The 57,671-nt window shown below is 34.7% G+C and carries 56 protein-coding genes and 1 tRNA gene (1 of these 57 running past the window's edge); 31 read left to right on the top strand and 26 right to left on the bottom strand.

Going from position 1 to position 57,671, the window contains the following annotated elements; genetic code table 11:
* From GXM16_RS18550 to GXM16_RS18535, 4 genes are all read right to left on the bottom strand, one after another.
* On the bottom strand, positions 1 to 367 hold the 5' portion of the coding sequence (locus GXM16_RS18550) for a hypothetical protein (RefSeq protein ID WP_163395988.1). It extends 41 nt beyond the left edge of the window; the window shows 367 of its 408 coding nt (coding positions 1-367); its start codon is at positions 365 to 367; the stop codon falls past the left edge of the window.
* Between the two features lie 91 nt (positions 368 to 458).
* Positions 459 to 926, bottom strand: coding sequence for a DUF1456 family protein (locus GXM16_RS18545; protein WP_163395987.1), 468 nt, complete (start codon positions 924 to 926; stop codon positions 459 to 461).
* 113 nt (positions 927 to 1,039) lie between these two features.
* Complete coding sequence (locus tag GXM16_RS18540) at positions 1,040 to 2,050, bottom strand: dipeptide epimerase (RefSeq protein WP_163395986.1); 1,011 nt, start codon at positions 2,048 to 2,050, stop codon at positions 1,040 to 1,042.
* A gap of 35 nt (positions 2,051 to 2,085) precedes the next feature.
* Positions 2,086 to 3,378 carry an anthranilate synthase component I family protein gene (locus GXM16_RS18535; protein ID WP_163395985.1) on the bottom strand — a complete coding sequence of 431 codons (1,293 nt, stop codon included), beginning with the start codon at positions 3,376 to 3,378 and terminating at the stop codon, positions 2,086 to 2,088.
* 188 nt (positions 3,379 to 3,566) lie between these two features.
* On the opposite strand from GXM16_RS18535, the gene GXM16_RS18530 reads away from it, so the two are divergent.
* Positions 3,567 to 4,451 (top strand): DUF4349 domain-containing protein, encoded by an 885-nt coding sequence (locus GXM16_RS18530; protein WP_163395984.1) that lies wholly within the window; start codon positions 3,567 to 3,569, stop codon positions 4,449 to 4,451.
* A gap of 206 nt (positions 4,452 to 4,657) precedes the next feature.
* Positions 4,658 to 5,032: a DoxX family membrane protein gene (locus GXM16_RS18525; protein WP_163395983.1), complete on the top strand. Its 375-nt coding sequence runs from the start codon at positions 4,658 to 4,660 to the stop codon at positions 5,030 to 5,032.
* A 58-nt stretch (positions 5,033 to 5,090) separates the two neighbouring features.
* Here GXM16_RS18525 and GXM16_RS18520 read toward each other — a convergent pair whose 3' ends face one another.
* The 4 genes from GXM16_RS18520 to GXM16_RS18505 form a co-directional block, all read right to left on the bottom strand.
* Positions 5,091 to 5,633: a lipocalin family protein gene (locus GXM16_RS18520; RefSeq protein ID WP_163395982.1), complete on the bottom strand. Its 543-nt coding sequence runs from the start codon at positions 5,631 to 5,633 to the stop codon at positions 5,091 to 5,093.
* Positions 5,634 to 5,790: 157 nt separating this feature from the next.
* Positions 5,791 to 7,194, bottom strand: coding sequence for a dihydrolipoyl dehydrogenase (lpdA, locus tag GXM16_RS18515; protein ID WP_163395981.1), 1,404 nt, complete (start codon positions 7,192 to 7,194; stop codon positions 5,791 to 5,793).
* A 295-nt stretch (positions 7,195 to 7,489) separates the two neighbouring features.
* The gene (locus GXM16_RS18510) at positions 7,490 to 8,584 is read right to left on the bottom strand and encodes a DUF695 domain-containing protein (protein WP_163395980.1); all 1,095 of its coding nucleotides are present in this window, start codon (positions 8,582 to 8,584) and stop codon (positions 7,490 to 7,492) included.
* A gap of 293 nt (positions 8,585 to 8,877) precedes the next feature.
* A complete protein-coding gene (locus GXM16_RS18505; protein WP_163395979.1) occupies positions 8,878 to 10,812 on the bottom strand; it encodes an amino acid permease in 1,935 nt (644 codons plus the stop codon).
* A 305-nt stretch (positions 10,813 to 11,117) separates the two neighbouring features.
* On the opposite strand from GXM16_RS18505, the gene GXM16_RS18500 reads away from it, so the two are divergent.
* Positions 11,118 to 12,266, top strand: a complete 1,149-nt coding sequence (locus GXM16_RS18500) for a Gfo/Idh/MocA family protein (RefSeq protein WP_163395978.1) — start codon at positions 11,118 to 11,120, stop codon at positions 12,264 to 12,266.
* A 102-nt stretch (positions 12,267 to 12,368) separates the two neighbouring features.
* Here the strand turns inward: GXM16_RS18500 and GXM16_RS18495 are convergent, their stop codons facing one another.
* Together GXM16_RS18495 and GXM16_RS18490 are read right to left on the bottom strand one after the other, a co-directional pair.
* Entirely contained in the window at positions 12,369 to 13,322 is a 954-nt protein-coding gene (locus GXM16_RS18495; RefSeq protein ID WP_373285440.1) for a YARHG domain-containing protein, read from the bottom strand.
* Between the two features lie 30 nt (positions 13,323 to 13,352).
* A complete protein-coding gene (locus tag GXM16_RS18490) occupies positions 13,353 to 16,259 on the bottom strand; it encodes an FAD-binding and (Fe-S)-binding domain-containing protein (protein ID WP_163395976.1) in 2,907 nt (968 codons plus the stop codon).
* 322 nt (positions 16,260 to 16,581) lie between these two features.
* Between GXM16_RS18490 and GXM16_RS18485 the strand changes: the two genes are divergently transcribed.
* From GXM16_RS18485 to GXM16_RS18475, 3 genes are all read left to right on the top strand, one after another.
* The gene (locus GXM16_RS18485) at positions 16,582 to 19,038 is read left to right on the top strand and encodes a TonB-dependent receptor (protein ID WP_163395975.1); all 2,457 of its coding nucleotides are present in this window, start codon (positions 16,582 to 16,584) and stop codon (positions 19,036 to 19,038) included.
* Between the two features lie 283 nt (positions 19,039 to 19,321).
* Complete coding sequence (locus tag GXM16_RS18480) at positions 19,322 to 20,158, top strand: sulfite exporter TauE/SafE family protein (protein WP_163395974.1); 837 nt, start codon at positions 19,322 to 19,324, stop codon at positions 20,156 to 20,158.
* Positions 20,136 to 20,552: a DUF1634 domain-containing protein gene (locus tag GXM16_RS18475; protein ID WP_229684385.1), complete on the top strand. Its 417-nt coding sequence runs from the start codon at positions 20,136 to 20,138 to the stop codon at positions 20,550 to 20,552. The genes GXM16_RS18480 and GXM16_RS18475 overlap by 23 nt, the downstream gene beginning before the upstream one ends.
* Before the next feature lie 142 nt (positions 20,553 to 20,694).
* Here the strand turns inward: GXM16_RS18475 and GXM16_RS18470 are convergent, their stop codons facing one another.
* The gene (locus tag GXM16_RS18470) at positions 20,695 to 21,126 is read right to left on the bottom strand and encodes a DUF6896 domain-containing protein (protein WP_163395973.1); all 432 of its coding nucleotides are present in this window, start codon (positions 21,124 to 21,126) and stop codon (positions 20,695 to 20,697) included.
* A 70-nt stretch (positions 21,127 to 21,196) separates the two neighbouring features.
* Here GXM16_RS18470 and GXM16_RS18465 point away from each other — a divergent pair, with 70 nt between their 5' ends.
* The 18 genes from GXM16_RS18465 (at position 21,197) to GXM16_RS18380 (ending at position 38,278) form a co-directional block, all read left to right on the top strand.
* Positions 21,197 to 22,093: a hypothetical protein gene (locus GXM16_RS18465; RefSeq protein WP_163395972.1), complete on the top strand. Its 897-nt coding sequence runs from the start codon at positions 21,197 to 21,199 to the stop codon at positions 22,091 to 22,093.
* Positions 22,094 to 22,141: 48 nt separating this feature from the next.
* Complete coding sequence (locus tag GXM16_RS18460) at positions 22,142 to 23,347, top strand: anhydro-N-acetylmuramic acid kinase (protein WP_163395971.1); 1,206 nt, start codon at positions 22,142 to 22,144, stop codon at positions 23,345 to 23,347.
* Positions 23,348 to 23,535: 188 nt separating this feature from the next.
* Positions 23,536 to 25,107 (top strand): glycoside hydrolase family 10-like protein, encoded by a 1,572-nt coding sequence (locus GXM16_RS18455; protein ID WP_163395970.1) that lies wholly within the window; start codon positions 23,536 to 23,538, stop codon positions 25,105 to 25,107.
* Positions 25,094 to 26,371, top strand: coding sequence for an MFS transporter (locus GXM16_RS18450; protein WP_188726559.1), 1,278 nt, complete (start codon positions 25,094 to 25,096; stop codon positions 26,369 to 26,371). Before GXM16_RS18455 ends, GXM16_RS18450 begins: the two co-directional genes overlap by 14 nt.
* Positions 26,372 to 26,392: 21 nt before the next feature.
* A complete protein-coding gene (locus GXM16_RS18445) occupies positions 26,393 to 26,734 on the top strand; it encodes a hypothetical protein (protein ID WP_163395969.1) in 342 nt (113 codons plus the stop codon).
* Between the two features lie 113 nt (positions 26,735 to 26,847).
* A complete protein-coding gene (locus tag GXM16_RS18440; protein ID WP_163395968.1) occupies positions 26,848 to 27,297 on the top strand; it encodes a GNAT family N-acetyltransferase in 450 nt (149 codons plus the stop codon).
* Positions 27,298 to 27,299: 2 nt separating this feature from the next.
* Entirely contained in the window at positions 27,300 to 28,913 is a 1,614-nt protein-coding gene (locus GXM16_RS18435; protein ID WP_163395967.1) for a glycoside hydrolase family 3 protein, read from the top strand.
* Positions 28,914 to 29,038: 125 nt separating this feature from the next.
* On the top strand, positions 29,039 to 29,677 hold the full coding sequence (locus GXM16_RS18430; protein WP_073416931.1) for a peroxiredoxin: 639 nt from the start codon (positions 29,039 to 29,041) through the stop codon (positions 29,675 to 29,677).
* A gap of 167 nt (positions 29,678 to 29,844) precedes the next feature.
* Positions 29,845 to 30,153: a thioredoxin family protein gene (locus GXM16_RS18425; protein ID WP_007805605.1), complete on the top strand. Its 309-nt coding sequence runs from the start codon at positions 29,845 to 29,847 to the stop codon at positions 30,151 to 30,153.
* A gap of 99 nt (positions 30,154 to 30,252) precedes the next feature.
* The gene (locus tag GXM16_RS18420; RefSeq protein WP_163395966.1) at positions 30,253 to 30,510 is read left to right on the top strand and encodes a DUF6952 family protein; all 258 of its coding nucleotides are present in this window, start codon (positions 30,253 to 30,255) and stop codon (positions 30,508 to 30,510) included.
* Between the two features lie 488 nt (positions 30,511 to 30,998).
* Positions 30,999 to 31,496, top strand: coding sequence for a thiol peroxidase (gene tpx, locus GXM16_RS18415; RefSeq protein ID WP_163395965.1), 498 nt, complete (start codon positions 30,999 to 31,001; stop codon positions 31,494 to 31,496).
* A 9-nt stretch (positions 31,497 to 31,505) separates the two neighbouring features.
* Complete coding sequence (locus GXM16_RS18410; RefSeq protein ID WP_163395964.1) at positions 31,506 to 31,880, top strand: diacylglycerol kinase; 375 nt, start codon at positions 31,506 to 31,508, stop codon at positions 31,878 to 31,880.
* A 20-nt stretch (positions 31,881 to 31,900) separates the two neighbouring features.
* Positions 31,901 to 34,357: a DNA translocase FtsK gene (locus GXM16_RS18405; protein WP_163395963.1), complete on the top strand. Its 2,457-nt coding sequence runs from the start codon at positions 31,901 to 31,903 to the stop codon at positions 34,355 to 34,357.
* Between the two features lie 51 nt (positions 34,358 to 34,408).
* Positions 34,409 to 35,056, top strand: a complete 648-nt coding sequence (gene lolA1 / locus GXM16_RS18400) for an outer membrane lipoprotein periplasmic chaperone LolA1 (RefSeq protein WP_482788935.1) — start codon at positions 34,409 to 34,411, stop codon at positions 35,054 to 35,056.
* 8 nt (positions 35,057 to 35,064) lie between these two features.
* Positions 35,065 to 36,516: an LptF/LptG family permease gene (locus GXM16_RS18395; RefSeq protein WP_163395961.1), complete on the top strand. Its 1,452-nt coding sequence runs from the start codon at positions 35,065 to 35,067 to the stop codon at positions 36,514 to 36,516.
* Between the two features lie 5 nt (positions 36,517 to 36,521).
* Positions 36,522 to 37,652, top strand: coding sequence for a 3,4-dihydroxy-2-butanone-4-phosphate synthase (gene ribB, locus GXM16_RS18390; protein WP_163395960.1), 1,131 nt, complete (start codon positions 36,522 to 36,524; stop codon positions 37,650 to 37,652).
* A gap of 1 nt (position 37,653) precedes the next feature.
* Positions 37,654 to 38,052: an acyl-CoA thioesterase gene (locus GXM16_RS18385; RefSeq protein ID WP_163395959.1), complete on the top strand. Its 399-nt coding sequence runs from the start codon at positions 37,654 to 37,656 to the stop codon at positions 38,050 to 38,052.
* Positions 38,053 to 38,190: 138 nt separating this feature from the next.
* Positions 38,191 to 38,278: transfer RNA gene (locus GXM16_RS18380), tRNA-Ser, on the top strand.
* 243 nt (positions 38,279 to 38,521) lie between these two features.
* Here the strand turns inward: GXM16_RS18380 and GXM16_RS18375 are convergent.
* Positions 38,522 to 38,725 carry a hypothetical protein gene (locus tag GXM16_RS18375; RefSeq protein ID WP_031453673.1) on the bottom strand — a complete coding sequence of 68 codons (204 nt, stop codon included), beginning with the start codon at positions 38,723 to 38,725 and terminating at the stop codon, positions 38,522 to 38,524.
* Positions 38,726 to 38,890: 165 nt separating this feature from the next.
* On the bottom strand, positions 38,891 to 39,163 hold the full coding sequence (locus GXM16_RS18370; RefSeq protein WP_163395958.1) for an integrase core domain-containing protein: 273 nt from the start codon (positions 39,161 to 39,163) through the stop codon (positions 38,891 to 38,893).
* A gap of 259 nt (positions 39,164 to 39,422) precedes the next feature.
* Between GXM16_RS18370 and GXM16_RS18365 the strand changes: the two genes are divergently transcribed.
* The 4 genes from GXM16_RS18365 to GXM16_RS22695 are packed head-to-tail and all read left to right on the top strand — an operon-like array spanning position 39,423 to position 40,971.
* Positions 39,423 to 40,178, top strand: a complete 756-nt coding sequence (locus GXM16_RS18365) for a hypothetical protein (protein ID WP_163395957.1) — start codon at positions 39,423 to 39,425, stop codon at positions 40,176 to 40,178.
* A gap of 1 nt (position 40,179) precedes the next feature.
* Positions 40,180 to 40,575, top strand: a complete 396-nt coding sequence (locus GXM16_RS18360; protein WP_163395956.1) for a DUF5675 family protein — start codon at positions 40,180 to 40,182, stop codon at positions 40,573 to 40,575.
* Positions 40,576 to 40,586: 11 nt separating this feature from the next.
* Entirely contained in the window at positions 40,587 to 40,796 is a 210-nt protein-coding gene (locus GXM16_RS18355; protein ID WP_163395955.1) for a hypothetical protein, read from the top strand.
* A gap of 1 nt (position 40,797) precedes the next feature.
* On the top strand, positions 40,798 to 40,971 hold the full coding sequence (locus tag GXM16_RS22695; RefSeq protein ID WP_167519878.1) for a hypothetical protein: 174 nt from the start codon (positions 40,798 to 40,800) through the stop codon (positions 40,969 to 40,971).
* Between the two features lie 50 nt (positions 40,972 to 41,021).
* Here the strand turns inward: GXM16_RS22695 and GXM16_RS18350 are convergent, their stop codons facing one another.
* From GXM16_RS18350 to GXM16_RS18340, 3 genes are all read right to left on the bottom strand, one after another.
* Entirely contained in the window at positions 41,022 to 41,324 is a 303-nt protein-coding gene (locus tag GXM16_RS18350; protein ID WP_229684384.1) for a hypothetical protein, read from the bottom strand.
* Between the two features lie 102 nt (positions 41,325 to 41,426).
* Complete coding sequence (locus GXM16_RS18345; RefSeq protein ID WP_163395954.1) at positions 41,427 to 42,158, bottom strand: helix-turn-helix domain-containing protein; 732 nt, start codon at positions 42,156 to 42,158, stop codon at positions 41,427 to 41,429.
* Positions 42,159 to 42,437: 279 nt separating this feature from the next.
* Positions 42,438 to 43,127, bottom strand: coding sequence for a hypothetical protein (locus GXM16_RS18340; RefSeq protein WP_163395953.1), 690 nt, complete (start codon positions 43,125 to 43,127; stop codon positions 42,438 to 42,440).
* A 325-nt stretch (positions 43,128 to 43,452) separates the two neighbouring features.
* Here GXM16_RS18340 and GXM16_RS18335 point away from each other — a divergent pair, with 325 nt between their 5' ends.
* The gene (locus GXM16_RS18335) at positions 43,453 to 45,150 is read left to right on the top strand and encodes a helix-turn-helix domain-containing protein (RefSeq protein ID WP_163395952.1); all 1,698 of its coding nucleotides are present in this window, start codon (positions 43,453 to 43,455) and stop codon (positions 45,148 to 45,150) included.
* A 371-nt stretch (positions 45,151 to 45,521) separates the two neighbouring features.
* Here the strand turns inward: GXM16_RS18335 and GXM16_RS18330 are convergent, their stop codons facing one another.
* From GXM16_RS18330 to GXM16_RS18315, 4 genes are all read right to left on the bottom strand, one after another.
* Positions 45,522 to 45,971 (bottom strand): hypothetical protein, encoded by a 450-nt coding sequence (locus tag GXM16_RS18330; RefSeq protein ID WP_163395951.1) that lies wholly within the window; start codon positions 45,969 to 45,971, stop codon positions 45,522 to 45,524.
* A 244-nt stretch (positions 45,972 to 46,215) separates the two neighbouring features.
* Complete coding sequence (locus GXM16_RS22745) at positions 46,216 to 46,752, bottom strand: hypothetical protein (protein WP_188726558.1); 537 nt, start codon at positions 46,750 to 46,752, stop codon at positions 46,216 to 46,218.
* 762 nt (positions 46,753 to 47,514) lie between these two features.
* A complete protein-coding gene (locus GXM16_RS18320; RefSeq protein ID WP_163395950.1) occupies positions 47,515 to 48,072 on the bottom strand; it encodes a hypothetical protein in 558 nt (185 codons plus the stop codon).
* A 233-nt stretch (positions 48,073 to 48,305) separates the two neighbouring features.
* Positions 48,306 to 48,749, bottom strand: a complete 444-nt coding sequence (locus GXM16_RS18315; RefSeq protein ID WP_163395949.1) for an SLATT domain-containing protein — start codon at positions 48,747 to 48,749, stop codon at positions 48,306 to 48,308.
* 963 nt (positions 48,750 to 49,712) lie between these two features.
* Between GXM16_RS18315 and GXM16_RS18310 the strand changes: the two genes are divergently transcribed.
* On the top strand, positions 49,713 to 50,882 hold the full coding sequence (locus tag GXM16_RS18310; protein ID WP_163395948.1) for an IS3 family transposase: 1,170 nt from the start codon (positions 49,713 to 49,715) through the stop codon (positions 50,880 to 50,882).
* A 10-nt stretch (positions 50,883 to 50,892) separates the two neighbouring features.
* Positions 50,893 to 51,501, top strand: a complete 609-nt coding sequence (locus GXM16_RS18305; RefSeq protein WP_163395947.1) for an IS3 family transposase — start codon at positions 50,893 to 50,895, stop codon at positions 51,499 to 51,501.
* A gap of 126 nt (positions 51,502 to 51,627) precedes the next feature.
* Here GXM16_RS18305 and GXM16_RS18300 read toward each other — a convergent pair whose 3' ends face one another.
* The 6 genes from GXM16_RS18300 to GXM16_RS18275 all read right to left on the bottom strand — a co-directional run bounded on the left by GXM16_RS18300 (position 51,628) and on the right by GXM16_RS18275 (position 57,501).
* Positions 51,628 to 52,671, bottom strand: coding sequence for an HNH endonuclease domain-containing protein (locus tag GXM16_RS18300; RefSeq protein ID WP_163395946.1), 1,044 nt, complete (start codon positions 52,669 to 52,671; stop codon positions 51,628 to 51,630).
* 124 nt (positions 52,672 to 52,795) lie between these two features.
* Entirely contained in the window at positions 52,796 to 53,458 is a 663-nt protein-coding gene (locus GXM16_RS18295) for a hypothetical protein (protein ID WP_163395945.1), read from the bottom strand.
* 262 nt (positions 53,459 to 53,720) lie between these two features.
* Positions 53,721 to 54,746, bottom strand: a complete 1,026-nt coding sequence (locus GXM16_RS18290) for a restriction endonuclease (RefSeq protein WP_163395944.1) — start codon at positions 54,744 to 54,746, stop codon at positions 53,721 to 53,723.
* A gap of 159 nt (positions 54,747 to 54,905) precedes the next feature.
* Positions 54,906 to 56,000 (bottom strand): hypothetical protein, encoded by a 1,095-nt coding sequence (locus GXM16_RS18285; RefSeq protein WP_163395943.1) that lies wholly within the window; start codon positions 55,998 to 56,000, stop codon positions 54,906 to 54,908.
* A gap of 4 nt (positions 56,001 to 56,004) precedes the next feature.
* Positions 56,005 to 56,556, bottom strand: coding sequence for a hypothetical protein (locus tag GXM16_RS18280; protein ID WP_163395942.1), 552 nt, complete (start codon positions 56,554 to 56,556; stop codon positions 56,005 to 56,007).
* Positions 56,557 to 56,670: 114 nt separating this feature from the next.
* Complete coding sequence (locus tag GXM16_RS18275; protein WP_163395941.1) at positions 56,671 to 57,501, bottom strand: nucleotide-binding protein; 831 nt, start codon at positions 57,499 to 57,501, stop codon at positions 56,671 to 56,673.
* Positions 57,502 to 57,671 lie beyond the last annotated feature (170 nt).

The raw sequence follows: 57,671 nt of genomic DNA, 5'->3' as shown, positions 1-57,671 counted from the left end.
GGCTAAAAAAGGCTTTATTATTTTCGATTTTTGGAGTTATTCCCATTATTGTGTAACGATCTTTAGCTGTCCCAATTTTAATTATATTTCTCTTTTTGTCAAAAAGCCATTTTTGATTCTGTAGCATTTGGGTAAGCATAGAGGTAAATTGACTTTTTTGACTTGCTGTGAAATTGAAATCTTGATTTTGTTTGAATAAAAATATTGAATTTTTAAAAGCTTGGGAAAGTTCAGCCATTTCTTTGTTGTTGGATTTTGTAAGTACATTTTCTACTTTCCAACTTCCTATAATTTGATTTTTTATATCGGTTTGACTTATAGCATTTATTGATAAAAGAAAAATAGTAACACAAAGTAATTGTCTCATATAAAAAAATTTGTTTTTTAATTATGGCTAAAAATATAAAAAAAATCCATTCGTTTTGCGAATGGATTTTACTGTTATTATACAACAAATCTTAAGATTTTTTATTCTTTCCGTTTTTGTAAACTACTTTTTCTACAACAGATGGTTTTCCATTTCCTTTTGGAAATGATTTCTTTTTAGGTTTTCCTGCTGCTGTACCTGACTTTGATGGACTTTTATCTCCTCTGTATTTTTCAGAATCTTTAGGACTAGCTTTAAACTCAGGTCTGTCTTTTGAATTTTCTTTCTTCGGAATTTCAGCTTTATGTTTAGCCAAAACATCATTTGGATTTTTAGGATTTTCTTTTGTTCCTCTTAAATGAATAACCAATCCGTTTAGAAAGTTGCGCAAAACCTGGTCACCACATTCCATATAGTTAGGATGATCTTCTGCCCTAAAAAAAGCGCCTAATTCTGATTTTGAAATTCTAAAATCTACCAATTCTAAAATCTCAACTATTTGATCGTCACGGAGCATTAAAGCCACGCGAAGTTTTTTTAAAATATCGTTGTTTGTCATTTTTTGTTTTGTTTCAAATTTAAAGTTTCAGGTTTCACGTTTTTACAATCTTTGTCATTCCTGAAAGTTATTTTGTTTTTATTGTACAAAGGTACATTATTTTAAGAGGAATGTCAGAACAAAATTACTCCCGCTCCTGTCCTGTCAGGATAATATGTTTTACCATTTTTTATTGTCACCCCACTCGCAATATCTTGTGCTAATAATAACGCACCATCCATATCTACAAAATCCAATTCGGGTAATAAATGGGCAATTGCAGAAATTCCAACTGTAGATTCTGTCATACAGCCTACCATCGTTTTTAAACCTAGTTTTTTAGCTTCGGTAATCATCCTTTTTCCCGGAGTTATTCCCCCACATTTCATTAATTTTATATTGACCCCATGAAAGTGATTATGACATTTAGCAATATCACCTTCAGCTATGCAACTTTCATCAGCCATAATAGGCAAAACAGAATTTTCAAACACTTCCCTCTGCCCTTCCCAATTATCCGCTTTAAGAGGCTGTTCTATAAACTCAACACCCAAATCTTTTAAAATAGCAGCATTTGATAAGGCTTCTTCGACGGTCCAGGCGCAATTAGCATCTACCCTGAAAACAGCATCACTATGTTTTCGTAATTCAGTAACAATAGCAATATCCTCAGGAGTTCCTAACTTTATTTTGTAAATTGGCCATGGAAATCCTTTCATCTTCAGCACCATGTTTTCAATGCTGTCAATCCCAATGGTATAATTCGTCAATGGATTATGGTTAATATCATAATTCCACAATTCATACATTTTTTTACCTTTTTTTCGCGCATACAAATCATTATATGCATTATCCAGGGCACATAAAGCAAAAGGATTGTCTTTTAAAAACGGATTTATTTTTAGCCAAAATTCTTCCGGAGTTTCATATAAAGCTGCTTCAACAACATGACGAACTTTTTTAATATCATCCTGCAGAATTTCCAAAGTAATATTATAATAGGGATTTGAAGTTGCCTCACCATATCCGTAAAATCCATCATCCTGCAATTCTACTATGAGCGAAGGCTGAAAATCAATAGATTTCCTCGATATTCTAAAAGTATGTTTTAGCTTTAGATTATAGGTTCTTAAAATTAATTTCATATGTAAACACTTTTAAAATCTCTTTTTTGAATAGCCTAAAAAGACTGCAAAACCTCAGACATAGCTTTCGCCTTTAACAAACATTCTTCATATTCTTTTTCAGGAACAGACTGAGCCGTAATAGCACTCCCAACAGAAAACGAAACGTATCTATTTTCCTGATTATATAAAATACTTCTGATGACTACATTTAAATCAAAATCGCCTTCAGGAGTAAAATATCCCACTGCGCCACTATATAAACCACGCTTCGTTTCTTCCAGATTTTCAATAATTTTCATTACCGAAATTTTCGGAGCGCCAGTCATACTTCCCATTGGAAAAGTTGTTTTTAAAACATCCACAGGAGAATATTGAGGATCTAATTTTGAAGTAACCGTAGAAATCATTTGATGCACCTGCAAAAAGGAATAAATCTTACAGAGTTCCGTAACTTCAACCGAACCTTTTTGCGCCGTATGTGATAAGTCATTTCGAACCAAATCAGTAATCATGATATTCTCAGCACGTTCTTTTGCATCTTTTTCAAGACTTTGTTTCGACTCTTCATCCTGGTTCACATCTGAAAATCGTTTTGAAGTTCCTTTTATCGGCTGGGAAATAATGGTATCTCTAACTTTTTTCAGGTAGCGCTCAGGAGAAGCGGAGAGCAAAAATTGTTTATCATTTTTAAAGAAAACTGAAAAAGGCGCTTTTGAAATCCCATTTAGTTTTTGAAATTTTTCCAGTGGATTTATAATTGCATTTTCTGCAAAAAATTCCATACAAAAATTAGCTTCATACATATCACCTACGTGAATGTGTTCCAGCATTTTTGCTACTTTTTGAAGATATAATTCTTTTGAAATTCGCTGCTGCACTTTGACTTTATCTAATGTTTCAAAAAAATCATTTTTACTTTGAATAATTTCTTTCAAATCTTCTTCAGCTTCATCGTCACACATCAGCAAATATTTGATTTCAAGCTGATTTCCTTTCAATAAAAAAATTTTTTTTGGCTGAAAGAAAAATAAATCCGGAAAATCCAGTCCGTCAAAATTGGATGAATTTAAAGATTCCGTATCGTTTTTAAGATCATAAGACAAATACCCAAAAAGCCAGTCTTTTGTAGTTTGCTGATATTGTTTCAAATCCTCAAATGCATTATAAAAATCGGTTTTTAAAGACGTAAAAGCATCAACTGCCATCATACAATCGAAACTTGAATATTCTTGCGGATAGGCATTACTATCCAAAAAAATAACCTCTCGAAATTGTTGTGACCAACTTAAAAGCTGCTGCTTAAAGTGTTGCGGATCCGGAATATGTTTGTGTATGGAAACTCTCAAAAATGAATCAATTTTAGATTTCAAAATTACGACAAAAAAATTCCTTCAATAAGTAATTTCAAAAAATATTGGCACACTTTTTAGTATATCGAATTGATATTCATTATTAAAAATTTTCCTGCTATTTGATTAAACCATTACATATCCTTTATTCAAAATTTATTTATTAATCAACTTTTAAAAACTTTATGAAAACAATTGTAAAATTAGGTCTGACCTCCTTAGTAGTTACCGCGGTATTATTTTCCTGCAAAAAAGCAGATGCTACAGCTGAAGAAGCATCAGATTACGCAACAACCGACAGCACATCTGTTTTATCAGGCACCGCTATTTCATCATCTGCAGCAGTCGAGAAAAAAGACAGCAAGCAGAAATTCATTCGAACTGCAGATATCAAATTTAAGGTTAAAAATGTCGTCAGGTCAACTTATGCAATTGAAAATGCTACCCAAAAATTTGGCGGATTTGTTACCTATACTAATTTACAAAGTACTATCCAGAATCAGATCAAAACTAAAATCAGCCAGGACAGCACACTTGAAACCACTAAATACACAGTAGAAAACAACATTACCATCCGCGTTCCTAATACACAGTTGGATACGGTGATAAAAACGATCGCTAAACAAATTGATTTTCTGGATTTCAGGGTAATTAAAGCTGATGATGTTTCTCTAAAATTATTATCAAATCAACTATCTCAAAAAAGAAGTGCTAATACCGAAAAAAGAGTCGAAAAAGCAATTGACGAAGAGGCCGAGAATACTTTGGCAAACCAAAAAGAGGCAAACGATAATCGTACCATTGATAATTTATCGCTACAGGATCAGATTAATTTCAGCACTATCACTTTAAAGCTTTATCAGAATGAAACCATCAGACAGGAGACTATAGCAAGCGAAAAAGACAGTGCCGCCTACAAACCCAGTTTAGGAATCCAGATTATTGATGCATTAAAAAGCGGCTGGTATATCTTACAGGCCATCTTAATTTTCCTTATTAATCTTTGGCCATTTATTGTAATAAGCATTGGCGGATTTTTTCTTTATAAGAACTACATTAAGAAGCAATAATCAACAATAAATTAGCATTTTCATAAGAAAAAATTCGTTATATTTGATACAGAATTAAACCAATCCTAAAATTAGATTCGTTTAATTATAAAATTCTTAAAAAAAAGACCGCAAAAAATAATTTGTGATTTTAATTTGAGACTTTCGGTTTGCATCTTTTCCAATAGCTTATTTATATTTTTTAACCTTAAAAAATCCTAAGTATTATGAAAATTGCCACGATTATTGTCCGCGTTTTAATTGGTCTTTTACTTCTATTTGCTTCAATAAGCTTTTTCTTTAAGCTGGCACCTGAACCAGAAGTAACCGGAAATTTTAAAGCTTTTAATGTAGGCCTTGTCGCCTCAACTTATCTACTACCTTTGGCAAAATCTATTGAATTACTTTGCGGAATCGCTTTCGTCACGGGACGTTTTGTAACATTGGCCAATATTTTGATTTTACCTATAACGGTAAATATTTTGTTTATCAATTATTTTCTTGCGCCTGAGGGTCTTCCAATAGCCGGATTATTATTCTTAGGCAATTTATTTTTGATTTACAGATATTGGGATAATTATAAAAGCGTATTTACTCCGTGATACTGATTTTATTCAAAATACAAAACCCGACAGACTTTTAAATCTGTCGGGTTTATTTTTAATTTGTTTTATCGTGTTTTACCCAAACCAATTCTGAAGTATTATATCCAATCTCCCGGGCTTTCATTAGAAAATCAGTTTTAACACTTTCCGGAATTGTTTTTTCTCTTGAAAGTATCCACATATATTCTAAACTTTCTCCGGCAACAAGAGCATACTTATAATCCGGATCAATCAAAACTACATTATAACCGGAATAAAAAGGGCCAAAAAATGACACTTTCAACATACCAATATTTTCTTTTCCGACAAATTTAGCTTTTCCGACGCTCTGCTCCCATTTGCTTTTTTTGAAATTATAGCCTTTGTTATCGACCTTAATCGTTTTATCTTCATTTAAAGAATACTCCGCAGTCACGTTATCCAAGTCTCTTTCCCATTTATAATCCAGTCTGGCAATTTCATACCATTTTCCAAGGTATTTTGTACTGTCAAAATTGGTTACGGCAGTTGCTTTCTTCGGAATTCCTCCTCCGCATGAATATAATGCGAGCCCGATTCCTGCCCCGATCAAGATCGGAACTATATATCTATTTTTCATACTATTATCTTTTTATTTTCTAAAGGTAATATGATAGAAATACATTTCATTTACAAAATTGTTTCTGATTATTATATTATACAGAGCTTAAAATCAAGACATAAAAAAAACCGTCAGACGAATTCTGACGGTTTCTGAAATATAATTTACGTAAATATTATACGTGTATAGCTCTGTTTTCTGTAGCTGCCAATGCTGCTTCTTTCACCGCTTCGGCGAAAGTTGGGTGTGCGTGGCTCATTCTTGAAATATCTTCAGCAGAAGCTTTGAATTCCATTGCAGTAACCGCTTCAGCAATTAAATCTGCTGTACGTGCTCCGATCATGTGAACTCCTAAAACTTCGTCTGTTTTTTCGTCAGCCAGGATTTTTACAAATCCGTCTAAATCAGCACTTGCTCTTGCACGTCCTAAAGCTTTGAATGGGAAACTTCCGGATTTGTATTTCACTCCGGCAGCTTTTAATTGCTCTTCCGTTTGTCCAACCGCAGCAACTTCCGGCCAGGTGTACACAACGCCAGGAATTAAGTTGTAATCGATATGTGGCTTTTGACCTGCTAAAATTTCAGCAACCATTACTCCTTCTTCTTCCGCTTTGTGCGCTAACATCGCTCCACGAACAACGTCACCAATAGCGTAGATATTTGGAACACTGGTTTGCAAATGATCGTTTACCTCAACTTGTCCTCTGTCTGAAATTTTAACTCCGGCTTTGTCTGCGTTTAATCCATCTGTGTAAGGACGACGCCCCACAGAAACTAATGAATAATCTCCTTCCAAAGTAATTGTTTCTCCTTTTGCATTTTCAGCCTGAACAGTAACAGCATCACCGTTTCTTTCAACCGACTGTACTTTGTGAGAAGTGTAGAATTTCATTCCTTGTTTTTTCAAGACTTTAGTTAATTCTTTAGAAAGCGATCCGTCCATTCCCGGAATGATTCTGTCCATAAATTCAACTACAGAAACCTGAGCTCCTAAACGAAGATATACTTGTCCAAGCTCGATTCCGATAACTCCTCCACCAATGATTACTAAGTGTTTTGGAACTTCTTTTAAAGCTAAAGCTTCAGTAGAAGTAATAATTCTTTCTTTATCAATTTTGATGAATGGCAAAGAAGATGGTTTTGATCCTGTAGCAATTACAGTATATTTTGCTTCAATAGTTTCAGATGTTCCGTCAGCTTTTGCAACAGCAATATGAGTTGCATCTACAAAAGAACCTAAACCATTGAAAACAGTAATTTTATTTTTATCCATCAGGTAGTTGATTCCGCCTACGGTCTGATCTACAACGGCTTGCTTACGCGCGATCATTTTCTCTAAATTGATTTTTACATCACCGGAAACTTCGATTCCGTGATCAGCAAAATGAGCAATTTCTGCATAATGGTGAGAAGATGATAATAATGCTTTTGAAGGAATACAACCTACGTTAAGGCAAGTTCCGCCTAATGAATTATATTTTTCTACAATAGCAGTTTTGAAACCTAATTGTGCGCAACGAATTGCTGATACATATCCGCCAGGACCTGAACCTATAATGACTACGTCAAATGAACTCATAGTTTTTCTATTTTTATTTTTAGTGTTACAAAATTAAGGAATAAAGTTTTGTTTAAAGTTTAAAGCTTAAGGTTTTTTGTTATGATTTCTTTAATTTTCGAAAAGAAAGTGATTCTTTTTTGATTTTTTGATTAATGAATTTGGATTTTATAAAATCGGAGTATTTGAAACTAAAAACAATCGTAAAATTCTTTCCTTAATCTAATCAATAAGAAGTATGCCTACTCCCAGATGTAATGTCTGGAGTTTTACAAAACTATTTCACAGAGATTCTTAAAGTTTATTTGCTACAAAATTATTTAGGCTCATAGTGTTTAAATGTTTGCCAATATTTGTCTTTGTAGATTTCGTAGCTTATTTCAAAAACGCTGTTATATCTTTTAATTAATTCATCTGCTGCTTTTGAAGGTTTTCTGAAATCTTTACAGGCAAAAAAGACTTCTCTTTTGTTTGCCAATGTTTCTCTGCCTACATTTAAATAACCTTCCACATCCTTAAGCTCCAGCATCATCTGGTCTTCAATTTCATTTAACAACTGATAAGTTTCATTATCAGGCATTCCGTTGTTATTACTTCCATCAAAAGGAATAGTAATAATGAACATCCATGGATGAGATGCTTTCTGATCCCAATTTAAAAGGTCCGTATTCATCAAAGCTATAACAACTCCTCCATCTTTTGTATTTGACTCAAAACCTGAATAATTATCATTTTCAGTATTGTGTCTTGTTCCTTCATATTTCTCAACAAATTCTTTTTCTCTCCAAATTAAATAATCTTTTAATTTTTCAATCGGAATTAATTCTTCTGAAATATTGTCTGGCCCGACAACTTTCATATTGTCAATTAAAGTAACCGAATGCAATTCTCCTAAATAGTTATCAAGGAAAATGTATACTCCATTTGTTAACTCTCCTTTTTTTTCTTCAATAAAGCCATTATAAACAATCGTCAAATCGATTTCATCAGGGTAATCTTCGTGAATATTAGGATAAAATTTCAAATTTTCAGTATTAAATTTAATACCATCATATTCTATACTAAAATCTTTAATATTTGTTGCCGGTTTAAGAGCTGTGAATTTCCAGCCTTCAATTTGAGGTGCTTCGTTAACCAGTTCCTCGATTGCATAAATATTTTTAATTACGCCGTCAGGTGTTAGAACCAATTCGGCAGTATGATCATCAAACATTCCGGTAAGAAAATAAATCCCTCCATGAATTTCATCCAGCCTTGGAGCCAGTTTATCGAAAAAATCTTTGTGTATATTATCTCCATTTTTCACAGCTTTAAAAAACTGTTTTTCATTTTTTAGAAACCAGTTCCAAAAGTCATTATTAAATTGCATTGGAGCTTCTTTTTTGCCCAATAGTTTATCAAGAAAACCCATTTATTATAAATTAAATTACAAACAAACTTAAGAAAAAGCATGTTTAAAACATAAGAATATTTCTATAAAACAAAAGCAATTTAAAAGATTCTGATTGTAAATTAGTTAAGTGAAAGAATTTTATTTCGCGCAGATTTAAAAATGATTTGAGCAGATTCACACAGATAAAAATCAATTAAAATCTGCTTTCATCTTTTAGAATCTGCGTGAAAATTTAGCTTATAAAAAATCCACTATAAGAATTCTCATAGCGGATTTATTTAACTTATAACTCTTAACTTATAATTTTAAACTTAAATCTTCTGCACAAAGTTCAGCTTACTGTTTTTTCGGCTGTAGCCAAAGTAAATCAAAAGTCCGATTAATAGCCAGATTGTGAAATAAATCCAGTTCCACACACTCAGCTCCGCCATCATATACAAACAGCAGATTAAACCTAAAAGCGGAATTAAAGACAAGTTTTTCCTAAATGCCCAAACGGCTAATCCAACTAATACGATAAGGAAAATCCACATTGGAATCTTATGTTTGAATAAGCTAAAACCTGATTCATATTTAAGAGAATCATTGATTGGCAATCCTTTTACAATCTCAGCATATTTTGCATCATCATCCTGGTATTGTCCTAATAAATGCTCTAAATCTGAAGTCGCTGCGGTCTTATTATTGACATCTATCCCTTTTAAATAATCGAAAACTTTAACCGTTTCTTCTTTATCTAAAGAAGTTACTATAGAAGTAGCATCGTATATCTGTGCATCATTATTAATAAAAGACATTGTAGCCTTATTGTTGTAAGCAAAAGCATAATACAATCCGGCGATCATTAAAGCCGGTAAAATATATTTTGAATTTACATATGGTGTTTTGAATTTTCCTCTCGGAATTTCAGGTTTATTCTGCAGCACTAAAACTCCCGCACAAACCAATACAAAGGCAAACAAAGTTCCGATACTGCATAAATCGGTTACCATTGTAAGATTTAGAAATAAAGCAGGAACCGCTACTACAAAACCTGTTACAATAGTTGCAAATGATGGTGTTTTGAATTTTGGATGCACTTTAGAAAATTTCTTTGGCAGTAAACCATCACGGCTCATACTCATCCAGATGCGTGGCTGCCCCATCTGAAAAACCAATAAAACACTTGCCATTGCTACAACAGCACTCACGGCAATAATTCCGGACATCCATTTTAGGTCTAATTTTTCAAAAACAAATGCTAAAGGATCGCCAACATTTAGTTCATTATATCTGACCATTCCGGTTAGAATCAATGCAATGGCAATGTATAAAATAGTGCAGATAATAATTGCCCACATCATTCCGCGTGGTAAATCTCTTTGTGGATTTTTACATTCCTCTGCGGTTGTGGAGATCGCATCAAAACCAATATAAGCAAAGAAAACAGCTGAAACTCCTTTTAAAACTCCGCTTGCTCCGTTAGGTGCAAAAGGGACCCAATTTGTTGTATCTACGTAAAACGCTCCAACTGCAATTACTAAAAGTACAATACATAGCTTCACCACTACCATTAAGTTACTGGCGTTACGAGATTCCTTCATTCCGCGGTAAACTAAAGCAGTAATTAGTACGATAATAAACAAAGCCGGCAAATCAGCTACAAAATGAAAAGAACCAATTGTTGGTGCGGTAGTCCAGGCCATATAAGCTGCCTGCAATCCTGCATCTAAATTTTCAAATGTCTTTCCTCCCTGCATTAAAGCCATTGCATCTTTAAAACCGTTTGAAGCGGTTAAATAATCCATCTGAATCCACTGGGGCAAATGAAGTCCCCTACTTTGGAGCAATCCTGTAAAATAGTCGCTCCACGATATGGCTACCGTTATGTTTCCTACGGCATATTCCATAATTAAAGCCCAGCCTATAATCCATGCAATTAGTTCACCGAAAGCAACATATGAATACGTATAAGCACTTCCGGAAACGGGAACCATAGAAGCAAATTCAGCATAAGCAAAAGCTGCAAAACTACAGGCCAATGCTGTAAATAAAAACAGAAAAATAACAGCTGGTCCGCCATCAGCACTTGCTTTTCCGATGGTGCTAAAAATTCCTGCCCCAATAATAGCTGCGATCCCAAATGCGGTTAAATCCCTGGCGGTTAAATGCTTTCCTAATGCATTGTGACCATCCGCCTCATTCTTTGCAACCTGGGTTAAAATATCCTGCACTGTTTTTTTACGGAATAAACCTGATAACGCCATGTGTGATTATGGTTTTTAGATTAATATATTTCAGACTTTACGCTTTTATTTTGCAAATAATGCAAAAATTATCCTGAAATCAAATTTATAAAATGATTTTGTTTAAGCAGTTTACTTTTCATCGAAAATTGCGCAATTTTTCTTAATTATTTTCACCAACAAATATGTCGCTTTTTTAGGACAATAAAATTATAATCGTTTAATTTGAAGATAATTATATTCCAAAAGTTCTTCCCATGAAATGTAAACATTCATTTTTTGAAACTGCTAAAATCATAATTTAATATCGTATAAAGACAAAATTTATGGAAAAAATATCCAGACGTTCATTTGTAAACAAATTCGGAATTGGTGTTAGTGCTTCAGTTATTGCGACAAGTATTCCTTCTTTTTTATCTGCAGCCGAACCAGAACATATTCCTTATAATGGAAAAAAAATAAATCTTGCCCTTTGTGGCTTGGGCATTTATGCCAATATTGTAGCCGAATCCATGCAGGGTTCTGAATATTGCAATCTTGCTGGAATCGTGACGGGAACTCCTTCAAAAGCCATTAAATGGAAAGAGAAATACAATATTCCCGACAAGAATATCTATAATTATGAAAATTTTGACGAGATCATAAAAAACAAAGATATTGACATGGTTTACGTTATCCTGCCAAACAGCATGCATAAAGATTTCGTGATTCGTTCTGCAAAAGCCGGAAAACATGTTATCACTGAAAAGCCAATGGCAATTGACGTCAAAGAATGCGAAGAAATGATCAAAGCCTGTAATGATAATAAGGTGCAGTTAGCACTTGGTTATCGCCTGCATTATGAACCAACCCATTTAGAAATTAAGCGGTTAGGACAAGAAAAAGTTTTTGGACAGGTACGGTATATCGAATCCCTGGGATATAAAACGTATGACACCATTGCCAAAAAACCGGTAGATATAAATAGTCCGGCCAACTGGAGACTAAATAAAAAATTATCCGGTGGCGGTCCCTTAATGGATCTCGGAATTTACTGCATACAGGTCAGCCGTTATATTTTAGGAGAAGAACCTATTTCGGTTACAGCTCAGTTTGGAACAATAAACGATAAAAACAGATTTTCAGAAACGGAAGAAAGCATTTCATGGCAAATGGTATTCCCGAGCGGTGCAATGGCTAATGGAAATACATCCTGTGGGTACAATATCGACAGAACGTATGCGTCTGCAGATTATGGTTCATTTGAATTAAGCCCGGGATTGAGTTATGGACCGTATGAAGGAAAGACCTCAAAAGGACCTTTGAAATTCCCTCCAATCAAACAACAGCAAAAGCAATTGGATGAAATTTCTAAAGTATTGCTCGCAAACAAAAAGCTTCCTGACCACATTACAGGTGAGGAAGGACTAAAAGACATTAAAATTATCAATGCAATTTACAAAGCTGCTGAAACCGGGAAGAAAATAATTTTATAGTTTTTTGCCACAGCTTAAATAGATTTTTTTACAGTTTATTTTAATCTTTTTAATCTGTGGCACTATTTTTTCTCACGAAGATCGAGCAGATTTTTTATGAAATTATTCTTCAATAAAAGTCATTTTTTTTGCCATCTTTTTTTGCCATCCATACGGCAAAATAGAGTGGTTATTTTCGACCATTAACTCCATTTGCTCCACAATTTTATCCTGTATTTTCTTTGGCAGAGCATAAAAATCGGTATCTATCTTAAGATTCCTTTCGTCATCTAAAACGCCATTTTGAATTCGTACTCCAATTTTTTTACCCTTATAATACAATAGAATTTTGATTCTTCCATCACTATAACCATTATAACCGCTGGTGCCATAAATGATCATTGGCTCTATGATACCGTCATTATCAAAATCTTCCACATAGATATATCGTGTCCAAAACCATACACTTTCTTCTTCCTTATCTTTGGCATCATTGGTTTCAAAAGTTTTGATCAAACCATTGCCCTGTATTTTAAAATTTAATGCTTTGACCGAATTATTAAAAACATTTCCACCAGTTGGCTCTTTATATTTGTTTTCCGTCAAAACTAAATAATACTGTCCTGCTTTATCCTTATAATCGTAAACTTTCCAGATATTAAAATTGATCCCTAATTCTTTTCTTTTTTCTTTTGGAAAAATTTCATTTGTCTTTTCTTCTGAAATAATTTTGTATTTACTATTATTTTCAGTCGAAATAAACTGCGAAATTTCATTAATTTTTTGTGACAGGATTGTAATGTTTTTTATTTCAATATCTGAATAAACAATACTCTTATTATCATTTACAGGCTTATACCAACTATATTTTTTGAAAAAATCAGCATATTCAGGATTTGAAAACACATATCCTTTTCGGGCGTAAATCTCATTTTTTAATAATTTCAAAGCCTTCAAATCTTCATTTTCCAGTTTAGTTTTATCAATGAGTTCTAATGAACATTTTGAACAATCTACTCTATTTTGTGCTTTCGCTAAAAGTGTTGTGAATAAAATGATGCTCAAACAAAATTTCATATGCATAATTACCTAAATATAAAGCCTTCGTTATTTTAAACAATTTCTTAAAATTGAAACCGGATGCTGAGCCTCTCTCTTCGTTCCATCATAAATCTGATGACGACAGCTCGTTCCGGCAGCAGCGATTTTTACACTTTCAGCTGTATTACGCACTTTTGGGAATAATGTATCCTCGCCCATTTGCATACTGACTTTATAATGTTCCTTTTCATAACCAAAAGAACCCGCCATTCCGCAGCAGCCCGAATTGTAAATTGTCACTGTGTTATTTTTAGGCAGATTCAGCATGGTAAATGTCGCCTCAACAGAACTCAATGATTTCTGATGACAATGTCCGTGAATCTTAATTTCTTTGGTTTCTTCTGAAAAAGAATCAGGGGTGATTTTTCCGTCGATGATTTCTTTTTTAAAGAATTCTTCAATTGTAAATGTATTATGTGAAAGTTTCTCGGCAGCTTCTTTGTCATCAGCTAAACGCAAATATTCATCCCTGAAAGTCAAAATTGCCGAAGGTTCAATTCCGACCAAAGGTGCATTTCCTAAAACCAAATCTTTAAAGACGTTTACATTATGATTGGCAATTTTCTTGGCTTCTTCCAAAAATCCTTTTGAAAGATAAGTTCTTCCGCTTTCTTCGTGATCGATGACCAAAACCTGATACCCTAATTTCGTCAATAATTCGAAAGCATCAATCCCGATATTTACATCATAATAATTCGTGAATTCATCTACGAACAAATACAATCTTCCGTTCGGAAAATCCGTTGTTAAAGGTTTATAGTTTTGAAACCATTTTCTAAATGTCTTTTTCGCCAGTAACGGCACTTGCCTTTCCTGTGCAATTCCCATTGTTTTTTTAACCAGAGACTGATTCGAAATAAAATTCGTAATCGATGGGAATATGCTTCCCATTTTATTCAGTTTGGCGTTGTTGGCAAAAATCTTACTTCTGGTTGAGAATCCGTTTGCTTTTTGGTATTGGTATAAAAATTCGGCTTTTAAAGTCGCAACATCCACATTACTCGGACATTCGCTTGCACAGGCTTTACAGCTTACACACAACTCAAAAACTTCATATAATTCTTTCTGGTCAAATTTATTTTCTTTTTCAGAATACGTTAAATATTCTCTCAGTGCATTGGCTCTTGCCCGCGTTGTTTCCTTTTCATTTCGCGTGGCACGATAGCTCGGACACATTGCTCCTCCTGCTGACGGCAGTTTTCTGCAATCGCCTGACCCATTACATTTTTCAGCGGCACGCAAAATTCCTAAACTGTCTGAGAAATCCTGAAACGTTTTAATATCCGGTTCAATTCTGCCCGAAACTACACGATGGTTTTCATCCATTTTTCCTGCATTGACAATCTTCCCTATATTCAAAACCGAATTCGGATCGAATGCCAGCTTGATTCTTTTCAACAGTTCGTAATTCTTGTCGCCAATCATAAACGGAATAAACTCCCCGCGCACAATTCCGTCTCCGTGTTCCCCACTTAAAGAACCTTTATATTTTTTTACCAAATGTGCTACTTCAGTCGCAATGGTTCTGAATAATTTTAAATCCTCTGTTTTCTTCAGATTCAAAACCGGACGAAGGTGTAATTCTCCCGCACCGGCATGTGCATAATAAATCGCTTCCTGACCGTGGCTTAACATCATTGCAGAAAATTCTGCGATATAGGCTGGCAAATCGCTTAATTCAACCGCTGTATCCTCAATAGAATCGGCTGCTTTATCGTCGCCTACAATACTTCCTAAAAGTCCTAGACCCGCTTTTCTCAGCTCGTTAGCTTTATCAATATCCGCCCCATAAATCTTTACGTTGGCATAACCAAAATTGTTTTTTTCTAAATCGGCTATTAAAGCATCGGCTTGTTTTTCGGCATCTTCCAAAGTATGCGCAGCAACCTCAAACAACATAATTGCTTTAGGCTCACCTTGCAAAAAGAACCTGTTTTTTACGTGTTCCCGATTCGTTTTGGTACAATCTAAAATCGTATCATCAATCATTTCGCAGGTGTACAAATGATGTTTCATTGCCACCACAACCGATTCTAAAGATTCCTGAATCGTATAATAATGTCCGACAACCATAATACTGTGTGCAGGCGGAAGATCATCCACTTTTAAAGTAACTTCGGTTGTAAAAGCCAAAGTTCCTTCGCTTCCGCAAAGCAGTTTCCCAAGGTTTATGGTTGGCTCAGTTCCTCCAAATAATTCCGATTTCAGCAGAATATCAACGGCATAACCTGTGTTTCTTCTGTGAATTTCAGGTTTTGGAAACTCTCTTACAATTTCCTCCTGCGCTTCTTTTATCGAGAGCTCGTCGTAAATCGTTTTGTATATTTTATTTTCTAAAGTATCGCCTTTGGTTTTTGCGATAAATTCAGCGGGAGTCAGATCTTGAAAAGCCACTTCAGAACCGTCGCTCAAGATTGCTTTTATTTCAGCAATTTTATCACGGGTAACACCGTATCGGATTGAAGTCGTCCCGGATGAATTATTTCCTACCATTCCGCCAATCATTGCGCGGTTTGATGTAGATGTAATTGGTGCAAAAAATACACCGTGAGGTTTTAGGAATAAATTCAGTTCATCGCGAATGACACCAGGCTGAACCGTAACCGTTTTCTTTTCGGCATCAAACGAAATAATTTTAGTAAAATGCTTCGAAACATCAATTACCAATCCCTCTCCTACCGCCTGACCTGCCAGAGAAGTTCCCGCAGTTCTCGGTGTAATGGACATGTTATGATTGGCAGCAAACTTTATTAGTTTGGCAATATCTTCGGTCGTTTTGGGGATAGCCACCGCATTCGGTTTAATCCGGTACACCGAAGCATCGGTTGAATAAAGCGTTTTATGAAGATCATCGTATAAAAGTGTTCCTTCTAATGATGCAGACAGTTGTTCTAACTCCTTAATTATTGACATTCTGATTGAATTTATAACCTAAAACTGATATGATTTTTCGGTAACAAAAATACTCTTATTTCCTTTGTTTTTATTCTAAATTAAGAAAATTAGCCTCTAATTTTTCAATGTTTACGCCATAATACTGCGAACTTGTACTGTACTTTGGTTTTAAGCCTTTTTATAAGTGTATTTTTTATCCTTATTACTAATTGTTAGCAGAAAAATGTATTTGAATCAATCTTAAAAACACTAAATTTATTTAGAATAATTAAAAATAATTTGGATAAAAGGGTATTTGACACTACTTTTACCCCATAAAAAAAATTAACCCTTACCAAAGATGAATATAAATACCATCAAAAAACTGTTATTTTCTTTACTGTTTTTAAGTTCACTAAACGTGTTAAGCCAGGAGCTTGGAAAAGTAAGCGGAAAAATATCCTTAAGCGGAAATCTTCCTGCTGAGAATATTTCAATAAAACTTAAAGGAACAAAGTACAATACTGTTACAAATGTCAATGGACAGTATGAAATCAAAAATGTTAAACCGGGAAGTTACACTATTAGCATTAATTCAGTAGGAATTAAATCGGTAGAAGAAAAAATTGAGGTCATAGCAAAACAGACTGTTACTAAAAACTTTGCACTATCTGAAAGTCAGGAAGATCTGGATGAAGTTATTATTACAAAAAACAAATACAAACAGGACAAACCGTCTTTATCGTTACGCCTTCAGACTCCGGTATTAGAAATCCCTCAGAATATCCAGATAGTGAGTTCTCAAACATTAAAAGATCAGCAAATTACCAGTATGAGTGATGGCGTTATTCGTAACGTGAGTGGTGCTGTTCGTTTAGAGCACTGGGGCGATATGTATACTAATATCACTATGCGCGGATCACAAATTCAGGCATTTAGAAATGGCTTCAACGTAGTATCTTCTTTCTGGGGACCACTTACAGAAGACATGAGTTTTGTCGATCATATTGAATTCGTTAAGGGTCCTGCAGGTTTTATGCTTTCAAGCGGCGACCCAAGTGGTCTCTACAATGTGGTAACAAAAAAACCAACCGGAATTACTAAAGGTGAGGCTAGCGTTTTAGCAGGAAGTTTCGATTTTTATCGTGCCAGTATTGACTTAGACGGAAAATTTGATAAAGCCGGAAAATTCCTTTACCGTTTTAATGGTGCTTTTCAAAAAAAGGGATCTCACAGACCTTATGAGCATAATGACCGCTACGTAATAGCTCCGGTTTTTTCTTATCAATTGAGTGATAAAACAAAAGTAACATTAGAATATAACGGACAGTTTGCTAATATGAGCGAAGTAGGTTCGTACTATGTTTTTAGTTCAGCAAATGAAGGCTATGCCACTACACCTGTTGATTTTACGATGACCCAGCCAGGCTTGCCTGATACAAAAGTTAATGACCACAGTGGTTTTTTAATGTTTGAACATAAATTTGATGATAATTGGAAATTAACAGCTCAGACTTCCTATTTTAAATATATCATGGATGGTTACAGTTCCTGGCCAGGAGCGGTTGGCCCCGTAAGCATTGATACTGACGCAAATGGTTCTTTAGATACTGAAGTTTTGTCTGAAGGAGAAATTATCAGAAGTGTGAGTATTTGGGATGCAGAAAGCGATATGTTTTTAGGCCAGATTTTCCTGAATGGAAAATTCAATACAGGTCCTGTAAGTCATAAAGTTTTGGGAGGTATTGATTTAGGAAGAAAAGATTATATGGCCGATTGGGGACAAACTCACGCATTAGATACTTTAGAAGATCCTTTTAATGTTTTAAATCCTGATTACGGAACACCGGCAAACGGGCTGCCAAATTTTGATGAAAGTACACCTTTAAGCCAGAGAGCCGCAGGGATATATGGTTCGCAATATGCAGCCGGATATGTTCAGGATGAATTAGGTTTCTTTGAAAATAAATTAAGATTGACACTTGCAGGCCGTTACACCTGGATTAAACAAACCAGCAGTTATAGTGATCCTGCCGCAGATAGCCACATTACGCCCCGTATAGGATTAAGCTGGTCAATAACACCTTCTTTGGCTGTTTACGGAGTATACGATCAGGCATTCACACCTCAGTCAGGAAGAGTGAGGCCTACAGAAACTATAAAACCACTTACCGGTACAAACCGTGAAATAGGTATCAAAAAAGACTGGTTTAACGGCACCTGGAGCACCACCCTTTCTGCATATAGCATCATTAAACAAAATGAACTTACTACAGATCCTGTTCAGCCAGGACCTGACGACGATTTTTATGTACCGGGAGTTATTTACAGCACAACATTAGGAGAAAAAACAGCTCAAGGTTTTGAAGTTGACTTAAGAGGTAAAATAGTTGATGGTTTAAACTTAATTGCTAATTATGCCTTTACGGAATCAAAAGTAACCGAAGCTAATGTCAGCACTTTTACTGAAGGCGATATAGTTCCGGGATATTCTAAACACGTAGCAAATGCATGGTTAAACTATACTGTTCCTACCGGAATATTAAAAGGTTTCGGTGCATCTGTTGGAGGAACATATCTTGCAGGACGGCAAACGGATACGTGGAGCGAAGGATTAGAAAGATTACCTGATTACTTTAAATTAGATGGAGGATTGTCATATGAAACAAACAAATTCAAAGTAACGGCTAATGTCTTTAATATCTTAGATGAATATTTATATAGCGGTTCATACTACGAATGGGTTAGTAACGGAGTCTATTACTGGCAAACCGAACCACCAAGAAACTTCAGAGTTGGTGTAACCTATAAATTCTAAAAAACAATTCTGTTTTTCATAAAAAAACCGTTTCAAAGTACTATTTGAGACGGTTTTTTTTTGATCCTATTTTGAAATTGCATTGCTATTTTTCAGGAGCTAATTCCGGCTGTCCGCTATATCTTTTCCTGGCTAAAGGAGCCAGAAAAAGGATGCCGCTTCCATCCGGGCTAAGGCGTTCGTTTTCATAAGAAACTTATATGGGCTGATAATTTTTAAGTTCTTTTTAAGCCTTAATAGCCAATATGTATTCGTAAATTAGCAGCCAGATAAAAACACAGCAATGACAGTATTAACATTCACGCTGATTATGCTTTTAGGAGCTTTTTTAGCCGGTTTCGTAGGCTCCTTGTCCGGTTTAGGCGGCGGAATCATCATCATACCACTTCTCACAGTGATTCTCGGGGTCGATATTCATTACGCCATTGGTGCGGCTTTGGTTTCTGTAATTGCCACTTCATCAGGATCTGCAGCGGCTTATGTAAAAGAAGGCATTACCAATATGCGTCTGGGAATATTTCTCGAAATAGCAACCACACTCGGAGCTGTTGGCGGAGCACTGCTATCGACCATCGCACCGACCTCTTTTATTGCGGTTTTATTCGGACTCACGCTTATTTTCTCAGCTGTTAATTCCCTGCGAAAAAAAGAAGAGCATATCGTTTTAGAATCCAGTCCGCTGGCAAAAAAACTGCATCTGAACGGCACTTATCCTACTCATGACGGAGAAGTTGTAGCATACGGAACAAAAAATGTCATCGGCGGATTCAGCATGATGGGAATAGCAGGAATGATGTCCGGATTATTAGGAATCGGTTCCGGAGCGTTTAAAGTAATCGCGATGGACAACATCATGCGTATTCCGTTTAAGGTTTCAACCACCACCAGCAATTTTATGATGGGCGTTACCGCAATGGCGAGTTCCGTAATTTACATCCAGAAAGGATACATAGAACCCGGAATTTGTATGCCGGTCGTGATTGGGGTTTTGTTCGGAGCTATGGCAGGAGCCAAAATCCTGGTGAGAACCAACCCTAAAAAACTGCGTATTTTCTTTGCCTGCCTTATTTTTGTATTGGCTATAAACATGATTTACAATGGCATTAACGGAAAAATCTAAAAACATGACACCCGATACATCTCAGGAAAAAGATTTTCAGAACATTATAGGCAATTTATTGCGCTACGGCGTTTGGACGGCATTGTCTGTAGCCGCCTTAGGAGGCATTGTTTATCTATTGCATCACGGTCAGGAAATCGAAGACTACTCAGTATTTATAGAAAAAGACAAAAACATTTTCGAAGTAATCGCCACTATTTACCAGGGTCTAATTCAGGGCAAAGGCGATTCGATCATCTTCTCCGGAATCATACTTTTGTTCCTCACGCCTGTGTTTCGGGTATTGCTGTCGTTATTTTCTTTTTTACTTGAAAAAGATTATCTCTATGTGGTTATTACTGCCATCGTAATTGGCATCATTATCCTCAGTATTTCGTTTGGGTTTTCGCATTAATGAAGCTTTTTATTTTAAGGGTTTTTAGGAGCTATTCCAGCTGTTCGCTATATCTTTTCCACCGAACCCCGGCGGAAAAAGGATGCCGCTCCCATCTGGGCTAGGGCGGTTGGGTTTCAGGAGGAGTTTTGGCGGAATTGATTTAATCAAAAAACGATTCCTGAATAACTCTATAACACATAAAAACACATCCATAAGGGGTTCCTTCAATTCCTTCAATAGTTAACCATTCTAAAACTCCTTTATTTATAAGCTGATACAATTCGTATTCTATGTAATCATCGCTTAAATTTAATTTCTGATATTCTGGATGAGTTCGAATTAACTCTGTAAGATCCCATTGGGTGAATTTAATCTCGTTAATACCAATATCGTATGTGTAAATAACATCTTCTTTTTTGGCAGTGCATCCGCTTCCATGAAAATGATATTCAATTCCGTCAATTGAGCCAACTCTTTCAAAAAAACTATGAGAAAACGAACACGGATTTATGTCCTGTTTATATTTGTCTTTTAATAAAGCTTCGAAGCTTCTAATAAATGTAATGTAGTCAGTTAGGATTTTTTCGATCATGATTAAGAACAAATATCTAAAACTTTTTATATTTAGCCTGAGATTCTTTTAAAATAATTTTAAAAATACAATGGCAACAGACGGCGTAAAAATAATCGACGGAGATTTAGCAAGAGACATTTATGAACAAATAATGGATCTTTATGATAGTGACGCAACTATAGAGATTATTAAAAACGAAGCTCCTTTTGCTAAAAGAGACTATGGAACGGATACAGATTTTTATCACGAAATATTTGTAACAGCTTATGCACTTGCATTTTGGGAAATTGGTGAATTAAACGAAGAAATTCTTGAAGAAGTAAAACGTGTGATTGAGCTAAAAGCTGGTGTAGAAATCTGGACAGAGGAATGCGATGCTAATGAAGGTAAAAAAAGACAAAAAGAGCTTGACAAACTTTTAAAGAAAATCAGTCAGCCAAATTTGAAAGTTAGAAAAAGAAAAAAATACAGGATTATTAAAAATCTATATTTCCAACCAGATGATTTACTTACTTTTCAACTTTCAGATAATCATTATTATGCAGTAATTTGTGCAAAAGTCATACAACAAAGAGGCCAGTGCACATATGATTTAGTTACCACCACATATAAAGGAAAAAACAAACCTACTGTTGAAGACTTAAAATCTTGTTTTATCTCAGGCAGAACTATAGCTTCAAGTTTTGATTGGAAAACAATTTTGGAACTACAACCGAATGTAGACGAGATTTGGGAATATGTTAATCGAGATAATTTTTTATTTGGACTTTCCTATCATTTGGTAACACATAGAGATATTATTTCTTTTAAAGATAAATTTGAAGTAGTTGGTAAACTTAAAATTAGAGAAAGTTTTAAAAGTGATGGAAGTTATGGTTATGAATCATCTTTTGATAGATTTGAAAGCATCTTTTCTGATCTTGATAATCATATGAAAGTATTTAGTGAAGAAAAATTCCCTGTAACTTTACTTTGTGAGTTTTAGGCAAAAAATACTGTTATAGCATTTAAATCACAAAAAGGCATCCAAACAATGAACAAAAACATAACCACTCTCCACAACATCGCCCAAAAACAAACCCGAAAAATAATCGGTTTAATGTCCGGAACTTCCCTTGACGGGTTGGACATTGCTTTGTGCGAAATATCAGGAGCGGGCGAAAATACAGCCGTAAAAATTCTCGAATTTGAAACTATCAATTACACTGACGACATTAAAACCGAAATCCGTAAAGTCTTTGCACAAAAAACAATCGATTTTCAGCATTTGGCTTTGCTTAACGAATGGATTGGTCTTTTGCATGCCGGAATGGTCAACAATTGCCTTCAAAAATGGAACATTCATGCACAAGAAGTTGATTTGATTGCGTCACACGGGCAGACGGTTTTGCATGCACCTAAGTTTTTGCATCAGCAGGAAAAATTCCCCAACGCGACTTTGCAAATTGGAGACGGGGATCATATTGCCGTAAAAACCGGAATTATAACATTGTCAGATTTCAGGCAGAAACATGTTGCAGCTGGTGGCGAAGGCGCACCTTTGGCGGTTTACGGCGATTATTTATTATTTAGTAAAAAAGGCGAAAACCGCATCATGCTCAATATGGGCGGAATTGCAAATTTCACCTATCTCCCAGCCTCATTAAACGCTGAAGATGTTTTTGTAACCGATACGGGAACAGCCAATACCTTAATCGACATTTACACCAAACACTATTTTCCTGAAAAAAGTTATGATAAAGATGCCGAAATCGCCCAACAAGGAAGTGTAAATCAGGAACTTTTAAGCGAACTTAAGAACAATGATTTCTTTCGAAAAAATTTCCCCAAATCAATCGGGCAGGAATTGTTCAATTTTGAATTTGTACAAAATGCACTTTCAAAAACCGGTCTCCTAAACATTTCGGCACCAGATTTGCTGGCAACTTTAACAAGATTAAGCGCCGAAACAATTGCCGAAGCGATTCAGTTTGTGGTTAAAAACACCGGAACACCAATTGAGGAATTCAAAGTATATATGTCGGGAGGCGGTGCAAACAATCCGCTACTGGTCAAATGGCTCACCGAATTATTGCCTTGTGAATTTCAAAAAAGCGACAATCTGGGTATTTTAAGCGATGCTAAGGAAGCTGTTTTATTTGCTCTTCTGGCAAACGAAACAGTCGCAGGAGGTGATTATAATTTTGGAAACAGCAAAATCCCATCCGTTACAATGGGAAAAATTTCTTTTCCGGATTAAAATGATAGCCACGACTCGACCGAAGGGACAGACGAAGTAATTCACGAATTTAGTGCTAATCTATGCGAAATAAGCGCAATTAATTTCACGGAATATACCGATTGGATTATCTTCAATCATTAAAAAAATAATTCGTGAATTCGTGGCGGAAAAAAACTATTTTTGGTTTCTGTTAAAAAAAGATTGAAATGCATAAAAATCAGCACCTAATATTCTCTATCATATTTTTATTTTTCTTTGGATGGAACGCCAGTTCACAGGAAAAAGCCAAACATCCTAAAAACGAATTTAGGGGAGTCTGGATTGCAACGGTTGTCAATATTGACTGGCCTAAAACAGCTATTGACAACGTTGAAAAAGAAAAAGCAGATTATCTCGCGATTTTAGAAGCATATAAAAAACTGAATTACAATGCCGTAATCGTTCAGATTAGATGTGCCGGCGATGCTTTTTACCCGTCAGCATTAGCACCCTGGTCCCGTTTTTTAACCGGTAAAGAAGGGCAGGCACCCAATCCGTATTACGATGCTTTGGCCTGGATGATTGAGGAAGCACACAACCGAGGTTTTGAATTTCATGCCTGGATGAATCCGTATCGTGCGACTTTCGATTTGAACAAACAGCAATTAAGCCCTAATCACGATATTTTCAAACACCCGGAATGGATGATTGAATATGGAGGAAAATTTTATTATGACCCTGCATTGCCTGAAGTTCAGTCGCATTTGACAAAAGTAGTTAAGGAAGTAGTCGATAAATACGATATTGATGCCATTCATTTTGACGACTATTTCTATCCGTATGCTGTTCCCGGAAAAGTGTTTAACGATACAGCATCCTACAAAAAATACGGTGCAGGTCTAAGCGTTGCCGACTGGCGTCGTGCCAATGTGAGCAATTTTGTACACACGATTTCCACAACTATAAAAGCAAGCAAACCATGGGTACAGTTTGGAATCAGTCCGTTTGGAGTTTGGCGCAACAAATCAGTAGACCCTAGAGGTTCCGAGACTCAATCGATGTCAAATTATGACGATTTATACGCAGACCCTCTTTTATGGATGGACCAAAACTGGATCGATTATATCCTGCCGCAGTTGTATTGGAGCATGAACAATCGGGTTGCCAATTACTCCAAATTGGTAAAATGGTGGTCAGAGAACTCGAAAAATACTGCTATTTATATTGGTCACTCACTCTATAAAATTAGAGGTGATAGTGATAAAAGCTGGAATTTTATGTCTGAAATCCCAAATCAGGTGGATTATTTGAGAAGTTTCAAAAACGTAAGCGGAAGTGCCTATTTCAGTGCGAAATGGTTCATGGACAAAAACTTTGACATCGTACGCCATTTAGAAGAAAACCAATATAAATATCCTGCGCTACCAGCCGCTGTCCCTAATTTAAAACGCATTATTATTGACACACCGGTTGTAAATGAATACACAAAAGACAGTCTGCGTTATACCTTCAGTATAAAATCACCTTTTAATACAAAAGTGAGATATTTAGTAATTTACGGAGCTGATCACATTTCTAAAATCGATATTAATGACCCGCGGCAAATTATTGACAAAGTCAGGGTAAACGAAACGGAAACAGGGATTTTGCTTTCGGTTACTGCCCAAAAACTGAATCAGTACAAAGCGTGTGCGGTAACATTTATTGATTATTTTGCAAACGAAAGTACCCCGACAATCATCGACTTAAAAAAGACTTTTAAAAACTATATACCTGCCCAGCCTGATGAAAACAGATAACAAACCGTGGTTTTGGATTCCGCTTCTTAATTTTGCTTCCGGACTGCCTTATGCCGTGATCATTTCAGTTTCGGTAATTATGTACAAAAATCTGGGGATTTCAAATGAAGACATTGGCGTTTACACCAGTTTATTGTATTTACCATGGGTTATAAAACCGCTTTGGAGTCCTTTTATTGAATTGAACGGAACCAAAAGAAAATGGTTTTTATCCATGCAGTTACTGATTTCAATTGCGTTTTTACTGGTCGGATTTACGATTCCGACAAACGGATTTTTCATGATGACTCTGGCTATTTTCTGGGTTGCGGCTTTTGCATCAGCTTCTAATGATATTGCCAGTGATGGTTTTTATTTACTGGCATTAAAAAAAGAACAGCAATCCTTTTTCCTAGGCATCAGAAGCACTTTTTACCGACTTTCACTTTTAGCCGGAAACGGATTAATTGTGTTGTTTGCCGGATATCTGGAACATAGATACGGTGATAATACAAAAGCCTGGTCCTATACCATGATTGCGGTTGGTTTATTAATGACCTTTATCACGATTTATAATTTCTTTTTTACTCCTAAAAACGAAATCTACGCTGCTGAAAACAATAATAAAGAAGTACATCATCATCAAAACTTCGGATCTGTATTTGCGAGCTTCTTCAGAAAAAAACAAATCGGATTAATTTTGGCTTTCATTCTGGTTTTCAGATTAGGAGAATCGCAGTTACTTAAAATGTTAAGTCCGTTTTTACTTGACGGAAAAGAGTTAGGCGGAATGGGACTTGACACCGAAGCCGTTGGAATAATTTACGGAACATTTGGAGTTGGAGCTTTAACTTTAGGAGGAATTCTGGGCGGAATTGCCATTTCAAAACAAGGTCTTACGAAATGGATGTTACCAATGTTTTTGGCCATGCATTTACCAATAATTGGTTTTATACTTTTAGCTTTCTTTCATCCTACATCCATTTATTATATTTATGCCGTTGTTATTTTAGAGCAATTCGGTTATGGTTTTGGATTTACTGCTTTTATGATGTACCTAATTCATGTTGCTGAAGGCGAATCAAAAACAGCACATTATGCATTAGCAACCGGATTTATGGCTATGGGAATGATGCTTCCTGGAATGGTAAGCGGTTACATACAACAATATTTAGGCTATCAAAACTTCTTTATTTGGGTTTTCATAGCTACAATTCCAGGTCTTATTTTATCACGTTTTTTAATTTTTCCGAAAGATTTCGGAAAAAAATCAGAAGAAGTTTAACCCCAAATCAAACTTTTACCTATGGAAATCAATGAAAATTTGCAGGCCGAACGCAACCTGAAAGGAGCTGAGTTCGAAAAATCCGGAAATCTCGAAAAAGCAATTGAGCTGTATGAAGAAAATGTTGCAGAAAGTTTTAAAGGGAACCATCCTTACGACCGACTGGCGAATATTTACAAAAACCAGCTGGATCTGGACAATGAAATCAGGGTTTTAGAAAAAGCAATTATGGTGTACGAAGAAATCACGATTAAAGACCGGTTAGAAGGCTTGCCGAAACTTTTCCGTTTTAAAAACCGACTGGAAAAAGCAATTGAAACTAAGAAGCAATTGGCTAAACAGAAAAAAGCAAAGCTGAAATAAAGAAATACAAAAGTGAAATGCTTGCAAAGACGCAAAGTTTTGTGTTGAAAAACTTAAGAAAATAAACTTTGTGTGTTTGCGTCTTTGCGAGATTAAAAATTAATGCACTTATCATGACTAGCATAAAAAGAACCAACTCAGACGATGCCGATTTTATAAAACTGGTTGCACTATTAGATCAGGATTTAGCGATTAGGGATGGGGAAGATCATGCGTTTTATAATCAGTACAATAAAACTGATTTGATCAAACATGCTCTGGTCTATTATGAGAATGATACCCCTGTTGGCTGTGGCGCTTTTCGCGAAAAAGAACCAGGCACAACCGAAATCAAACGTATGTATGTGCATTCGGATCATCGAAAAAAAGGAATTGCATCAGCCATACTAAAAGAACTGGAAACTTGGGCAAAAGAAGTTGGTTATACGTATACGATTCTTGAAACCGGAAAAAACCAGCCCGAAGCCATCAATTTATATCAAAAATTACAATACACCATAATTCCAAATTATCCGCCTTACGAAAAAATGGATAATAGTGTCTGCATGAAAAAGATTTTATAATAATGAAAATGACAGCCGAAGCATTACGACAAAGAATAGGACAATTTTTCTTTCCAGCCGTTTTTATCAACGATACTCAAGAAAACATTCAGGAAACCGAGCGCCTTATCAGAGAATATAATATTGGCGGACTGACCTTTTTTCACAGTCGTGCCAGTGCAGCAACCAACTACGAAAGCAAGCAAAAAATTGTTTTTAATGATGATAGTTACGAAAAAATCAAAGCGCTGATTGTTCGTTATCAAAAAGCCGCTTCTACCCCACTTTTAATCAGTATTGATGCCGAATGGGGTCTTGCAATGCGTATCGAAAAAACACCGCAATATCCATACGCGATTACACTTGGCGCTTTGCCTGAGAATAAATCAAATTTGGTTTACGAAGTTGGAAAGCAAATTGGTTTAGATTTAAAAGCAGCCGGAATTCAGTATAATTTAGCACCTTTGGCAGACATCAACAACAATCCAAATAATCCAGTCATTGGGTATCGATCTTTTGGTGAAAACAAAGAAAAAGTAGCCAATTTTGCAGTTGAATATTTAAAAGGAATGTCAGAAGTTGGTATTCTGGGCTGCCTGAAGCACTTTCCCGGACACGGAAACACCAATGTTGATTCGCATTTGGGATTACCGGTTTTAAAAGAAACTCTGGAAGAATTATTTGAAAACGAATTATATCCTTTTATCAAAGGAATCGAAAACAATGTCGATTCTATTATGATCGGGCATTTGGCCGTCCCGAGTTTAAACAACGGAAAAGATACATCGGCAACATTATCGAAGGCCGTAATTCAGGATTTACTGAGAGATAAATTGGGCTACGACGGTTTAGTAATTTCTGACGCCTTAAACATGCACAGCGTTTCTAAACTTTACGAAACAAAAGGCGAACTGGAATGGGAAGCCTTCAACGCCGGAAATGATATTTTATGCTTTGCCGAAAATGTTCCAGAAGGAATCGAAGCTATTTTTCAAAATGCTTCACCAGACCGTATTTTTGAAAGTTATAACAGAATTATGAAAGCTAAAGAAAAAGCCGGAATTTTATCTGGAAATACTTCGGCTTCTGGCGAATTAAATTTCGAAAAAACATCCCAATTAAATCTTGAAATTGCTCAAAATGCGATCACTAAAATCATAGATAATTCAAGTTCTGAATCCATTTTAGAAGCTCAAAAAAGCAATAAATTAGCCAAACTAAGTTTACATAAAACTACTGAAAATACATTTTTCAAAACTTTAGATTCAAAATTACCTTCGCCGGAATTTGCTTTCGAAAACCTTGAAAATTCTAATTTTCAGGAAATTGAAAAAAGTCTGGAAAATTTCGAAATCATTTTAATTGCGTTATTTCCGCCAAAAGCAAAACCGTTGAATAATTTCGAAATCGGCAATGAAATTTTTGACTTACTTTCAACATTATTGCAAACCAAAAAATGCATCGTTTACGTTTTCGGAAATCCGTATGTTTTGCCTTTAATTCCGAATCTTAAAAAAGCTATAGGACTTGTAGAAGCGTATCAGGATTTTGAAGAATTTCAAAAAACAGCAGGAAAACAATTATTAGAAAATATTCCCTGCTATGGCATTTTACCCGTAAATATTGAAATTCAATAAGTTAAAAATAGTTATAGTCAAAATTTATCAACTTATAAATATTAATAATCACTTCTTATTGCAATTACCTTTGCTTCTGCCCTACTTTTGCACCAGAAATAAATCTTTAATTTAAAACGAATATTATGTCTTTAGTAGGAAAAAAATTCCCAAGTATTGCAGTAGATGCTATCTCAGAAATGGGTGATAACTTAAAAATCAACATCTTCGAAGAAGCAGTAAACAACAACAAAAAAGTACTATTGTTCTGGTATCCAAAAGATTTCACTTTTGTATGTCCAACTGAATTACATGCCTTTCAAGCTGCATTACCAGAATTTGAAAAAAGAAATACTATCGTAATCGGAGCTTCTTGCGACACAAACGAAGTACACTTCGCCTGGTTAAACACTCCAAAAAATAATGGTGGTATCGAAGGTGTAACTTACCCTATCTTAGCAGATACAAACCGTAACTTAGCTAACATTTTAGGTATTCTAGATATCGAATCTACAAGCTACAGCGAAGATACTGACTCAGTTATCATCGAAGGTTCAAACGTAACTTACAGAGCTACTTACCTAATCGACGAAACTGGAAAAATCTTCCACGAAAGTGTTAACGACATGCCATTAGGACGTAACGTAAACGAATATTTAAGAATGGTTGACGCTTACACGCACATCCAGACTAAAGGTGAAGTTTGTCCAGCAAACTGGGAAGCTGGTAAAGAAGCTATGACTGCTGACAGAAACAGTACTGCTGAATATTTAAGCGCAAACTAAATTTCAATAACAATTTCAATGGCAATTTCAATATTCAATCCTGACTTTGCCATTGAAATTCAAAAATTCTCTTCAAAAAACAAACAATAATTTCAATTTAAATTCAAATTTCAATCCCTTAAAAATTGATTTTTGACATTGAAGTTGACATTGAAATTTAAAAAACTATGTTAATCGACTTAAACGAAGATACGTTAGCAGATTTAGTTGCTAAAAACGAAAAAGTAGTAGTACAATATTCAGCTTCATGGTGTGGAAATTGCCGCATTATGAAACCAAAATTCAAAAAATTAGCCACAGAAAACGAAGCTATTACTTTTGTTTTGGTTGATGCAGAAAATTCCCCGGAATCAAGAAAACTAGCCAATGTAAGCAACCTGCCAACATTTGCAACTTTCGTAAACGGACAATTAGTTGGCGAAACGCAGACCAACAAACAAGAAGTTTTAATCGATCTTGTAAACGCAATTGCTTAATTTTGATGTTAGACTGGCTTAGATATTTAGACTCCTTAGATGTTGTTTAAAATCTAAAGAAAGTCTAAGAATGTCTAAAAATCTAAGAAGTCTAAAATTATGAAATTACCCGTAATAAAGCATTTAACACAATTTATCGAAGAAAACGATCAGGATTACATCATAGAAACGATCGAAGTTCTGGAAGCTATGACCGAAATTCCTTCTCTAAAAGATGAAGAATTAGACGTAATCGGCGAATTGATTTCAAATATGTACGGTGCCCTTGAAGTACAAAAACTGGTAGCTCAGGGAACAGACAAAAAAGAAGCTTTAAATGCGTTCATGAAACGTGTTTTAGGTTCTATCGATAAATAATTCGTCATCTTTCAAAAACTAAAGAAGCGTTCCTGCACTAAGAGACGCTTTTTTTATGCGCAATCCTGTAATCCCGACAGAGGAAACTCGAGCGATAGCGAACTTGCGAAGCAAATCACACAAGAAACTCCGTAATCAAAATTATCTTTGGGCGAGCCACCATCCCGATAAGAGGGCAGATTTTCTTTGTGTATATCCGCCCTTTTATCGGGATGCTGTCGGGCTGTCTGCGCTACTTCGGTAGCCAGCTCCCATCCCTCTCGCGGGTAAACGGTTTCAATACCCCTGGTTTCCAGCTTTTACTCACACGTTCAAGATCATACAATATTATCTTTAAATTAAAGTTATCATCTCAAAATAAAAAGACAAATTAGTAAAATCCTGACTAACAAAAACCATTCTTAATCTATCCCTAAACATATAACAAATACTTTTAGATTCAAATTTTAATCCTTACTTTTGAACCTCATTTAATTTAAACAAAAAACATGGCTTCAATAACTTTAGGAGGAAATCCTGTAAATACATCAGGTGAGTTACCGGCAGTTGGATCACAATTGGCTGACTTCAATTTAGTACAAAACGATTTATCAGTTGCTTCTTTAAGTACCTTTGCAGGTAAAAAACTAGTTTTAAACATTTTTCCAAGTGTTGATACAGGAACTTGTGCTGCTTCTGTTAGAAAATTTAACGAAAGTGCAAGTAATTTAGAGAACACTACTGTGCTTTGTATTTCCAGAGATTTGCCATTCGCCCAAAAACGTTTTTGTGGAGCTGAAGGTTTAGAAAATGTAGTAAACTTATCTGATTTTCAGGAAGGTTCTTTTGGTAAAGCAAATGGTTTAGACATTATTGACGGGCCGCTAAAAGGTTTGCTTTCAAGAGCTATCATCGTAGTTGATGCTGATGGAAAAGTGGTACATACAGAACAAGTTGGTGAAATTGCAAATGAACCAAATTACGAAGCAGCTTTAGCAGCACTATAATCCCATTAAATGGAATTTCAAAAAGACAATACTTTTGTTAAGGGCCGACTTAAAAGCGTAAATTACGCTTTTAAGGGAGCTTTAAAACTGATAACTACCGAACATAGTGTTATGGTACAGTTTTCACTTGGGATACTAATGACTATTGCCGGATTCTATTTCAATATTTCCCATGAGGAATGGCTTTTTCAGATCTTTGCAATTGGTCTTGTACTCAGCGTAGAAGGTCTGAACACAGCTGTTGAAAAAGTTGCCGATTTTATTCACCCAAATTATCACGAGAAAATCGGTTTTATTAAAGATATTGCTGCCGGAGCAGTATTTTTTGCCGCAATGACAGCAATAGCAATAGGCTTGATTATTTATATACCAAAATTTATATAGGCAAAACAGGATACGCAGGAATGGCAAAAACAAAAAAAGAAACCTTAGACAAAAAAAGCGAATCAAAAAACGAAACTAAAAAATCCTGGAAGTTATCCAAACAACAAAAAATTGTATTTGGCTGTCTTTTGGTACTATTTTCTATTGCATTATTAGTTGCATTTGTTTCTTTTTATATCAACGGACAATGGCAAATTGATCAAAGTGCAGTTAGTCATCTGGAAAATCGCACTGAAGTTGTGCAAAACTGGCTCGGAAAATTTGGGGCTTATCTTGCTGATTTAATTATATACAAAGGTTTCGGCCTGGCTTCGTTCGTTTTTGTACGTCTATTTTTTCTGACCGGACTATTTCTGGCCTTAGAAATGTCAACTAAAAAACTAAAGAATATTTGGTTTTGGGACTTATTTGCCATTATAATTGTCTCTGTACTATTTGGTTTTTTTGCTACTTCCGCTCCGGAATTAGGAGGAACAATTGGTTATGAACTTAATTTATTCCTTCAGGATTATATAGGAAAAACAGGTACCTTACTAACATTGATTTTCGGATTAATCGTATATCTGATTTTCAAAATAAAAGTCTCTCCTGAAAAAATTCAGTCCTATTTTGATTCTACTAAAAGAGAACTCAAATCAGAATTGGGTCCCATAAGCACTTCTAAACAACCTGAAAGTGCCTATAATCTTGAAGAGTTTGCTATTGAAGAAGAAGAAGAAGATCCTGAACTGGACAACATCCATCTTAAAACCGTTGATTCCCAATTCGAGATCAATAAAGAGGCCTTAAAACCTACGATTACAAATTCATCGGAAATTGATTTAAATCCAATTTTAAAGCCGGTTGAAATGAATATTAATCCGGTAACAGAAACACCGGTTCATCATAATGAAGAATTTGTTATTGAAAAATCTGAAGAAGAAGACATAATCGAAGAAAATCTGGCATCACGCTTAGTTGCCGATTTCGGTTTATTCGATCCTACACTGGATTTATCCAATTATAAATTTCCAACCATCGATTTATTAAAAGAATACTCGACTGGAGGAATTACGATCAATCAGGAAGAATTAGAAGAAAATAAAAATAAGATTGTAGACACACTGCGTAACTACAAAATTGAAATCGCACAGATAAAAGCAACAGTTGGACCATCTGTAACTTTATACGAAATTGTACCAGAAGCCGGAATCAGAATATCTAAGATCAAGAGCTTAGAAGATGATATTGCCTTGTCGCTTTCGGCGTTAGGAATTCGTATTATTGCACCAATCCCTGGAAAAGGAACTATTGGTATCGAAGTTCCGAACAAGACTCCAACTATGGTTTCAATGAAAAGTGTTATTGGAGCAGCAAAATTTCAGGAGGCTGAAATGGAACTCCCTATTGCTTTAGGTAAAACGATCTCAAACGAAACTTTTGTTGTCGATTTAGCTAAAATGCCACACTTACTGATGGCGGGTGCTACAGGACAGGGAAAATCAGTTGGATTAAATGCGGTTTTAACTTCGCTTTTATACAAAAAACATCCTGCTGAAGTAAAATTCGTACTGGTCGATCCAAAAAAAGTCGAACTTACACTTTTTAATAAAATAGAAAGACATTATTTAGCCAAACTTCCGGATACAGAAGATGCTATCATTACAGATAATGCAAAAGTTGTCAACACCTTAAACTCACTTTGTACCGAAATGGACAACCGCTATTCTTTATTAAAAGATGCGATGGTGCGTAACATTAAGGAATACAACGAAAAATTCAAATCAAGAAAATTAAATCCTGAAGCCGGACACCGATTTTTACCATATATTGTTTTAGTGGTTGATGAATTTGCCGATTTAATTATGACAGCCGGTAAGGAAGTTGAAATTCCGATTGCGCGTCTGGCACAGTTAGCGCGTGCGATTGGTATCCACTTAATAATTGCCACACAAAGACCTTCTGTAAACGTTATTACCGGTTTGATCAAAGCGAATTTCCCTGCCAGGATTGCGTTTAGGGTAACTTCAAAAATCGATTCAAGAACCATCCTTGATACACAGGGAGCCGATCAGTTAATTGGACGCGGAGATTTATTATACTCAAATGGAAATGACGTAATCCGTGTTCAGTGTGCTTTCATTGATACTCCTGAGGTCGAAAAAATCACTGATTTTATTGGTTCACAAAAAGCATATGCCACAGCTTATTTGCTTCCGGAATTCATCGGAGAGGAAACTGGCATCAATCTTGATATGGATATTTCTGAAAGAGATACTTTATTTAGAGAGGCTGCGGAGATTATTGTCAATGCACAACAAGGTTCAGCTTCATTATTGCAAAGAAAACTAAAATTAGGCTACAACAGAGCGGGTCGTTTGATTGATCAGCTGGAAGCAGCCGGAATTGTCGGCCCTTTTGAAGGCAGTAAAGCCCGAAACGTAAATATTTTAGATTTAAGTGCTCTTGATCAATTTTTTAATAATGAACAAAATTAACCCATCATGAAAATGAAAATTCAGGAAATCACAAACAATTCTATTATGAAAATGAGTAAAAAGTTTCTGCAAGTAGCAATTTTATTGCTTTTGAGTTTTACTTCTGTTCAGGCTCAGGATAAAAAAGCCAAGGATTTATTGAACCAGGTAACTGCCAAGATTAAAAGCTATAATAATATTTCTATTGATTTTAAATACTCCTTGAATAATGCAAAAGAGAATATTAATCAGGACAGCAAAGGAAATGTAATCATGAAAGGAAATCAATATGTATTGAATTTCATGGGTGTCACTAAAATATTTGACGGACAAAAAACATACACAATTGTACCAGAAGACGAAGAAGTTACTATCTCTAAGGTAAACGAAAAGGATGATAACGCTGTCACGCCTTCAAAAATGCTTACTTTTTTCAATTCCGGATACAAATACAACATGGATATTGTCCAAAATGTCAAAGGAAGAAAAATTCAATACATCAAATTAGTACCTACTAGCGGAAAAGATCAGCGAAAAGAAATTCTTTTAGGGATTGACGTTCAGACAAAACACATTTATAATTTGATTGAAACAGGAAAAAATGGTACAAAAACAACTTTAACCGTTAATTCTTTTAAAACCAATCAGCCTTTATCAAAAAATCAATTTACCTTTGTAGCGAGTAAATATCCAAAGTACTACATCAATAAATTAGATTAATTACAAGGTTGAAAATTTTAGACAAATACTTACTAAAAACATTCCTGATTACATTTACTACGGTATTTGTAATCCTTTTTTTTATATTCATACTCCAAACGGTCTGGCTCTTTATTTCTGAACTTGCCGGTAAGGATCTGGATTTGATATTAGTTGTAAAGTTCCTGCTGTTCTCAATGCCCAGAATTATACCGCTTGTTTTGCCTTTATCGGTTTTATTAGCTTCGATCATGACTTTTGGTAATTTGGCGGAAAATTATGAGTTTGCGGCAATGAAATCTTCGGGTATTTCTCTTCAGCGTGCAATGAGAGTTCTGATTATTTTCATCTTTGTGTTAAGTATTGTTGCCTTTTGGTTTTCTAATAATGTAATTCCGTATGCTGAATATAAATTTGTCAATTTCAGAAAAAATATTGCGCAGGCCAAACCTGCAATGGCAATAGCAGAAGGCCAATTTAACGATGTCGGCTTTTACAACATTAAGGTAAATAAAAAATCCGGGGAAAACGGCAATATATTAACCGGGGTCACCATCCATGAAAAACCCACAAACATGGGGGAAAACAAAACAGTTATAAAAGCCAAAAACGGAGAATTAATAAGCAGCGAAAAGTCCAGTATTTTACAATTAGTACTTAATGACGGGTACTATTATCAGGATGTTACTCCAAAAAAATATGAAGACAGAGCTAAGTTACCTTTCGTAAAAGGAGCTTTCAAAAAGCAAATTATCAATATTGACTTATCTGAATTAAATAAAACTGACACTGAAAAAGAGAACATCAACAGCACCAGCACCATGCTGAATGTTAATGAGCTGCGATACACGCTCGATTCTCTAAATAAAAACAGAGATAACGAGGTTGTTTCATTTACTGAAAACATAAATCAACGTGTTGGGCTATCAAAGTTTGTTACAGTTTCAAAAGAAAAGCAGAGAAAAAAATCATTACCTGATAATCTTTTATCTCTTTACGACACAAAGCAAAAAAAGGCCATTTTAGATATGGCAGCCAGCAATATAACCAGTACCATCTACTCTATTGAATCAACTCAAAATGAATTAAAAGACAAACAGCGTGATATCAACAAACATCTAACAGCACTTTACGAAAAGTTTGTTATTGCTTTTGCATGCTTTTTAATGTTCTTTATTGGTGCACCTTTGGGAGCCATTATTCGAAAGGGAGGACTTGGCTTACCAATTGTATTCGCTGTTTTAATCTTTATTACATTCCATTTCATCAATACTTTTGGGAAAAGGCTTTCACAAGAAGGCGGAATGACTCCGTTTATGGGAGCATGGATGTCATCGTTTATATTGTCTCCTTTGGCAATTTTATTGACTTACCGTGCTACTAACGATAACGGCCTTATCAATTTTGATATTATAACAACTCCCATTCAACAAGCATTTCAAAAAATTTCCGAGCGATTCTTACCCGCTCAAAAACAATAATAATTATGTCAACAAAAATACAACTCAATACCATTGAAGAAGCTATAGAAGACATTCGTCAGGGTAAAGTAATAATTGTAGTCGATGATGAAGATCGCGAAAATGAAGGTGATTATTTGGCCGCAGCCGAAAAAACTACTCCTGAAATGATCAACTTTATGGCTACTCATGGCCGCGGATTAATTTGTGCCCCCCTTACTGAAAGCCGCTGCAAGGAACTTGATTTACGCCCAATGGCAACCAATAATACCGATCATATGGAAACTGCTTTTACGGTTTCAGTTGATTTAAAAGGAAATGGTGTGAGCACAGGAATTTCGGCTGCTGACAGATCCAAAACAGTTTTATCATTAGTCGACCCTAATACCAAGCCTCATGATTTAGCACGTCCAGGACATATTTTTCCGTTAGTTGCCAAACAAGGAGGCGTTTTAAGAAGAACAGGCCATACAGAAGCCGCTATCGATTTTGCAAGGCTGGCAGGTTTTAAACCGGCTGGTGTTATTTGTGAAATTCTGAACGAAGACGGAACAATGGCACGTTTGCCACAATTGGCAGAAGTCGCCAAAAAATTCAATCTAAAACTAGTATCCATTGAGGACTTAGTCGCTTACAGAATGCAACACGACAGCCTCATCGTTAAAAAAGAGGATTTTGATATAGAAACCCGCTTTGGCACTTTCAGATTAAGAGCTTATGAGCAAACTACCAATAAGCAAATACATATTGCCCTGACTAAAGGAACGTGGAATTTAGGGGAATCTATCTTAACGCGTATCCACTCGTCTCAGGTTAATAATGATTTATTGGGCACTTTAACGAACAATGTAGACCAGCAATTGGATGACATGTTTAAGATTATCAATGAAGATGGAAAAGGAGCTGTTATTTTCATCAATCAGGACATGACTGCTGTCAATCTTTTAAACCGTATTTCAGAATTAAAAGCTTTGCAGGCAGAAGGAACCATGAAAGCCCCTAAAGTGGTCATTGACACAAAAGATTACGGAATCGGAGCCCAAATATTACACGATCTTGATATTTCAAAAATCAGATTAGTTTCTAATACCCAGCAGACAAAACGTGTTGGTATGATAGGATATGGCTTAGAGATTACAGAATATGTGAACTACTAATATGGGAACTTTAGAAGAAAGAATCATAAAGTCTGAAACCCGTATTTTCAAAGCCGTTTTTCCAAGTACCACCAATCATTATGATACCTTATTTGGAGGGACGGCCCTTCATCTTATGGATGAAGTGGCTTTTATCTGTGCGACACGATTCAGCCGAAAGAAGGTGGTGACTATTTCTACAGGCCAAATTGATTTTAAAAAAGCAATTCCTGCCGGAACTTTAATAGAATTAGTTGCAAAAGTGGATAGTGTTGGAAGAACAAGCTGCAAAATTCATGTAGATATTTTTATGGAACAAATGTATTCAGAGCTTCGCGAAACGGTAGTTTCAGGAACTTTTTCGTTTGTTGCGGTAGATGAGAACAAAAAACCAACGCCAATTTTAGACGATTTAGAATAATTTTAAAAAATTTACACTTTCGTAAATACTGATAATTAGACACTTGAAAATCTATCAAAAAAAGTTCTAAAAAAGTTTCCAAAACCGAAAAAGCGTCTTATATTTGCACTCGCAATCAGCAAATGATTGCAACATACTGGAGAAATGGCAGAGCGGTCGAATGCGGCAGTCTTGAAAACTGTTGACTGTAACAGGTCCGGGGGTTCGAATCCCTCTTTCTCCGCCAGTAAGAGTTTCAGAAGAAACTTTAAAAGTCAAAAGCCTTTAAACACTAGTGTTTAAAGGCTTTTTCGTTTTCTGCACTTTTTGAAAAACACCTATTAATAGCTAAGAAGTAAAGCAGGATGCTAAAAAAGTCATGCTTTTTACACTTTAAAACTTATTATTTGCCTTTCCTGTTTACCATCACTATTATCTGAACTGGCTACTTTTAAAAACAGCATTATGACAGCCGCGAAACTGTTCTTGATTATCCAATTATGCAACGTACTACATGCTCTATTTTAAGACCTGTATATTCGCAAAATTCCTGAATTGAAACTAATTGATGATCTTCTTTTTTAAGATGCTTTTTGATCTTCAATAAATACAATCTCGCCTGCGCATATTCTTTGCCCATAATGCACTGTACATCTTTAGGATAAATACAAACCCTTGTACCTTTTGTTATCACGTTTTGTTTTTAATACACTATTCATACACTATCCATGCCTTTGCCATGCTTTAACCATACCTGTGCAATGCATCCTGTGCCGTCCTTGACCCGTCCTAAAATAACTATACAGATTATCAAATAAATCCTGCTTTAGCTATACACCCGTAATTCTTAATCCTAAACTTACCATACAATTGTTTTTTCATGGCTAAATTTTTTATTATAATTCTCCCATCGCTTCTTCAAGTTCCCTGTTTGCAAATGAGCTTGATTTGGGGTTAGGTAATCGCAACTTGAATATGGTCTGATTTCATTATAAACCTTAATACTTTTCTTTATTTGATTATAGGTTTGTTTAAAACCCAACTGGCTACCATGAAGATTGAACTCTGTCTTGATGATTCCGTTTGCACGTTCCGCCAATGCATTTTCATAACGATCTCCATTTTCAGTCATGCTGACCCGACCTAAAATTAACTATACAGAAACTCTGCAATGCAACCGGATATATTCACAAATTTAGAATAAACAAGGAATAATCTTACATACTAAAATAGTCGATTTTGTATGTTTTTGTTTGGTTTCTAACTACAAGTCTTTGAATTCTTACCATTATAACTGAACCTTTGCCTAAATCATTCGGGATTTAGTTGCAACGATTGTCGGGATGAATCTGAATTAATTAATTTATTATTAACCAAAAAAATTAAACATTATGGCAAGACAGAAAGGAATTATCAAATTGAAGGGTACAATAGGAGACATTACCTTCTACAAATCAAAAGACGGGTATATTGCAAGAGAAAAAGGAGGCATTGATGCGAGCCGAATTGCAACCGATCCGGCATTTCAGCGTACCCGTGAAAACGGTTCAGAGTTTGGAAGGGCAGGAAAAGCCGGCAAAGTTTTACGTCTCGCCTTGCGCTCTGTGTTAATCAATTCTGCTGACAGCAAGATGGTAAGCCGACTTACAACGCAAATGGTTAAAGTTATTCAGGCAGATGTTACAAGCGCCAGAGGCTTGCGGAATGTTATCGATGGGGAAGCCGAGCTGCTTTCCGGGTTTGATTTCAACATTAATGGAAAACTGGGGACTATTTTGTACGCCCCTTATACGGCAACAATTGACCGATTAACAGGCGATTTAACTATAAACATAGCTCCTTTTGTACCCATTAATATGATTGCAGCGCCAAGCGGTACTACTCATTATAAAATCATTTCGGCAGGGGCGGAAATTGATTTTGAAGCTGAAACTTTTACAAGCAGTAATACTGAAACTGCCCTATTACCCTGGAATACAGTCCTGACCGCTGCGATTCAGCACACGAACCCTATTACCCCTGCGAGTATCAAACCCCTATTTCTTGCATTAGGTATTGAATTTTATCAGGAAATCAACGGACAGATGTACCCCTTGAAAAGCGGAGCAAGCAATCCATTGTCACTGGTTCAGGTAAGCGGTGTGTAAAATGGTACTGAAGCTAACCCGAACTTATTTTTCTAACGGAACGAATGGCAGGCTTGAATATGAAGGCAAACTCATCTGTTTTACGATTGAACTGCCCTGGAAAAACAATATTCAACGCGTTTCCTGCATTCCTGAGGGAGAATATTTCATCACGAAACGGTACAGCAGAAAATTTGGATGGCATCTTGAAGTACTTCAGGCAGCAGGCAGAAGCTTTATTCTGTTTCATCCAGCCAATAATGCTTTACGAGAACTTAACGGATGTATTGCACCCGTCACAAAATTGTCGGGTTCAGGGACTGGCACTATGTCACGCGCAGCCTTTACCAAACTAAAAAATTTAGTTTACCCTATAGTGAACAAAAATGACAATGTGTTATTACTTGTACAATCTTAAAACTAAAAATCATGAATGTAATAAAAAGAGCCACGGCTCCAACACCAAAATTTTTTAAACTATTACGCAACATCGGCCTGTCAATTGCTGCAGCCGGCGGTGCCCTGATGACAGCCCCAGCAGGTTTACCTCACGGCCTGGTAACTTTTGCAAACTATCTGATTGTTTCCGGGACTGTTTTGTCTGCCGTGAGTCAAATTACTACCTTAAATGATGAGTAAAATGACAGTCAGCAACACCACTTTATCAACTGCGAGTGGTACCTTTTTAAGTATCCTTCCCAATTTAAACTCGGAAGATGTTTTAAAAACAGTGCTTCTTGCTGTTATCGGCGCTGTGGTTAGTTTTACATTATCTTTTGTATTTAAAATTCTAATTGCAAAATACAGAAGATAATCTTTTCCTTAACCTGAAAAGCCCATTCCAAAATTGGAATGGGCTTTCTTTTATTCTTTTTTAAGCCTTAAGGGAATTATATGTACCTGACTTCCTTTAAATGAATTGAAAGAGGGCTCATACAGTATATATCCCAAAATATGTAAATTTTTCAAACATTTATGATATGTTGCCTTCGAGCTTATTTTACTGATCCGCATCACTTCATCACGTGAAATACTAACTGGATTTTTAAAAAAATTGCGATTCCATGACTGGAATAATGCCATGTATAAACTAATATGTGTCGGATTAAGTGTTTCATCATTTGAAACTCTATCGAAAAATTCTGCCAGGTGTTTTATGTAGTTCATGGTTACTTCTTATTGGGAGTATTGGGGTTAACAGGCTGATGCCTGTTTTTTTAAACATTCTACTTTTATGGAAAGATTAAATGCTACAAGCTGTTTATTGGTTTAAAAACGGTTCCCCATTTGAGACCGATATTCTGAGGGTGCTACTGAGGTATGTGTTTTAAAAAAAGTACTAAAAGAAGACAGGTCATTAAATCCCAGCTGTTCTGCAATTTCCAACAGTGTCCATTCTTTATTTTGAAGCTGCTTTTTTATTTCTATCACGATCCTCTGCTCAATCAATTTTTTCGCTGTATGTCCTGTTACCTGTTTTACTATCTTATTCAGGTATCCGGCAGTGATACATAATTTATCTGCATAAAAACCAACATTATGCCGGGTTCTACAATGCTCTTTCAGCAACAAATGAAACTGTACTGTCAGCTTCTCTCTTCTCCCTGTCTTTGAAACCCTATCTGATACCTGGTTTGTATATACTGAAGCCAGTTTGAAAAGCAAAAGCTCCATAATATGCTGCAATTCTATTTTCTGACCCGGTTTTTTACTCTTGTTTAAGATACAAACCAGCTTAAACAGCTGTACCATCGCTTCAAATTCCTCTTCATACCATTTTGATCTGACCGTACCGCAACTAATCAGCCAACTAAAGGTTTCCAGATCATTCTGAAATAAATAATCAATACTAAACGCCATTAAAAATATATGAAGTTTCCCTGAAGTTATGATTTGGCTGCTTCTTTCATTTTGTAAAATTATCAGTACCTCCTGAGGCAACAACTTGTATGCAGCATCCTGTAATTTTATTTCGAAAGTGCCCGATTTTAGCAGTATCACGACACAATTGTTTATTTTAAAACATTTCTTAATGATTCGTTTTTTCTTATCCAGTTTAACGTAATACGCCTGTAAACCTAAGACAGGTTCCTTTTTAAATATACTCCTTATTCTCTCCCCGATCATTGTTAAACAGTTGAATAGCATTTGAAATCTTGCCCTATAGTGACTGATTTTGTGGGAAAAATGAAGCGGTACAAAAACAGGCCGCTGCTACAGAACGGACCTGTTTTATTCCTGCCTCATTTCAGGCTAAATCAAAAAAACTTTTCTCTATTTTTAGATAAACCGATCTATTAATACTATTACAGCAATTAGCGGTGCCTGATTGCGATTAAAGAAAGGGGACGCTTTTTTATTTGCTACTGAAGTTTCCCAGTCCCTGTCTTTTCGACGTGATTCAACATACAGGGAATAATTAGAAATTACAGCAACCGTTACTATAACTTCCTTATCTTCTTCTGTCAGTGCCGTATTTTCTTTTACAGCTTCTTTATAAGAATAAATGAAATCCCTGATTTCCTTGTAGTCCTGACCCGATACCCCGATCAAATTTTCTATGAACTTTATCAGACTCGTTCCGGCTTCTTTACTTATTGCTGTATTCTTCACTATATCAGCCAGATTACGATTTGGATTTTGCATAATGCTGATGACGTACCGGGGCGTGATTGACCCGGTTTCTACTTCCTGCCGGCTACATTCCCAATTTTCTGCAATGTACCGGACCTGATTTGTCAATTCCTCAACGGAATTCGGAAAACCGTAGTTTTGAGTGTATTTGGTCATAAGACTGTAAAATAATTTTCCTTTTATCTCAGCAGCATCTGCTGTGCCTGCTTCCTGCACTATTCTTTCGCTTTCTATAGTCTTACGCTTTTGGGCTGTCTGCTCCTTTTCAGGAACTGCTTCCATGTCACATGAAATGAACGCAAGCATTGTCATAAGGATTACTAGTTTTTTTTTCATTTTGGTTGTTTGTAAGTGAATGAGAAATTATTTCTCTGTTCCTTTTACCCGGGACAGCAGAACTTTATTAAGCACGATGCTTAACTATTTTGCATTTGAATTCGGAACAAATCTATTGGGTGCAGCAATGCCACACAACGCAATGCCTGTGTGTTTTAACAGATTGCTATATGGATTCCATTAAAATCCACAGCTCTTTTTATCTTTCCCCGTCCTTATTTTCCTTGTTTCCCTTATATTTGGTACCGCCCGTGTACCTGCTCCGGTTGTTATCATCCCTAATCCCGCTTTATTAAATTAAAATACGCTCAAATTATCCGCCCTTATGAATTACAACCATTTACTCCTGGCATTCTTATCATTTGTACAAGTTCTTTCTGCCCAAAAACAGACTCCTAAACTTCCGGACTCCTTAAAGAAAAAGAGTTACGAGTATCTGGATGAAAAAATCTATGCCCTTAAAACAGACAGTTCTGCAGCGAGTGTGTATCTGTATGCTTACCTGCGAAAGGCCATTCATGAAAAAAATGCAGCAGAAACGGTGAACGCTTACCAAAACCTCTTGCATCAATCTCCTGAAAGACTGCGACTGGTATATGCTGACAGTATGCTTTTTACTGCCAAAAAGACTACTGATAATGCCTTAATTGGCTCTGCTTACCTGTCTAAGGGAATTGTTTACTATGGATTAAAACAACAAAAAGAGGCCCTTGACCATTATATCCTTGCCAACAATTTTATTTCCAGAACCGATGATGAGTATCTTAGCCATAAGGTGAAATACAATATTGCCCTGGTCAAATATTATTTAGGGTATTATGACGAGGCTATCTCTTATTTTAAAGACTGTGTACTCTATTTTAAAGGTGACCAAACGAGACCTTATCTGAATTCCTTACATGCCTTAAGTGTTTGTTACAACAAAATTGGCAACTATGTACGCTGCTCACAGACGAATAATATTGGCCTTTCTGAAAGTAAAAAACTGGACTGTGAGGATATGGAAGCTTATTTTCTGCATTCTGAAGGAATCAATGACTATTTTAAAGGAAATTACGGACTTGCCCTAAAAAATATTGAATCTTCGCTTGCCACCATTCGCGCCAACAAAGATTTTGGCAATGAAACCGTTGCCTATTTTTATATGGGCAAAAGCTACCAGCGCCTAAAAAAAACCGAAAAAGCCCTCCTCTATTTTGAGAAAGTCGATCAGGCTTTTACTTCTAAGGGGTATATACGTCCTGATTTGCGGGAAGCTTATGAACTTTTGATTTCGCATCATAAGGAAACCCATAACTTAACCCAACAATTGTATTACGTGGATCAACTGCTCAAAGCTGACGACGTGCTGGATGCTACTTATGAATACTTAACAGGCAAACTGCATAAAGAATACGATACGAAACAATTACTGAGTGAAAAGGAACATATCCGGCAACAGTTCCTACATCAACAATACAACCTGTATTTTCTTGTGGGCACCATAGTGCTGTTGTGCCTCTTTTTATTTTACCTGACTTACCGTCTGCTTACTAAAAGAAAAAAATATAAAAAGAAGTTTGAAAAACTAATGCTTGAAAAAAATGAAAGCAACAAAGGCAAAACAAAAATGAAAATCAACCATTCCCATCTTACTGAAATTGCTGCGGAAACTGTCACCTTTATCTTAAAACAACTGGATGTGTTTGAACAGGAAAAAAAATTCCTTGCCAAAGACCTGAAACTGTCTACGCTAGCCGCCATTTGCAACTCCAATACAACTTATTTGTCCCAGATTATTGCCCATCATAAGGGTAAAGGTTTTAATGAGTATATCAATGACCTGAAAATTGATTATATCATCGCTTTGCTGAAAGAAGACCGAAAAACGCGAAATTATACCAATGCAGCCTTAGCAGAAGAGGCCGGCTTTAGTACTACGCAGCGCTTTGTGTATGCTTTTAAAGCCAAAGCCAAAATGCCTCCTTCTTATTTTATCGAACAGCTTAAAAAGGGAGCGTCTGCAACTGGTAATAAAAATTAAATTCATGAGAGCATGTTTGACAAAGAAGAATGGGTCACTCCAAAAAGTCCATAATAATTTACCATAAAATCATTATTGTTTTAACCGCGTTGCAAACGCTACTTTTTGGGATAACAATTTAAGCAGGCACTCGTTGCAAACGAGGGCCGGTTGGAGGCTGGGCGAGCTTATCCTAAAACTCTTTGCTAGTGAGGGCAATTTCTACCCTTAGTTTGCATCACTTTGCGGGCACAGAATACAATTCTGCGCTAACGTTGTACAGACCTGCGATCGGGAAAATCTGGTTTCAAAACACACACGAAAGGATTCGTGCGGGAGCGGGAAGCGAGCGCCCAGTTGGGGTTTGTCAAACGTTGATTTTTAGTATAACATTATTTCTTTCTTAGGTTAGGCTTTGCAATTTCCTCACACTGAGAAAAACTTGCTTCATATTTTAATATATTTATTATAACAGAGTTATCAACCAATATTTTGTCCTCTAGAAAAACAATTCTCAAAAGAAGTTTTGTAGCTTCTTTTTGTTTTTTGGCAGGAATATTAATAGTTACCCAATCTTGAATTTTCTTTTCATTTCTGTTCTCAACATTATATAAAAAGGATTTAGGATTACTATCTTTGTTAGCAATTGAATATATATAATCAAATGATTTTTGCCATTCAATATAATCCTCACTAGCAGTCATTTTATCATGTAATACTATTGCATTTTTTAACTGTGCATCACTTAATTTTCTAGTATCATTATCTGTTTCTACATCGCCCATAATTTGTGCATGGCTAAATGTTGTGAAAAATACCAAGATGAAAACTATTTGTCTCATTGTCTTTATTTTTTTTAGAGTTAATATACTTATTAATAAGTAGTTATGTGGTTTAAATAATTTATCAAAAACTCCCCAAATGCTAAACATTGGCATACCGTTCTTATCGAGTAAATTGGCTAAATATTACTTCGTTTTACAAAGCTCAAAAATAATTAAAAAAGATTACAGACAATAAAGTGTAATATTTAAATGCTATGTACTTTGGCAACAAAATTTTATTGACTTTGTTTGCGGGCACGGATTACAAATCCGAGCGATCGGGTTTTTTCTCCCAAATCTTTCTAATTAACTGCAAAAGTTTCGGTTTTTCATTTTTAGTTTCTTTTTTACCAGACTCGATTTCTTCCAGGGTTACAGTTCGGTGATTGGCTCTTATGTAGTCAAACTCATCCATATCTGGCTGTATTAAATCAGCTCCGCCTTTATGTGGAAACTCAACATAATCTTTTGGCGGAATGGGTAATTCCTGCTCACATTCTTCTGAGCATAAATTAGCAAGCATTGGTATTGTATCAGTTCCAACATCTGCAGTAATCCACATTTGGTTGGTTGTTTCATATGATAGCTTCTTTTCGCAGACACTACATTTTAAATTGCCTCCATAATATCTAACTGGGTTATGGTCAAGTTTTGGAAATCCCATTCGGTTTTTATAATTCCCATACAGTACTCTCGTGCTAATTCGACTGTCTTTTAGTTTTTTACACTTATAAATCTCGAATGGAAACCAATGTAAGTCATAAGAAGTATACGGGTCGAAAAACTCAAGCGATTCCATTTGTCCAATTTCAGGCGGAATTCTCTTCAGATTACTTCCATAAAGTCCGATTTTCTTAACTTTTTTAAGTTTTGCGATTGACTCGGGAAGAGTGAAAATTTGAACAAATAATTCATCTCCAAGAGCTTCTCTCGGGACAAACTCGTCAGATCCATTTTCAGCAACGTGATCAATGTATTCACATAGTTTTTTCCATGCAACAGAATTTCTGTCCTGAACATCATTTGATATTTTGGAAATTCTTTTATTCAGAGTCCTTATTAGCTTGTACCTAATTTATTTATATGCGGTACAAAATAGCGACAATCTGCCCGAAATTGGGTATGTACACGAATTTTTGTTACGTTTATATATTTTCAAAAATAACCAAAAAAAGTATAAAACATCAAAGAATATTTAGTTCCCTCTACCCTTTTCAATAAGTAATTACATAAGCTGTTGGTTATTTAAAGTCGGGAGACTTTAGGAGGTTTTGAATTTACAAGAACATTAAAAAAATGTGTAAAGTCGAAGACATTTTCACAGCGTTTCATTAAGAAATCTGGTTTCAAAAGCCACACGAAAGGATTCGTGCGGGAGCGAGGGGAGCAGGGTCAATTTATATGTTTATTTTGCTTTACTTTGCGGGCACAGAATACAATTCTGCGCTAACGTTATGCAGACCTTCGCGATGGGTTTTGAATTTACAAGATGATAAAAAAATTACGCAAAGTCGGAGACATTTGCATAGTATTAGAACAGAACACTTCGAAGAGAGAGTATTTATTGTAGATTTTCATATTTTTCAAGAATATGCATCATATTTTCATTTGAAAGTACCGTATTTTCTATTTCGGCAACTAATTCCGGTTTTGATTTTGTAATTTCCAGGAGCGTTGATTTCTTCCCTTTAAAAAGTCCCATTTTATATTTTATACCTTTATCGTCAACCAAATATTCGGAGTGTTGTATTGAACCGTCATATAAGTTTTGAGAAATATCCCAATACCACTTGATTTTTGCACCATTGTAAACAACTTTTTTTAAAGCTTTACCATTATTTACATAAAGTTGCTGTTTTTGATCAAAATCTGTGAACTTTAACTCTTTTACATCTGCAGCTTTTATTTTTTCTTTCTTTTCACCATTTTTATCTACAAGGATTAGCATTCTATAAAAACTACTTTCATCTATTAGCTTTTTGTTAAACATATTTGTACTTATTTCAATTGTAGCGTTAATTGTATCACTATTCATCTTGATTATATTAGCATCCAAATATTTTTGAGAGAAACTTAGTGAAAATGATAAAATGAACAAAATTGTAAAAGTATTTTTCATTGGAGTATATTTAATGTTTATTTCTGCTAACTTATGTATATGTGATTTCATCACACATATATAAAATCTTTGGTTAGGTATGTTTGACAAATACCTACAATATTTATTTACGAATGTGTGAATAAATATTTATAATCAATAGTAAATTGAGTTGTTCTATCTTCTTAACTTAGAAAATTTATTGATTTTGCTAACGTTTCACGAGCGTGACGCTAATGCCAGCCTGAGGACTATTAGCTGTTGCTTTCCTTTTGTTCATCCAATGTAGTTTTCCATAATTCTTCCTGCTGTCCTATGATATTTTGATATTGCCGAAAGAATTCCTTAATTCGTATCTCATTTAGCCCTACTTTTTTTTCAAATTGAAATTTGTTTTGTAAGCTCAGGAGTTGAAGTTCAATTACCTTATTCTTAATCCAGTACTCTTCAACATTCCAAAATGTCATAAGAGTTGTCAAGCCTGTAGTGATGGCCCCTATTATTAGTGCAATGTTCTTTTGATTAGTTATCCATTCTTTACCTAAATCAAGCCCTAAAACAATAGTTGAAATTGCCGTTAGACCTACTAGTGGATATTTAAACATCCTGACGACATTGAACATTCTACTTCTTCTCTTTGTAAACTCATTAATACTATCTTGAATTTTGTCTTCAGTAATTTTAATTAATTCTTCCATAGATCATATTTTAATTAGGGTAACTTGTATATAACCGAAACAAACCTTCGCATATCACTCCCTGTTAAGATAAATTGACACAATTTCATTTCATTTTATATCTTCTCAAAAATAGCCAAAAAAGATTACAAATTATCAAAATAATATTAGGTTACCTGCTCTGTTCAATAAAACCAAATTACAAAAAACAGTTATTTAAAGTCGGGAGACTTTAAGGGGTTTTGATTTTACTAGAACATCTAAAAAATTGTGCAAAGTCGAAGACGTTTGCACAGCGTTTCATTATATACACTTCGGAGAGCGGGGGCACTCGTTGCAAACGAGCGCCAGTTGGGGGAAACACTTAGGTGAGCAAGGTTTGAGTTTACAAGAACATTAAAAAAATGTGCAAAGTCGAAGGAATTTGCACAGCGCTTCATTAGGAACACTTCGGGGAGCAGGGGTCTGAGACATTCGCACAGCAATGTAGCGTTTCATTAGGAACACTTCGGGGAGCTGGTTCAGAGCAATCATAAAAAAACCCTTGAATCTCTAGGGATCCAAGGGTTTATTGTGATGCCCCCCACAGTACCACAAAAAATTTATTATTAATTAAGATGAAATCTGTTTTTGGATTTTTAATATCACTGATTTTATCCTTTTCTAGTTTAAGTCCTTTCCTTTATTCATGACTACTATTAAAGAATTACACCCTGTAAAACAATTCAAATGTAAGAAAAATATCCATATTGAAAAAAAATTATAATTATATATTTCTTACAAATAATCAATCAATGAAAATAGATTGATAAAAAAATAGGCTGGCTATTACATCATTTTATAGACATTCGCCTAATAAGTTTACTACTTCTAATTAATCGCTACTAAAAAATTAAAACATTTTTAAACTGATCAATAACATCTATACTTATGATTTTAAGTAATTTAGAATATTCTAATAGCGATATCTAAAATAGTATTCATATGGCAGAAAAAATAAGCTACAGTCCAGATTTTAAAGCAAATGCTGTGATATTAAGCTATATCAAGAAAAGCGTTAACGAAACTTCTAAAGAACTGAATATATCACCAAAATTACTTTCTAAGTGGCGCACTGTCTATAGGACTTTTAAGAACGGAAGTTTTCCGGGCAAAGGAGGTAAAAGAATTTACTATGAGGACAAGCGGGTTTTCGAATTGGAAAAAGAACTTGCAGAAGCACAGTTACGATTAGAAATATTGAAAAAAGGAATCCAATTTATGGCCCAAGGCAAACACGCCCTGTATAACTTTATCCATAAAAATAAGATAAAATATCCTATTGGTCTTATGTGCGAGGTTTTAGGTGCTTCAACTTCAACTTACAATTTATGGACGATACAGCCTGTTTCAAAAAGTGAAGCCCGTGTCAGCCTGCTTAAAGAGACAATAGCTTCCGTATTTTACGAATTTAATCAGCATTACGGATGCATCCTAATAACAAGAGAGCTGCTCAAACAAGGAATTTTAATCTCTGAAGGTCAGGTTTCATTCTATATGAAAGAGCTGGGGCTTAAAAGCAAAGTCAAAAAGAAATATAAAGTAACAACCGATTCTAAGCATAATCTGTATACTTCGCCGAATATCCTGAACAGGCAGTTCAAAACAAATAAGCCATCGAAGGTTTGGGTCTCGGACATTACCTACATTCAGATTGAGAAAAGTTTTTTGTACCTTACTGTGATTATCGATTTGTATGACCGAAAAGTAGTGGGTTGGAACATTGGTTCTGCCCTCTCTACTAAAACCACTACCCTGCCCGCATGGAAAATGGCTGTAAGAAACCGCAAAATTAAAGATGGTTTAATTTTTCATTCAGACCGCGGAGTACAGTATGCCAACAAGTTATTTACAGCTACTCTGGATCAATATAAATGTGTCCGAAGCATGAGCCGAAAAGCAGACAGTATTGACAATGCTGTTTCTGAAAGTTTTTTTAATTCGCTGAAAAGAGAGCTGATATATATGCAGACAAGATTATTGACACCAGCAGAAATGAGAATGGCGATACAGGATTACATAGAAAACTGGTATAACAAAAAAAGAAGGCATTCAGCACTCGATTATAAATCTATCGAGGAATTTAATGCAGAAAATAATTTTCAAAAACGATAGTCTTTAGCTTATGAAAGAAAAAAAACAAAGTTATAGTCCAGATTTAAAATTGCAAGCTGTCCTGTTAAGTTTCGAAAAAGGAACTATAGCTGAAGTAGCTCAAAAATTTAACATCACAAGCCACTCCTTATGTAATTGGCGCAGGATCTTTATAATACATGGCCCGGAAAGTTTTTCTGTTTATGGAAAAGGCAAATTAAGTACTGATGAAAAAAAGATTTTTGAGCTTAAAACAAAAATTAAAAAGTTAAATACACAATTTGAAATTATTAAAGGAGCAGCGGAATCTCTTCAAAAAGGATCTCTAGAAATCTTTCAGTATATAGCAGAAAATGAACAAAAACACTCCAGTTATCTCATGTGTAAAACTCTGGGGGTATGCTTAAACAGCTATAATAAATGGAAATATGAATATGTTTCCGAACGACAACAATGGAAAAGGATGGTTAAGGAAGAAATTACATCGATATTTATAGCATCCAAAAAACGGTATGGCTCCAGGCGAATTACAGCTGAACTGCAAAAATCCGGATATCAATTATCTTCAAATACAGTCCTAATTTATATGCGGGAGTTAAATCTTTATGTTTCTGTGAAAAAAAATAAAACCCGAATTTAAAAATGATAAAGCATAATATTTATAAGACCACTAAAAAATTACTCAAAGTATGAATATTTGCGTAGCTTATAACTGGAACGCTCCGGAGAGCCTTTTTTTATGTACTAGTTCATAAACACAAACCTATTAATCTTTCATATATGAAAATCCGTTATTACTTGCAATAGTGATCAAAGGCTGAATAGTTTCTTTATATCGTAAATAATCAAATCCACAATCTTCTATATCCGGGAAAATAGTGAGATAATCTTCTAAGTATCTATTATTGGAATTATAACTTTTCACAATTTCATAAGCTGTTTTTTGTAGGTTATAAAATTTATCGAAATGTTTTTGTACGGATGGAAGTTTATCTCCTTTTGAACAATTAAAGGTTTTGTCAATTGGGATTAAATTCCAAATTAGGTCATGAGAAACAAATGCGTGAGGTACAAAATGATCCAAAGCATATTTCTTTTCTTCAAAAACTAATTTGTTGTTGGTAAAAATACAGTCAACAGAACCTAATTCATTAAATACCAATTTCCAATATTCATTGGTTTGTTTAACTAATGAATTTCTCGTAATTGCTTTACTGATCTTATTTGGAATGTCCGGGACATTTGGATTTCTTTTTTGAAGAAAAAGTGACAAATTCCAATAGCAAAAATCCTTTAATATCCTGGAATTAGATTGCAAATAGGAAATCCAGATTGGGTTGATCTCTATGGCATCTTTTTCTAAACGGTAAAGACATCCATAATCAAAATTTTGAGAAAGCGAATAAATTTCATTACGATTGCCTGAAAACCAAGACGAAATAAACCAATGCGGTACATTTTTATCGAAATGCTTTAATATCCTTATTGTTTCTGTATTAACCGAATTATCTAAAACAGCATTTATTATATTTTTGTTTTCGTTAATCTGAAGGTTTTCAATTTTTATAAGTGCCTTAACTGCATCCTGTATCAAATCCTGCTTACCAAAAGAAATATGAAAATAATTTACTGTATACCACGAATTGCTTATCATCCGCGAGAAAATATTTCTTTTCGCAATATGTATACCTCCTTCTTCAACCAGTTCAAGTATTGCTAAAAACCAATAAAATTTGTAAGTAGCAGATGTACTTGAAAATACTGACGCCAGTTTATCTATTGGCAGGTATTGAGATTGTGGAATTTGCATAGATTTATTTTGCGGCTATTTTTTCAATTGAATATTGAGAAACAAATCTACTAAGTTTTTTAATTTACATAAGTAAAAAATGTGCAAAGCCAGAAAAGTCTCTTAGCTTTTTATTAGGAACATATCAAAGAGCGGAAATCGAATTTTCTTTTTCTCTTTTTTCCTTTTCAAGTGAGACCGCATTAGACAAATCTCTCTGAAACTGATTTTTATAGTATTTGTAATGTTCGTTACCACCGATATTTTTATATCCTAACTTCATTTCAAAAATTATTTGATCTTCTAATTCAGAAATAATACACTTCATTTCTATAGGTTTTGGAATTATTGTATATGTCTTTTTTGTACGCAAATTTCCATCAGATTTCACATGATAATACATTGCAAAATATACATCCGCAATCGTGAGCGCTTTGCTTTTTAGATTTTTTTTGTTTGGCAAATATGATTTCGATAAAACATTTAGTCTTGAAACTTTATTTATCAAAGTTTTCATATCGAACATTTCTGTAAAACTTTCTTTATTCCTTGATAATTCTTCCAAATATGCGGGCATTTTTTTTTGGTTTTGAATATGCTCAATTTTTTCTTCAGTGTCTTTAAAAAGCATGAATAAGCCTCTATAATAAGAATCCAAGAATTGAAGTATCTCAAGAATTTCTTCAAGCTTGCCTAATCGTAATTGTCTTTTTAAATTTTGTCTTGTAAAAAAAATTGTAGCAATTGAAATAGTAATTGCGATCAATGAAAACGCAAACGGAATAATTTTATAAATTTCAATTTCCATAATATTAATCAAAGTTCTTTATGATTGGCAAAATCCATTTCATTTTATATCTAATCAAAAATAGCCAAAAAAGATTACAAACCATTAAAAGAATATTTGGTTACATTACTCTACTCAATAAAACCAAATTTCATAAAACAGTTATTTAAAGTCGGGAGACTTCTAGAGGTTCTGAATTTACAATAACATCAAAAAAATTGTGCAAAGTCGAAGACATTTGCACAGCGTTTCATTAGGAACACTTTGGAGAGCGGAGAGCGGGCTAAATATCTCTGTTCAATGCGATTATCCCATTGTTAAAAAGCATTTTTGAAAACTCGACACCGTTAATTAATTGTATTTGATTTTGCTTCGCCAGATTTGAAGCTGTTTCATTAAATGTATCAGCAGTAGTTATAACCCAAGCTAATTTATTATATCCATCATCAACGCTATCCTTATTCGTTTTATATTCTAAAACTTGATTTGTTCCCCACTCACTTATCTGTCCTGTTTGAAATTTAGCTTGTGTATAAACTATTAGCTTTAAATTTTCAAATACTGCTACTATATCAGCATCACCCTCCTTATCACGTTCATTTTTAGCGGGAATATAAACCTGATTAGCTCCGGCACTTTGAAAATAAAGCTTTACAAGTTTTTCGAATTTGTCTGGATTTAGTTCTGTTTTAATTGTGTCTAAAATAATTCTAGCTGTTTTATCAATTAATATAGAATGCAAATGAATTGGCTTGTTTAATTGGAAGTTTTCAATGCTTTTAATAACACTGCCTTTTATATCGTTTATGTTTGCATTAGTTTGTCTAATTTTCATTCGCGCGGTTAGCTTCGAATCTGCGAACTTATCTCTTGGAATGTTTCTATAAAGAATTTTTATTTTGCGAGCAAATCCTAAATCATATGAATCACCATTTTCCTGAGCTAACAAATTATTATCCAAAACAACTTTCTTGTTTCCCCAAGCTTTTAAATCAGTTGAAAATGACTTTTCTATCAGTAGAGGTCCATCATCTATAATTTCACAAATATGAAATGCTCCCCAAGTAGGAACTACTACAATATCACCTTTTTTAAAACGTAAAAAATACCATAAATTATAACGAGTCCTTGGTGTATTGCCCCAAATTTCTGTAAAACGATTGTTGAAATAGTCCCATTCTTTTTTTAATGTCCTTTCAATCATTTCTTCAAAAGAAAAATCAGAAAATCCAATTGTTAAAAAACCTTTATCCAATAACGGATATGACAATTCCGCTAAATAAGAAATTCTATGTAACCAATAATCCATAAGTTAAATAAATGCTTGTTATGATTAAAATATCAATTTCAAAAATAACCAAAAAAGATTATAACCATCAAAACAATATTTAAGTACCTAAGCCATATTCCATAAAGATAAATTTCATACAAAAAAATTTAAAGTCGGGAGACTTTTAGAAATTTTGAATTAGTGGGAATATAAAAAATTTACGCAAAGTCGGAGACGTTTGCGTAGCACTGTAGCTATAAAAACACTTCGGAGAGCTGGAGTTAATCGGTGATTAAAAAACAAATCGTCTTTTGGTAAATTATACAATCCTTTTTGACATAGTTGTCTTAAAGTCGAAATAATAATTATAGCATCATCGTAGTTGTCATGTTCTAATAGAGTTTCAATACTTTTACAAATTATAGTCAAAAATTTTCGTGAAGTACTATCAGTATGCTCATTTGTCAACGCTTTGCGTTTTATATAAATAGATAAAGTACCGATAAGAATATTTTGGAAATCCTTTCGCTCAGCGTTAGCACATACTTGAAAACAAATCTTTTCAAATGAGATGCATAATAATTTTTCAATGCGATATCTTAAATCATATTTTTCTAAAATCTTATTTTTTTTAATATTATCTACCGCTTCAAAGTACATCTTTAAACATGCAGCAAATTTGTCAATATCATTGTTTTGGATTGTTATAGAGATTGAATTGTAAATCAGCGAAAACGGATTGTTCTCTATATTTATTAACTTAAAATTAGTTTCTCCATAATCGTGCATTGGGGTTTCATCTGGTTTAGAAAATTCCAGTTCAGATATTTCCTTTATTTGTTTTTTATCTTCTAAATTGAAATTTTCAATAAATTGATTTATTTTTTTAGTAGAGATTTTCCGCTTTACTAAAATTATAGGATTGGTTTCTTCATTTGCGACGACAACTAATAAAATTATTAAGTAACTAAGAATTGGAATACAGATTAATCCTGCTAATGGAACATATTTTAAATTATAAAAAAGACAGAAAAGTGGAATTTGAGATATGAATATTGTTAAATAAGAAAAAATTAATTGCCTTCTTGACATTGATCGGTGTAAGGCTTTATAAGGCGAAAATTGATATTGTAAAAGGGAAAAGCTAATTGAAAATGTTGCGATAGTCATAGATATCGAAACAAATCCAATATTATAAATTGTCAAATCTTCAATATTAGCCAAATTTAATACTAACAAAATGACAACTAAAAATGGAATGGAGGAAAGTGTTTTTATAAATAAAGAATTCATTAATTTATTTTGTAGTTAATACTTTGGGAACATGTAAGCGATATAAATTACCGATCTGATTCGCTTTATCATAATCGAACAAACGTTTTTCGACTTGTCTCGCTGTAATATTAAGTTCATCTGCAAGTTTTCGAACAACTTGAAAATATTTTGCACAATCATTCAGTGAAAAATTTTGTCCACGTTCATTGGTATCTACCATTTTAGCATAATATAGTTGTCGCCAAACTCTAATATCTATTACAGGATATTTAGTAGGATCATAAAACATAAGAATTGCAGAAGCAGCAGGAAAGCTTACACCTTTTAATGCAGTCAGTATGTGAATTTTCAAAAGATCATTTTCGGTACTAAATGCAAGTTTCGTGATCTCTTCTATTTCGCTTTCGGTATTTGCCTTATAATGATTTAAAGGCCGTGGTGACTTCCAATTAAGAATTTTTAAAAGTTGCCCTTTTGTTAAATAATCCTGCTTGTTTAGTGACTCAAATTCTTCAAAAAGTTTTAATGTTTTTGAATCTTCATAATCTGAAATTTCTAATAGTATTTGTTTCATATTTAAGACTTTTTTTTAAAAAATTTGTGAATCAAGTGTTTATATCAAAAAAATACAAGAAGTCATATACATCTTCCACAGCATTTAAGATCAATATGCGAGCGAATAAAGGTTTTATTGTTCAACTGTGTTGGTATAGTTTCTTAAGGCAACTTCACTTGTTTCATTTAAATCAATTTCCAAATAGTATTCTCGCACATATTTTAATAGAGTAGAAAAACTTTTCTTTAGTTCTACAACTAATTTGGTTAGAGTCTCATAATCAAGGTCAGCATCCCTAATTTTGTCTCCATGTACAGTTGTTGAAGTAAATTTATAAACTTTTGTGCCAGGAATTGGATAATAGTGCCTGTAATACGATAGAGATTTTTCCCATAAGAGTTTATAATTTTTAAGGAGTTTTAATATTTTCTTGTCATATAAATGGAAGGAGCTGCTGTCAAAAATTGAAGAAAAATTAAGTTCAAAATCAAATATTTTATGAATAATTAAATCAGGAAATTCGTTAATGAATGTGTCAAAAGTGGGAATATGTAATGATTCAAGAATCCATTTTAAATTTTCCACATCCATTCTTCTTTTTTTTTCTTCTAAAGTTTCTTTTTTTATTTGTGATGGCTTTAGAGGAGATTTTTTTAATATGGCTTCGATTGATTCCTTAAGAACTCTTGATAACGCTCCTTTACCAAATTTATCATTTTTGTTTTCTATTTTGAATGTTGTAATTCTATGCCTATCTATGTCAAAAGGCAAATCTTCGGGGAATTTACCAAACTTTAAATTGTATAATAAAATAATCCTTTCCCATCCCAGAGAAGAAATGGCATGTCCAAGTTCGATTAAAACATTCGGATTTGGAACCTTCCTTCCTTCATAATCTTCATTTATAATTGTTAAATCACAGATGAAAATATCAGTATTCTTTATTTTGTTGAAAATTGTCATTGGAATATTTGGACTGCCAGAAGTATTTCTCGTAGCTTCATCTAATTCAATATGAATTTCACTTATCTCATTTTCTAAAAGATTTGCTGATTCTGGAAAAACCGGTCAATTTGACCACCTAATTCCGGAGTAAATTGACCACGCGTTCCGTAGCAAAGTGACCACCTGAT

Origin of the sequence: Flavobacterium limi, from assembly GCF_010645075.1 — a bacterium.
GTDB classification, from domain to species: domain Bacteria; phylum Bacteroidota; class Bacteroidia; order Flavobacteriales; family Flavobacteriaceae; genus Flavobacterium; species Flavobacterium limi.
The sequence above is the reverse complement of the archived record's forward strand: the minus strand, read 5'-3'. Positions and strand labels throughout refer to the sequence as shown.

Bases quoted from the DNA above. Each gene is read 5' to 3' on its own strand.
- GXM16_RS18545 (WP_163395987.1), bottom strand. From the start codon at position 926: ATGACAAACAACGATATTTTAAAAAAACTTCGCGTGGCTTTAATGCTC.
- GXM16_RS18540 (WP_163395986.1), bottom strand. From the start codon at position 2,050: ATGAAATTAATTTTAAGAACCTATAATCTAAAGCTAAAACATACTTTT.
- GXM16_RS18530 (WP_163395984.1), top strand. From the start codon at position 3,567: ATGAAAACAATTGTAAAATTAGGTCTGACCTCCTTAGTAGTTACCGCG.
- GXM16_RS18525 (WP_163395983.1), top strand. From the start codon at position 4,658: ATGAAAATTGCCACGATTATTGTCCGCGTTTTAATTGGTCTTTTACTT.
- GXM16_RS18520 (WP_163395982.1), bottom strand. From the start codon at position 5,633: ATGAAAAATAGATATATAGTTCCGATCTTGATCGGGGCAGGAATCGGG.
- lpdA (WP_163395981.1), bottom strand. From the start codon at position 7,194: ATGAGTTCATTTGACGTAGTCATTATAGGTTCAGGTCCTGGCGGATAT.
- GXM16_RS18510 (WP_163395980.1), bottom strand. From the start codon at position 8,584: ATGGGTTTTCTTGATAAACTATTGGGCAAAAAAGAAGCTCCAATGCAA.
- GXM16_RS18505 (WP_163395979.1), bottom strand. From the start codon at position 10,812: ATGGCGTTATCAGGTTTATTCCGTAAAAAAACAGTGCAGGATATTTTA.
- GXM16_RS18500 (WP_163395978.1), top strand. From the start codon at position 11,118: ATGGAAAAAATATCCAGACGTTCATTTGTAAACAAATTCGGAATTGGT.
- GXM16_RS18495 (WP_373285440.1), bottom strand. From the start codon at position 13,322: ATGAAATTTTGTTTGAGCATCATTTTATTCACAACACTTTTAGCGAAA.
- GXM16_RS18490 (WP_163395976.1), bottom strand. From the start codon at position 16,259: ATGTCAATAATTAAGGAGTTAGAACAACTGTCTGCATCATTAGAAGGA.
- GXM16_RS18485 (WP_163395975.1), top strand. From the start codon at position 16,582: ATGAATATAAATACCATCAAAAAACTGTTATTTTCTTTACTGTTTTTA.
- GXM16_RS18480 (WP_163395974.1), top strand. From the start codon at position 19,322: ATGACAGTATTAACATTCACGCTGATTATGCTTTTAGGAGCTTTTTTA.
- GXM16_RS18475 (WP_229684385.1), top strand. From the start codon at position 20,136: ATGGCATTAACGGAAAAATCTAAAAACATGACACCCGATACATCTCAG.
- GXM16_RS18470 (WP_163395973.1), bottom strand. From the start codon at position 21,126: ATGATCGAAAAAATCCTAACTGACTACATTACATTTATTAGAAGCTTC.
- GXM16_RS18465 (WP_163395972.1), top strand. From the start codon at position 21,197: ATGGCAACAGACGGCGTAAAAATAATCGACGGAGATTTAGCAAGAGAC.
- GXM16_RS18460 (WP_163395971.1), top strand. From the start codon at position 22,142: ATGAACAAAAACATAACCACTCTCCACAACATCGCCCAAAAACAAACC.
- GXM16_RS18455 (WP_163395970.1), top strand. From the start codon at position 23,536: ATGCATAAAAATCAGCACCTAATATTCTCTATCATATTTTTATTTTTC.
- GXM16_RS18450 (WP_188726559.1), top strand. From the start codon at position 25,094: ATGAAAACAGATAACAAACCGTGGTTTTGGATTCCGCTTCTTAATTTT.
- GXM16_RS18445 (WP_163395969.1), top strand. From the start codon at position 26,393: ATGGAAATCAATGAAAATTTGCAGGCCGAACGCAACCTGAAAGGAGCT.
- GXM16_RS18440 (WP_163395968.1), top strand. From the start codon at position 26,848: ATGACTAGCATAAAAAGAACCAACTCAGACGATGCCGATTTTATAAAA.
- GXM16_RS18435 (WP_163395967.1), top strand. From the start codon at position 27,300: ATGAAAATGACAGCCGAAGCATTACGACAAAGAATAGGACAATTTTTC.
- GXM16_RS18430 (WP_073416931.1), top strand. From the start codon at position 29,039: ATGTCTTTAGTAGGAAAAAAATTCCCAAGTATTGCAGTAGATGCTATC.
- GXM16_RS18425 (WP_007805605.1), top strand. From the start codon at position 29,845: ATGTTAATCGACTTAAACGAAGATACGTTAGCAGATTTAGTTGCTAAA.
- GXM16_RS18420 (WP_163395966.1), top strand. From the start codon at position 30,253: ATGAAATTACCCGTAATAAAGCATTTAACACAATTTATCGAAGAAAAC.
- tpx (WP_163395965.1), top strand. From the start codon at position 30,999: ATGGCTTCAATAACTTTAGGAGGAAATCCTGTAAATACATCAGGTGAG.
- GXM16_RS18410 (WP_163395964.1), top strand. From the start codon at position 31,506: ATGGAATTTCAAAAAGACAATACTTTTGTTAAGGGCCGACTTAAAAGC.
- GXM16_RS18405 (WP_163395963.1), top strand. From the start codon at position 31,901: ATGGCAAAAACAAAAAAAGAAACCTTAGACAAAAAAAGCGAATCAAAA.
- lolA1 (WP_482788935.1), top strand. From the start codon at position 34,409: ATGAGTAAAAAGTTTCTGCAAGTAGCAATTTTATTGCTTTTGAGTTTT.
- ribB (WP_163395960.1), top strand. From the start codon at position 36,522: ATGTCAACAAAAATACAACTCAATACCATTGAAGAAGCTATAGAAGAC.
- GXM16_RS18385 (WP_163395959.1), top strand. From the start codon at position 37,654: ATGGGAACTTTAGAAGAAAGAATCATAAAGTCTGAAACCCGTATTTTC.
- GXM16_RS18370 (WP_163395958.1), bottom strand. From the start codon at position 39,163: ATGACTGAAAATGGAGATCGTTATGAAAATGCATTGGCGGAACGTGCA.
- GXM16_RS18365 (WP_163395957.1), top strand. From the start codon at position 39,423: ATGGCAAGACAGAAAGGAATTATCAAATTGAAGGGTACAATAGGAGAC.
- GXM16_RS18360 (WP_163395956.1), top strand. From the start codon at position 40,180: ATGGTACTGAAGCTAACCCGAACTTATTTTTCTAACGGAACGAATGGC.
- GXM16_RS18355 (WP_163395955.1), top strand. From the start codon at position 40,587: ATGAATGTAATAAAAAGAGCCACGGCTCCAACACCAAAATTTTTTAAA.
- GXM16_RS22695 (WP_167519878.1), top strand. From the start codon at position 40,798: ATGACAGTCAGCAACACCACTTTATCAACTGCGAGTGGTACCTTTTTA.
- GXM16_RS18350 (WP_229684384.1), bottom strand. From the start codon at position 41,324: ATGAACTACATAAAACACCTGGCAGAATTTTTCGATAGAGTTTCAAAT.
- GXM16_RS18340 (WP_163395953.1), bottom strand. From the start codon at position 43,127: ATGAAAAAAAAACTAGTAATCCTTATGACAATGCTTGCGTTCATTTCA.
- GXM16_RS18335 (WP_163395952.1), top strand. From the start codon at position 43,453: ATGAATTACAACCATTTACTCCTGGCATTCTTATCATTTGTACAAGTT.
- GXM16_RS18330 (WP_163395951.1), bottom strand. From the start codon at position 45,971: ATGAGACAAATAGTTTTCATCTTGGTATTTTTCACAACATTTAGCCAT.
- GXM16_RS22745 (WP_188726558.1), bottom strand. From the start codon at position 46,752: ATGGAATCGCTTGAGTTTTTCGACCCGTATACTTCTTATGACTTACAT.
- GXM16_RS18320 (WP_163395950.1), bottom strand. From the start codon at position 48,072: ATGAAAAATACTTTTACAATTTTGTTCATTTTATCATTTTCACTAAGT.
- GXM16_RS18315 (WP_163395949.1), bottom strand. From the start codon at position 48,749: ATGGAAGAATTAATTAAAATTACTGAAGACAAAATTCAAGATAGTATT.
- GXM16_RS18310 (WP_163395948.1), top strand. From the start codon at position 49,713: ATGGCAGAAAAAATAAGCTACAGTCCAGATTTTAAAGCAAATGCTGTG.
- GXM16_RS18305 (WP_163395947.1), top strand. From the start codon at position 50,893: ATGAAAGAAAAAAAACAAAGTTATAGTCCAGATTTAAAATTGCAAGCT.
- GXM16_RS18300 (WP_163395946.1), bottom strand. From the start codon at position 52,671: ATGCAAATTCCACAATCTCAATACCTGCCAATAGATAAACTGGCGTCA.
- GXM16_RS18295 (WP_163395945.1), bottom strand. From the start codon at position 53,458: ATGGAAATTGAAATTTATAAAATTATTCCGTTTGCGTTTTCATTGATC.
- GXM16_RS18290 (WP_163395944.1), bottom strand. From the start codon at position 54,746: ATGGATTATTGGTTACATAGAATTTCTTATTTAGCGGAATTGTCATAT.
- GXM16_RS18285 (WP_163395943.1), bottom strand. From the start codon at position 56,000: ATGAATTCTTTATTTATAAAAACACTTTCCTCCATTCCATTTTTAGTT.
- GXM16_RS18280 (WP_163395942.1), bottom strand. From the start codon at position 56,556: ATGAAACAAATACTATTAGAAATTTCAGATTATGAAGATTCAAAAACA.
- GXM16_RS18275 (WP_163395941.1), bottom strand. From the start codon at position 57,501: ATGACAATTTTCAACAAAATAAAGAATACTGATATTTTCATCTGTGAT.